Here is a 50,514-nt window from a genome sequence, read left to right on the forward strand (position 1 = left end):
AATTTAGTAAACTCGGCACTGCCGCCGGCGTAGCCCATTTTCCACTGTTTGAAAATAGGGGCGGTGATTTCCTCATAGCTGATAATAGTGATTTCGTCATGGCGGGGGTCATCAGCAATATCCAGGTAAAGCTCGTTAACGGCGCTGCGTTCGCCTTCCAGCGCCTGCAAAAAATATTGTTGTTCGTAAGAAAGCATACCGCAAATGCCCTCGGCCTGATTGTTACGGCGGGCGGTGTCGAGAATGGATTTCAGATCGCTAAGTGACATTTCCCGCGAGGCATGGCTGTAGTACACCAATCTCACTAACTTCATTTTTACTTTCCTTTTTTCTAAACTGCGTAATTGTTTGCGTAACTGCAGGCAACGACTATCTTTCAAATATAGCAGAGTTTTCAGAAACGGTAGTGTTGGGTAAATGTATGGAAAATCCAGTGTTTTTGGTTGGTCAGAGTCCAGACTTAGCGGCATTTTTGCCGGATAACACAATGCACTGCGAAAAATTAACCAGCCTGAGAAACGCTAAAAAGACACTGCGCAGTTGTAAGCCCTCACTGGTTATACTCTGTGTAGGCTCCGATGATGATATTTCCCTCTGTCAGTCGGTAGCCCAGTATATTCGTCAGGGGCTGGTTAACCAGGATACCCGTATCATTCTTATGCATAACCCCACTCAGCAACTGGACGAAGTAGTCTGGCTGGAAGAGTACCAAATCAATGCCTGTTTAACGGCGTCTGAAGCGAAAGCCAAGTTTAATGCCAGTGTGCTCAAACGGGAGCTGGCCACTTTTGAGTATATTGAAAACACCTACCGTCAGCACGATGCAGAAACAGAATTGCTGGTGTGTATCACACGCTTTTCACGAGGCGACGAAAAGCTCACGGCGCTGCTTTCAACCTTCTCAAATGCGCTGGCGAGATTATGCCATGCCCACTGCAGTTTCGAAATTTACCTGGAAAACACATCGCGTTTTCGGGTGCGCGGTTCCGATACTGCCAGCAACGATCTGGCAAAAACTATGCAGGCATTGTTATCAGAGGGCGGGCTGCCGGCCAGCCTTGCTCAGGCCATTGAGGAACAGCACCCACAAATTCACCTGCTCGATGAAAGCGGCGGGCTGGAGCCGGTTACTCAGCTTATAACAACTCGTATTGGCAGTTATCTGGCTTTCCCTATCGTGGTGTATAAACGGGTAGTATGTTTATTGCTTTACCTGATCCCCGAACAGGAGATGGATAGGGTTTCCATGAAGCAGATTACGATTATCAATAAGGCCGCCGAGCAGCTTACGGTGTTGTTAGAGCGCAAACAGGCTGAGTCGAGCCTGAAGAAACAATATACCCGTCTGCGGGATACGCTGCTGGAGCTTAAATCCACTAAACAGGCATTGGCACACAACGAAAAGCTCGCCAGTATCGGGCGTATGGCAGCGGGCATCGCTCACGAAATTAATAATCCACTGTCATTTGTGATCAGCAACTTCTCCTCAATGGATAGCTATCTGGATAACATTATTCAGTTGCAGTCCATGCAGAGTGAGCTGTTAACTGCCATAGACATTCAGCAGGATCAAAAAGCGGCTCATCTCAAACAAAGTCTCAGTGAATTTGAGGAGCAGGCGGGTATACCGTTTATTTTGGAAGATATCAGAGCAATCGTCGCTGATTCTTTTAATGGTCTGCAACGGGTTAAAAATATCATTAGCGACTTACGCTCTTTTTCTCATAATCAGACCGGAGAAAAAGAGGTTTGTGATTTCTCTGTGCTGCTGGATGACACTCTGAAGATGATGCGATATGACCTGGATAACAAGGTTAGCATCCAGCGGAATGTTGAGTTCAATGGCGTGTTGCATACGCACTCAGGTCTCATTGAGCAGGTACTGGTGAATCTGATTAAAAACGCCGTTCAGGCAATGGAGACGGCAGAAACGGCTGAGCCGGTTATTCAAATAAGCGCTGCAGAGATAGATAATACGCTGCACATTCGGATTAGGGATAATGGGCCGGGCATGACAGCCGACATCCAGCAGAAAATATTTGAACCCTTCTTTACCACCAAACCCATTGGCGAGGGAACCGGGCTGGGTTTATCGGTGGTTTATAACATCATGCAGCGACTGGAGGGTTCTATTCAATGCGCCAGCGAGCCGGGCGTATTCACCGAATTTACCTTGCAATTGCCTTTGCAGCAGGACGGTGAGTCAGAGGAGTAATCGTTGCTACGGTTAACGCTTTGTTATTAGTGCTGGTTAGGACGTAAGCCCAAGGCCCGGTAAATTCTGATTTTACTTGAGTGCCAGTGATTTTTCGGCAGCGCAGGGGCCTGCGCAATCAGTGCGTCGTAGTCGATGTCCTTATCAAGTAGCGGTTTCACATGAGCGCAGTACACCCTGGACGGATTGAGGTGACTTACGCGCCAGAGTGAACGTTTATACTGATTGGGGTGACATACCGGGTAGGGCGATGTCAGTTGCTTTTTCACCGACACAATTAAATCAGCCACATAGAGTTGCCCGGTTGGCAGGTGGAGTAAGGATAGGTCGTGGTCGGTATGACCAGGGGTGTATAGCACCTGCCAGTCTGCAAATAATGGCAACCGCTGCTCGTCGCTGAGTCGGATATCCGGCTCAAAGGACGGCTTATACCAGATGTGCCGCTTGGGTTTACCTAACTTACCCGCTACCCACCAGGTCAGCGCCACATCAATGGCATGAGCGGCTCTGCCGGCGATGCCACGATACCAGCCCGGCGCTTTGGGGTGACATGCGAGTAACGCCCCACTTCGTTGTTGTAATAACCGCGCGCCACCGGCGTGATCAGGGTGCATGTGGGTAACTACAATGAGTTTTAGCGCAGTCAGTGGCAAGCCAATTTCATCACGAATATAGTGACAAACGGTTTCCACATCGGCGCGGCTGCAGCCATCGAGCAACATTAGCCCCGCCTGGTCTTCTACCAGATAAATATTTTCGATATAGCCGGCAATGGCACGAAGTTGCATAAACACCTGCTGTTTTAATCAGTCGGGTGATGTTAGCAGAGAGTTTCTGGTCCAACCACTATTTGGCGTTATGTACCGGGTTAGCATAGTTGGCTATCAGATAGCTGTGGGCCTGTTCGGGTAGCTCCGCGAGCTTGGCGGCAAAGCGATCGCGACAGGCCTGCGAGAGCTCGTCGCAGCTTTGGTTGGCGGCCAGATAGTTAATCGGATATAGCTGATAGTTGTGATGGATTTGTCGGTCGATATGCTCGGCCAGTGCTTCCGGCGTCTCAAAATCTTCGGTGACCACTTCACCAAAGTTGACGCTCACCCGGCACTTATTGCCGATGATGCCCTGAATAATGCTATCGATATCTTCAAATTCTGTTTTGTTGTAACTGCCGAGGTGCTCGCGCTGATAGAGCTCGTTGGCTTTGGCAATATCACAGGGATCGTTTTCGTAGGAAATGGCAACCGGCACGATATTTAAAGTTTTCATGTACTCACCGAAGGCAATCTTTTGTTGCTTGCCAGCCATGTAGAACATTTTCAGAATAGCTGGATCGGTCATATCCATGCCATCTTTGGCGCGCCCTTCGCGCTGAGCTATCCATATCGACTGCTGGTGGTTTAATGAGTCTTTAATAAAATTCGACAGCTGGGTGAGTGCTTTAAGTAACTCCCGCGGGCCCTTGGCTGAGCGTTTTACCACGAACCCTTTGTTGAGCTTCATTAACTCGGTGGCACTGGGCTTTTTGAGCAGGTTATCACCAAATGCGATCAGCGCAGTTTCGTGGCCGGCCCGGTGCAGGGCAAAATTAACCAGTGCTGGATCCATCGCGATATCGCGGTGATTAGAAATAAAAATATAAGCCTGGTTGGGGTCGAGTTTATCCAACCCTTTTACGGTGATGCCCTGACTGGTGCGCTGTAGCAGCGATTGCATAAACACACCCACTTCGTTTTGAATGTGGGCAACGGTTTTAAGCTTTCGCCACTTTAGTCGCATCAACACTTTTACCAGCGGGCTCAGCAACGACGACAGCCAGCGCGGGCTGTGTTCAAACCGGTGATTAACTATAGCGTTGATAAATTCCTGATCGTTAATCAGTCGCTCAATGGACGCGGGAACCTCTGCGTCGTTAAACGGGCGAATGTCGTGATACGGATCGGCGTTATCGGTCATAATGCTGCTATGGTTATTGTTGCTGAGAAAAAGCGCACATTGTACGCACATTCAGCGAATTGGGTAGTGTTGATACAATTATTCCCGGTCAAAATGACCATTTCATTAAGAGAAAACTAACTTACCTGCAGGCCTTGAAGTGGCGGATTGCATTCCCTATACTCGGACGCAATCTGATTGCAAAAGCCAACTAGGCTGCAATTAACGATACTTGTCGGAGTGCTTCGCTATTCCTTACGGAATGCAAGCTGAGACCGCGAAAGCGGGATCCGTTGAACCTGATCAGGCTAATACCTGCGAAGGGAACAAGGCAATATTACCTACAGTACAATACAGCACCGAAAGGTTTTGTTTTGGTTGTGGTAATCGTCTTTTTAAACACTCCTGACAAGCATTTTTCTCACTTCCAAAAGGAATAAATGCTATGTCAACACGACGTCAACAGCGCGAACAAGCACAACATTTTATTGAGCAATTAAGCGGCGAGAGCTTTACCGGTTCAAGGCGGGTTTATCTGCATGGCTCAGACCAGACTGTTCGCGTTCCTATGCGCAGTATTGCGCAGTCAGACAGCCTGCTCGGTGGCGATGCTGCCAATCCGGTTTATCAAGCTAATGAGCCGGTACTGGTTTACGATACCTCAGGCCCCTATGGCGATCCGGATATCAACATCAATGTGCACAATGGCTTGCAAGGAGTCAGGGAGCAATGGATTGAGCAGCGCGGCGATTGCGAGGCAGTGGCAGTGTCAGCATCACAGTTTACCCGCGAAAGCCAGCTTGATGAGCATGCCCGCGCATTACGGATGCAGGTGGAACGCCCGATAAAAACCGCTAAATCCGGTCAATGTGTTACCCAGCTTCACTATGCCCGGCAGGGGATCATAACGCCGGAAATGGAGTTCATTGCCATTCGGGAGAATATGGGCCGGGCACAGGTTCGTGATGAAGCGCTGTTACAACAGCACAAAGGGGAAAACTTCGGCACCGCATTACCGGAGCAGATTACGCCGGAGTTTGTTCGGGCTGAAGTGGCCGCCGGGCGAGCCATTATTCCGGCAAATATTAATCACCCGGAGTCTGAACCAATGATTATTGGTCGCAATTTTCTGGTTAAGGTGAATGCCAATATTGGTAATTCTGCGGTCACCTCTTCCATTGAAGAAGAGGTCGAAAAACTGGTGTGGGCAACCCGCTGGGGCGCAGATACCATCATGGACTTATCAACCGGTCGCAATATTCACGAAACCCGGGAGTGGTTGCTTCGCAACAGCCCGGTCCCCCTCGGTACCGTGCCCATTTATCAGGCGCTAGAAAAAGTGAACGGTGTCGCGCAGGACCTCACCTGGCCACTGTTTCGTGACACGCTTATTGAACAAGCGGAACAAGGTGTGGATTACTTTACGATACACGCCGGTGTGTTGTTGCGGTATGTACCAATGACGGCAAACCGGGTCACGGGCATTGTATCCCGTGGCGGCTCCATTATGGCTAAGTGGTGCCTGAGTCATCACGCTGAAAGCTTTTTGTACGAGAACTTCAGAGAAATCTGCCAGATTTGTGCGGCTTATGATGTGTCGCTGAGTTTGGGAGATGGTTTGCGTCCAGGTTCGGTAGCCGATGCCAACGATGAGGCGCAGTTTGCCGAGTTGCATACCCTCGGTGAGCTCACCAAAATTGCCTGGGAATATGACGTACAGGTGATGATTGAGGGGCCCGGACATGTGCCCATGCACTTAATTAAAGCCAATATGGAAGAGCAGTTAGACCATTGTCATGGCGCGCCTTTTTATACCCTGGGCCCGCTTACCACTGATATTGCGCCAGGTTATGACCACTTTACGTCGGGGATTGGTGCCGCCATGATTGGTTGGTTTGGCTGTGCAATGCTCTGCTACGTCACGCCCAAAGAGCACCTGGGCCTGCCGAATAAAGAAGATGTTAAACAGGGGCTTATCACGTATAAGATTGCCGCCCACGCGGCCGATTTGGCGAAAGGGCACCCGGCAGCGCAAATTCGGGACAACGCCATGTCCAAAGCCCGCTTTGAATTTCGCTGGGAAGACCAGTTTAATCTGGCACTAGACCCGGGGACCGCGCGGGCATACCACGATGAAACCCTTCCCCAGGCTGCTGGTAAAGTGGCTCATTTTTGTTCCATGTGTGGCCCCAAATTTTGCTCGATGAAGATTTCCCATGAAGTCCGTGAAGCGGCTGCTAAGGAGTCTAGGGGAGAGGCGATCGCGGTGAATGTCACGCCTCACCAAACTACCGCCGAGCAGTTGGATGGTATGCGCGCCAAATCAGCCGAATTCAACCGGCGCGGCGCTGAGCTCTATCATCCGGCCGTCAGCACCGGGGATAGCGATCATGACAGCCACTGAACAGCGTCCAGTAGTCTGGTGTATCGGCGGGTCTGACAGTGGCGGAGGCGCGGGGATTCAGGCCGATACGCTCACACTTCACGATTTAGGTTGCCATGCCTGCACGGTTGTCACCGCAATAACGGCGCAGAACTCCGTGGCGGTTGAGCAGGTGGCGGCAGTTGCTTGCGGGTTACTAAGCAGTCAGGGGCAGGCATTACTACAGGATATGGTGCCACAGGCCATCAAAATCGGCTTGTTGTGTAACGACGAACAGGTGGGTGTAGTCATCGGGCTTATTAACCAGGTACGCGAGCGCAATGACCAGGTTCGGGTGATTTGGGACCCGGTACAAGTGGCGACTACCGGCGCCAAAATGGCCAGCGTTTCTGCCCGGGGCTGTCGCGCTCTGTTAGCCTGCGTTGACCTGTGTACACCGAATAGTGACGAAGAGCAGTATTTGCTTGCCAGCGTCGGTGGCGAGTTGGATGCAGAGCACTTGTTGAAAACGAGGCTGCTCTGCACCGGGGGGCATAGCTCAGCAGAACAGGCGGAAGACCGGCTGTACACTACACCGACGCATTGGTGTTATAGCAGTATTCGGCAGCCGGCGACTCACCAGCATGGTAGTGGCTGCACGTTTGCCAGTGCTATCGCAGCCGCCTTGGCGCTGGATTACCCATTACACGATGCCGTTTGTGTTGCTAAAGCCTATGTCAATATGGGGCTGGCAAAGGGGTATGCGGCTGGCGCTGGTGCCGGGCCGTTAGCCCGCTGTGGTTGGCCCACTGATGAGCGTTTCTTTCCCACGGTGCGCCAGCTGCCCGCGGATGCTGATTTTACTGTACCGCCTGAAGGGTTTGCGCCGCTGACATGTCGTCAGCTCGGCTTATACCCGGTGGTAGATAGTCTTGAGTGGTTAGCTTTGTTACTCCCCCTGGGGCTTAACATTATCCAGTTACGTATCAAGCAACCCGTGGCTGACCTTGCCAAGCAGATCCGCCAGGCAGTCAACATGGCTGCATCTTACCAAACCCGATTGTTTATCAATGATCATTGGCAGCTGGCCATTGAGTGCGGCGCTTATGGTGTTCATCTGGGACAGGAAGATTTGCAAGCCGCGGATTTAGGCGCGATATACAGGGCCGGGCTGCGGCTGGGCATTTCTACTCATGGCTATGCCGAATTATGCCGGGCCAGACAGTTCAGACCCTCCTATATTGCCCTCGGCCACATTTTTGCTACCCAAACTAAAAAGATGCCTTCCAAACCCCAGGGATTAGCCCGGCTGCGGCGATATCAAACACTCGCTGGTGATACCCCCACGGTGGCCATTGGTGGTATCAGTCAGGCCAGGTTTGCCGATGTGGTTGATACCGGGGTTAGTGGTGTGGCGGTGGTTAGCGCCATTACCCGCGCAGCCGAGCCGCTGGCTGCGGTGAACAGGCTAAAGGAGACGTATGACCGTGTTAAGCAGAGATGATTACGGCAGATACAGCCGGCAATTGCTGGTGGCGGAGATGGATGAGGTAAAGCAACAGGCTTTAAGTCACGCCGAAGTGGTGATTGTTGGGCTTGGTGGCCTCGGCTGTGCTGTGGCGCCGTATCTGGCCGGCGCTGGGGTTGGCAGGCTAAGACTGGTCGACGGTGATGAGGTTGAGCTGAGCAACCTGCCTCGACAGCCGCTTTACGGTGAGCCGGATATCGGTGAGGCCAAGGCCAGCGTGGCAAGCCAGCGCTTGCGTGACATAAACCGGACGCTGAGTGTGCAATGCCATGCCACAAGACTGGTTAAAAGTAATGCAGAAAGTTTGTTACGAGGGGCGTCGGTAGTGCTCGACTGTACTGACAATATGGCTTCGCGGCAGTTAATTAATCAGGTTTGTTATCAACTTGGCATACCGCTTATATCCAGCGCTGCCAGTGGCATGCAGGGGCAATTACTGCTGTTACATCCACATCAGGCTCATGGGTGTTATCGGTGCTTATATGCGCCTGCGCAAAGTGAGCCCAATACGTGCCTTGCCCAGGGGGTCCTGGGACCGGTTGTAGGCATTGTTGGCATCATGCAGGCGCTGCAGACCCTGCTGTTTATTACTGCTATGGCCCCACTGAACTGGGGGGAATTACGGCTTTTCGATGGCCTTAGTGGTCAGTGGCAAGCCCTTAAATTACCGCCTCTTGAGGGGTGCCCGGTATGTGGAGAGAACAATGCAGATTACAGTTAATGACAAAGTAACGGAAGTGGTTGAAGGCCTGAGCCTGAAGCAGCTTATTGAAGACCTTTCGGTGGACGAAAACGGGCTAGCCCTGGCGGTGAATCAGCAGGTGATAAACCGCACATTATGGCCCCAGCATGCCTTGCATGCTGATGACCAAGTAACACTTTTCACAGTTGTTGCCGGGGGGTAGCTAATGCTTAAGATTGCAGATAAAACCTTTTCATCCAGATTGTTCACCGGCACCGGCAAGTTTGCCAGCGCTGCTATTATGCAGCGGGCCATTGCGGCCAGTGGCAGTGAGCTGACCACGCTGGCGTTAAAGCGGATGGACCTCTCGCACCGCTCAGATCAATTACTGGCCCCCTTACAGCAGCTAGGCGTGCAGTTACTGCCAAATACCGCAGGGGCTCGCACAGCAACGGAGGCCGTTTACGCGGCTGAGCTGGCGCGCGAGGCGCTTCAAACCCACTGGGTGAAGCTGGAAATACACCCGGATCAGCGCTATTTACTGCCAGATCCTATGGAAACACTTAAAGCCGCAGAGCTATTGGTTAATCAGGGGTTTGTGGTGTTGCCTTATTGCCCGGCCGATCCCGTGTTGTGTAAACGACTGGAGGAGGTTGGCTGTGCGGCAGTGATGCCGCTGGGCGCGCCGATTGGTTCTAATCAGGGGCTGCAAACCCGCGAGTTCCTGCAAATAATTGTTGAGCAGGCCAGAGTGCCGGTGGTGGTGGATGCGGGCATAGGTGCACCAAGTCACGCGGCCGCCGCAATGGAAATGGGTGTGGATGCAGTGCTGGTTAATACTGCAATGGCTGCAGCGCATGATCCCATTGCTATGGCGGAAGCGTTCAATCATGCAGTCAGAGCCGGACGACAGGCGTTTGAAGCCGGCCTGGCTGGTGGACATAAAATGGCTGTGGCCACCAGTCCGCTGGAAGCGTTTCTGGAGGATTTATGAGTTTTGCAGACACACTGGCGGCCACCGACTGGGATGATATACGGCTGCGCATTTATGCCACTACCGCTAAAGAGGTGGAAGCCGCGCTTAATGCGCCACACGTAACCTTGCAACATCTACCGGCGTTGTTGTCGCCGGCCGCCGAATCTTATCTGCCGGTATTGGCCAGTCGCGCCAGGCAACTTACCCGTTGCCGGTTTGGTCATACCATGCAGTTTTTTGTGCCTTTGTACTTATCAAATCTCTGTGCCAATGAGTGTACCTATTGCGGTTTCTCGGCGAGTAATGCGATTCGCCGCAAAACCCTGTCTGAAGAAGAGGTAACTGCAGAAGTCGCGGCAATTAAAGCTATGGGCTTTGACAGCATATTACTGGTGACCGGGGAGCACGAGCGTAACGTCGGTATGGACTATTTTCGCAGGGTGTTGCCGCTGATCAAACCGCATTTCAGTTATGTGGCGATGGAAGTGCAGCCGCTGGCTGAGAGTGACTACCAGACGCTGAAAACCCTGGGCGTTGATGCAGTGATGGTGTATCAGGAGACTTATCAACGACGCCGCTATGCCGAATATCACACGCGCGGCAAAAAACAGGATTTTGACTGGCGGCTGCTAACGCCGGAACGCCTGGCCTGGGCCGGTATGGATAAAATCGGTCTGGGTGCATTAATCGGGTTAAACGACTGGCGTGTGGACAGCTACTTTACGGCGCTGCATCTGGACTATCTGCAATCCCGTTACTGGCGCAGCCGTTACAGCTTGTCGGTACCGCGACTGCGGCCTTACACGGGCGACAAAGTGAGTACGCTGGATATGACTAATCGCCAGTTATTGCAGCTTATTTGCGTACACCGGCTGCTGAATACAGATGTCGAGATTAGTTTATCAACCCGCGAGTCCGCAGCCCTGAGAGACAAGCTGATGCCCTTTGGTATCACCAGTCTGAGCGCAGCATCCAGCACGCAACCAGGCGGCTATTCAGCCACAGATGAAGCACTTGAGCAGTTCAGCACCGATGATAAACGTTCACCTGAAGCGGTCGCAGACGCCGTTGCACAGCTAGGCATGACACCGGTATGGAAGGACTGGAGCCAGGCCTTTTCTGGCTGAAAGTGTCTAGGGGCTGTTGATCTTTGCTGTACGAATTTTGGTCTATATGAAAGCATTTTAATCGCGAAACAGTCCTGCAGGCATAGTTGTTCTACGTCAAAGGGCTGTGACAAAGAGTAAAATGCTTTCATGACGACCCCTTCGGGCAGCGCCTGTGTGTCATTTATACTGTGTTGACTGTTTTTGATTTAGCCCACTAGACCTGCAAACAGTCGCCTTGTCTAAATGGCACACAGACTGCTGCAAAAGTGTACAGCAAAGATCAACAGCCCCTAGCTAATCAGTCGTACTGGAAGGTTTCTGGTAGGTACTTGGTTAAATTTGTATTACTATTTTAGGGTGTGATTTTTCTAGTAACATGATGGCGGTTTTATCTTTGCGTTAGAGCAGTCAGACGAACAGTGCAAAGAGTAATGGAAAAAATTACTGCAGTATTTAAACATTCGTTATTGGTATTAACCTGGCTGGTGCTATGGCGTCTGTCGGTTTTTACTGAGTATGCTCCCCATGCCAGTATCTGGTTTCCGCCCGCTGGTTTTACGTTTACCTGTTTTCTGTTGCTCAGATGGCAGGCACTGCCTGCCATGTTTATTGCCTCTGTGTTGTCTACTGGTTGGGAAAGCCTGGTATTTAATGATCAGCGCTCGTTGGAACAGCTGCTGATTGCCGGCAGTCATTTTGCCTTGCTGCATTGCCTGGTTTACGGCGTGAGTGCCAACTTGCTGCGCGGCTCGATTGACCGGATAAGCCATCATAATTTATACGCGCCGGTGATGCGGTTTTTACTGACGGTGGCTACTGCCAGCCTGGTTATGGCAACCGCCGGCGTACTGTTATTGTTTGGCGGGCCACAACTGGAGTCGTTTTTAGCCACCAGTCTGGCCTGGTGGATTGGCGATATGTCCGGGATCCTGGTGCTGGTACCAGTTTTTATCGGTATTGTGAATCGTATCTATCCGCGCCGGGGATTGCTGTCTGCGCTCAACTTCCAGCCTAAAACCGAGAGTCGCTTTAGTTCTTTTGCCGGCAAGCTGGTACTTAGCTGGGTGCTGATGGTAGGGGTAGTCGTACTGGCAGACTATTACCAGTCGTCGGAAATTGCCTGTCTGATTTTCTTTCTGACCCTGCCACAAATGTGGATCGTTTTTACCGAGTCGCCCATTCGGATGGCTGTCAGTCTGGCTATACTCAGCTTCCTGCTGGCGCTGCTGGTAAGTATTTTAGGGGTTTCTGAACAGGCCTATATTTATCAGGTGGCTATCAATGTGATTGCCTGCAGTGCTTACTTTGCCATGTCTGTACCCGCGTTGGTGGCAGATAACCGCGAATTACATATTGAAGCCAAAACCGACTTCCTTACCAAAGCGGTTATGCGCCAGCATTTTATTGCGCTGACTGAACAACACCTTAAACAGGCTAAACGCTATGGTCACCAAACCTCGCTGTTGTTGTTCGACGTGGATAAATTTAAACAAATCAACGACCGATTTGGCCATCTGGCTGGTGACGAAGTGCTTCGCGAGCTGGCCATCCTGGTACGCAGTAAAATTCGCAGCAGTGACATCTTCGGTCGCTTCGGCGGTGACGAATTTATGCTGCTGCTACCACAAACCTCCATAGAAAATGCGTTCTCAGTGGCTGAAGCGATTCGTCAGGGAATTGCAGAGCTTACTTTTTCAGAGCCCGAACTGACTGTGTCCTGTAGTTTTGGAGTTGCCAGGGTAGATGAATGTGAAGGCTTTCAGAAGGCGTTTGATGAAGCCGACAGACAACTGCTAAAAGCTAAGCGCGAAGGGCGAAATCAGACAGCTCTGCGTTTCGCAGAGAACTAAAAAGCCCGGCTAGCATGACGCTAACCGGGCTTATACCATATATGGTATTATTACAGTTCTATACCTGCCAGGTGGAAGAAAAAGGCATATTCCTTCGCCCGTTGCTCATAACGCTTGAAGCGACCTGAGGCACCGCCGTGACCGGCTTCCATATCGGTAATGAATAGCAGCAGATTGTCATCGGTTTTGTAATCCCGCAGTTTAGCTACCCACTTCATCGGTTCGAAGTACTGAACCTGTGAATCATGCAAGCCAGTGGTGACAAACAGGTGCGGGTAATCCTGCTTTTTCACCTGATCGTAAGGTGAATAGGAAAGCATATACTCATATTCTTCTTTATTGGCCGGGTTACCCCACTCGGTGTATTCGCCGGTAGTCAGTGGAATACTGGCATCACTCATGGTGGTTACCACATCCACAAAGGGCACATGGGCGGCGATTGCGGTGTACAGTTCAGGAGCCATATTGGCCACAGCGCCCATTAATAAGCCACCGGCACTACCGCCTTCTGCAAATACGCGACTCGGGTCGGCATAACCTTGTTCAATCAGCCCTTTAGTAACGTCAATAAAGTCGGTAAAGGTGTTCATTTTGTTGCCCATCTTACCGTCTTCATACCACTGGGTACCCAGCATCTGGCTACCGCGGATATGGGCAATGGCAACGACAAAGCCCCGGTCCAGCATCGATAACCACGATGAAACGAAGGTAGGGTCCATGGTTGAACCATATGAGCCATAACCGTACTGGAACAGCGGGTTAGTACCGTCTTTTTTGAAGGTCGATTTTCGATAAACCAGTGAAACCGGTACTTTCTTACCATCGCGAGCAGTAGTCATCAGGCGTTCTGACTGGTAGTCAGCTGCGTTAAAGTCATCGCCAACCTTGTTTTGCTTTTTCAGTTCGCTTTGCAGCGTTTCTAAATTAATATCGAAGGTACTGGGCGGCGTGGTCAACGACGCGTAATAAATTCTGACAGTATTGGTGTCACTCTGGGTATTGCCGGTAAAACCTGCGGTATAAATCGGATCTTCGGTGGGGATGGTGCGCAGTGAACCGTCTTTCAGCGACATGGCTTCAAGGCGCAGATAGCCATTTTCCTTGGCTTTATATACCAGGTAGTCCTGCAAAACTTCGAGGCTGCTGATGTATATGTCAGGATTATGAGCTACCACTTCCTGCCAGGCGCTGCGGTCCTGGGTGCTTTCGGCTGCGACTTTCATAATGCGGTAATTATCAGCCTGCCAGTTGGTTAACACATAATAGTCGTCGCCATGTTTTTCGACGGAATACTCATGGTCCGGCTCGATGGGATAAAATGGCGTTGGGGTGGCCTCTGCATCGTTGGCATCGATCAGTGTTACGCCAGACATGTCGGTATTGCTGTGGTTAATGAAGATAACTTCACCGTCCTTACTTTTCCCTAATGAAGTATAGAAAGTGGTGTCGGTTTCTTCATAAACCAATTCGTCATCGGCCTGATCAGTCCCCAGGGTGTGGCGGAAGACCTGCGAGCCCAGCAAGGTTTGTTTATCACGTTTAATGTAATACAGCGTTTGGTTATCGTTAGCCCAGTAAACCTGGCCAGTGGTGTCGGACAGGGTATCGGCAAACAACTCACCGGTAGCAATGTTTTTCACGTATACAGTGTATAAGCGGCGGCTGACTGTATCCACAGAGTAGGCCAGTAACTCATTATTCGGGCTGGCTTCAAAGGAGCCAATGCTGAAATAGCTCTCGCCTTCGGCCATTTTATTGCCATTGAGTAATACGGTTTCTTCACCGTCCGGTTGCTGTTTGCGGACATAAATAGGGTATTCGCCGTCGCCCACATAATGCGTCTGGTACCAGTAGCCATTCTTTTTATAAGGTACAGAAGAATCATCCTTTGGGATGCGGGCGATCATTTCCTCATAAAGGGCGTCGGTTTGTTTTTCGAGCGGCGCAAGTACGGCATCAGCGTAGCTGTTTTCTTTTTCCAGGTGCGAAAGCACCTCTGCATCAGTGCGGGAATCGTCGCGCATCCAGTAATAATCATCTACCCGGGTATCACCGTGAGCAGTTAATTCATAGGATTCTTTTTTCGCCACCGGTGGGGTAACAGATGTCGATAAATTCATAGGCGTTGCCGGTTTTATTTGTTTTTCTGGCATTTTGTCGTCGCTACAGGCTGTAAGCAGCACGGTAGCAACAGACAGAGAAAGAAGCATTTTATTCATGGTTTTAAAGTAATTACTGTCGTTGTTGTTATGTAAGAACAAGTAAGTTATCAGTGAATGCACGTTATAAACAGGTTTTATAAGACGAAATAGCGGTTTATTTGGTTGCAAAGTATTTCAGGCATAGTGAAAATCAAAGCCAGGATAGATAGCGACTTTATGGTTTGTGATGGAAACACTGTTAACTGCCGGCATCCTCGACCTATATACGGCGCTGGGACTCATTTTACTGGCTGGATTTACTTCATTTGTTACCGGCACCATGGGATTGGGCGGCGGCATGTTGTTGCTGGTGGTGATGGCATCCGTAATGCCCATTGCTGCGTTAATTCCTGTGCATGGCCTGGTGCAGTTGGGCTCTAATGCCAGTCGCGCGGTGATGACTTTTAAATATCTCGACCGGGCGATGTTTAAGTACTTTGCGTTAGGTACGATCCTGGGGGCGATAGCCGCCTCCTTCGTGGTAGTGCAACTGCCACTGGCGATTATCCAACTGGCCATCGCCGTCTTTTTACTGCTAATGGTGTGGGGGCTTAAACCCAGTCCGCGGGAGATGTCGCGCCCGGGCCGCATCATCGCCGGTGCGCTAACCACCTTTCTAAGCATGTTTGTAGGTGCCAGTGGCCCTATGGTAGCTTCGGTAGTATACCGTAACGGCTATAACAAAATGACCCATACCTCCACATTTGCTAACTGCATGACCTTTCAGCACAGTTTAAAAGCGGTGGTGTTTACCATGGTGGGGTTTTCGTTCTGGCAATGGTTGCCTCTGGTCGTGGCGATGATTGTCAGCGGTGCGATTGGCACCTGGCTAGGCCTGAAACTGCTAAATCGCATTCCGGCCGACAAGTTTAAACTGGCTTTTAAAATCATATTATCGGTGCTGGCGGTGCGCTTGTTGTATCAGGGGTTTATGAGCCTTTAAGTTTAATGTTGTAGCGCTGTAGCTTTCTGTATAGTGTGCGAGTACTTACATCAAGCTTATTGGCAAGCTCGTCGGGGCTGCCATCAAAGTGCTTACAGATTTTTTCCAGATACACTTGTTCGGCTTGTTCGAGCGGCATAATGTCTTCTGCTATGGCCTGTGTTTCAGTCGGGCCGACACCCAAGATCTGCGGCGGTAGGTCGCTTATCAGTATATCGTCATCGTTAGACATCAACGCGGCCTGCTCTACAATACTCTTGAGCTCGCGGATATTGCCCGGAAAGCTGTATTGCGACAGGGTTTGTAATGCCCGTTCGCTAAAGTGTTTATGACGATGTTCGCTACCAGCCAGAAAGTGCTTACACAACAGCGGAATATCTGATTTTCGTTCGCGTAATGCAGGCAGGTAAATCGGAAAGCCGGCTATACGAAAATACAAATCCTGACGAAACTCGCCTTTTTCGACCATGGCCAGCAGGTTTTTGTGGCTCGCACACACCAGACGGAAGTCAGCCTTTTTCTGTTTTAAACCGCCAACCGGTCGGTAGCACTGGGTTTCCAGTAAGCGCAACAGTTTTACCTGCATATTAAGCGGCACGTCACCAATCTCGTCGAAGAACACGGTGCCGCCGTTGGCCACTTCTATCAGGCCCTTCTTACTGTTAGTTGCGCCGGTAAACGCGCCTTTTTCATAGCCAAACAGCTCAGACTCAAACAGGCTCTCGTTTAATCCGGTACATTCAATCACCACAAAGGGTTTGTCTTTACGACGGCTCGATTGGTGAACGGCCTGGGCAACCAGTTCTTTACCTGCACCGGTTTCGCCTTGCAGTAATACGGCAATTTCCGACTGCGCAGCACGGTTGATGCGGTTAAGCATTTGTTTAAAGTTGTCTGAACCGCCAATCATTTTGTTTTTCTGCGAGTCGGCGGCGGCATAGCTAATGCGATCGAGTATTTCCAGATAGCCAATGGTCATGCCGTCTTCATCACGTACCGGTTTCATCAGGATATCGCAGTAGGTTTTACCCTCATTCGTATTATGGATGTGCACCACACTACTGGGACGATTCGTTTTCTGACACTGAGCCAGAGGGCACTCTTCACCGCGCTTATCACAGGGCGCATCATTGCGGTGGGATACCGCATAGCAAGTACTGTTACCAATGATGACTTCGGTATCGTAGGTTTCACGATAAGCATCGTTAACCGCCTGAATAACGTAATCATTGGTAATGAATATCGCCGGTTTATCAATGGCGTTAATCATTGACTGAATAAGCGATGCGTTCATAACACCCTTCTCCTGAGACAAATATGGCAGCTGAAAGCTGAGCTTGTTTGTCAAATTTGACACAGCTAAATAGGCTTCACAAGCCGTTTTAATGATAAATATATTAAAAATCTAATATAAAACATCACCATACTACGTTTACACCACAATGGCACGAATATTGGTAAATAAGTTGTTAATAGAGCGACTCGTTAACAGAAAGACTTGTTCAACGGATTTGTTAGCAACCAGTGTGGCAGGACTAGCAGAGCCAATAACGATAAAAGAGAATGATTATGGCAAAAATAGTGGTGTTAGGTGCAGGAACCGGCGGTATGCCAGCGGCGTATGAAGTAAAAGAGGCGTTAGGCGCTGGTCATGAAGTCATGGTGGTTAACGAACGGGAAGAGTTCAGGTTTGTCCCTTCCAATCCCTGGGTTGCAGTGGGGTGGCGCGAAGCCGGTGCGGTGACGATGCCTATCGAAAAATACCTGGCCAAAAAGAAAATTGCGTTTAAATGCGCCCGGGTCGACAAAATTGATGCCGAAGCCAATCAGCTGGTCACCGGCGAAGGCGAAACAATTGACTATGATTACCTGATTATTGCTACCGGCCCGCGTTTAGCCTTTGACCAAATCGAAGGGGCGGGCCCCGGTGGATTCACACAATCTGTTTGTACACTGGATCATGCCGAACATTGCTATGCGGATTTTGAGAAGCTGGTGGCGAACCCCGGTCCGGTAGTGGTGGGCTCGTTTCAGGGCGCCAGTTGTTTTGGGCCGGCTTACGAATATGCCTTTATTCTGGATAAGGCGCTGCGCGACGCCAAAATTCGTCACAAAGTGCCTATGACCTTTGTTACCAGTGAGCCCTACATCGGCCATTTAGGGCTGGGCGGCGTGGGTGACTCTAAATCAATGCTCGAATCAGAACTGCGCAACCGCAACATCAAATGGATCTGTAACGCACGGGTGGATAAGGTTGAAGACGGCATGATGCATGTGTCTGAGCTCAATCGAAAAGGCGAGGTGGAATTTACCTATGAGGAGCCTTTTAATCATTCGATGCTTATCCCGCCTTTTGGTGGCGTGCCGGCTGTGGCCAATGTGGAAGGGTTGTGTAACCCCAAAGGGTTTGTCATCACCGATGAATTCCAGCGTTCTCCTAAGTACCCTAATATTTTCTCGGGTGGCGTATGCGTGGCTATCCCACCGGTTGAGGCTACACCGGTACCCACCGGCACGCCGAAAACCGGCTACATGATTGAAACCATGATGACGGCCATTGCGCACAATATGAAATCCATCATTGTGGATGATAAACCGCCGTCAACAAAAGGCACCTGGCATGCAATTTGTTTGGCAGATATGGGCGACACCGGTGCCGCGTTTGTGGCTATGCCGCAAATTCCGCCGCGTAACGTTACCTGGTTTAAAAAGGGCAAATGGGTGCATCTGGCTAAGATTGCCTTCGAAAAATATTTCATGCGTAAGATGAAAACCGGTACCAGCGAACCTGTATACGAGAAATACGTGTTGAAGGCACTGGGTATCGAAAGACTGGAGCAGGATGACAAATGATCAGACTCACTAAGAAAGTAGTGTTAATGGGATGCTTATTGCTCCCCCTGGCCGCTCAGGCCGGGCAACTGAGCGAAGCAGAGTTTAAAGCGCAGGCAAAACAAAAAGCCATGCAGCTGGGCAAGACTCTTAAGCAGAACCTGCAAAAAGCTGTTAAAGAAGGCGGTTTACCTAACGGTGTTGAGGTGTGTAAAGACATCGCACCGGCCATTGCGGCGGAGTTAAGCACCGATGGCTGGCTGGTAGGGCGAACGGCTTTAAAAGTACGTAACCCGCAAAATCGTGCAGACAGCTGGGAGAAATCATCGCTGATGGCCATGGTGAAAGGGTTGGAAGAGGGTTTAGAGCCCGGCGCGTTAGTGCAGGTGCACGTTGATGACACAGCCGGGGAATATCGGTTTATGGCCCCTATTATGACCGACGGGCTGTGCCTGAACTGTCACGGTGCTGCGCTTGCTCCGGCAGTAAAAGAGGCGATAAAGCAGCGGTATCCGGAGGATCAGGCTACGGGATTTGCCGCCGGAGATTTGCGTGGTGCCTTTACGGTGCGGTATCAGCAAGATGACTAACCCGGGCCGCTTCATCCTAACATTCGCGTTGCTGACAGTATTGCTCAGCAACCCGGTTTACGCCGCAGAGGAGCGCATGGTGATTGAGCTACCGTCGCAAGACAAAACCTTTGTACTGGGTCACATGCGCGGTATGTTAGAAGCGCTGACTGATACCCAGCAGTTGTTGTTAGATGGTGACCGGGAAGCACTCAAAGCCCGGATCACCCAACTGCAGTCCCGGGAACAGGATGAGCGCCCACAAGGGATGGGAAAGCGGCTACCCACCGCTTTTCGTGTGATGGCGCAAAGCATGCGACCGCACTGGCAAGCCATCGGGGACCCTGAGACGCCGGAAACAGACGTCCGTCGGCATGTGGTGGATTTGATGCGAGTGTGCAATGCATGTCATCAGACTTTCGCTATCCGCTAATCACCGGTAAGTCTTTTGCCTTTTTAATTGATGGGCGTATAGTGATTAGCCATTAATCCGCTGGTTCCGCTTTAAATGTTGGGCACACATAAGCGGTTTTTGTGATGCCCTTGTTATGTGAGGCCGGAACTTTCAACCATGGCATGAAAGATGGACTTTACTGCGATGGAGGGCACGCGCCTCCAATACCTCCGTTCTTCCCGACTCCTGAGATCACCCCCTAAAGTTGTAACAAATCGCTCCCTGAGCGTTATTAATCGCGGCGCAGAATTGTTGTTTACTTTCTGTTCAGCCCTGCCCGTAATAGGAAATGCCAATTCTGACGCGCAATTGTCAAATCTGACATTTACGTAACGGATTGCATATTTAATTTCCAGTCTGGCACCGCTAACAATAGAAATATTCTTTAAAAATCATAAATTTATTTGCCTTTGCCTGATTGGCGCAAGTTATGCAGTGTGGTGATTATAAGGGCCGGTAGGTCTGTTTAATCGTGACGGATTCAGACCCTTAGCAAGGTTATCTCTGATCAGGCTAATGGTCATACACAGTTTATAAATTAGAAACATCAAAGGAGAGTCCCATGAGCGATACGTTGATAGAACTATCGCGGTTACAATTTGCTTTAACAGCAATGTTCCACTTTATCTTTGTCCCGCTGACCCTTGGTCTGACGTTCCTGTTGGCCATTATGGAGTCGGTATATGTGATGACCGGTAAAGAAATCTACAAACAAATGACCCAGTTCTGGGGCAAGTTGTTTGGGATTAACTTTGCCATTGGCGTTGCAACCGGATTAACGATGGAGTTCCAGTTTGGTATGAACTGGTCTTACTATTCTCACTACGTGGGCGACATTTTTGGCGCTCCGTTGGCCATTGAAGGGTTAATGGCATTCTTTTTAGAATCTACCTTCGTGGGGCTGTTCTTCTTCGGCTGGGACAAGATGTCCAAAGTGAAGCACTTAATGGCAACCTGGCTTGTGGCCATTGGCTCAAACTTCTCTGCGCTGTGGATTTTGATTGCCAACGGCTGGATGCAGTTTCCGGTGGGGGCAAGCTTCAACACCGATTCTATGCGCATGGAAATGACCAGCTTCAGCGAAGTGATTTTTAACCCGGTAGCCCAGGTTAAATTTGTCCATACTGTCTCTGCAGGCTATGTCACCGGTGCCATCTTTGTACTGGCTATCTCCAGTTACTATCTGCTCAAGCATAAACATATTGCCTTTGCCCGTCGCTCTTTTGCGATTGCGGCCAGCTTTGGCTTAGCGGCTACCCTGTCGGTAATTGTGTTAGGTGACGAAAGCGGTTACGAGCTCGGCGATGTGCAAAAAGTGAAACTGGCGGCTGTGGAAGCCGAGTACGAAACTCATCCGGCGCCGGCGGCTTTTACCTTGTTCGGTATTCCTAATGACGAAGAAGAAAAAATGGACTTCGCTATTCAGATCCCGTGGGCCATGGGGATTATTGCTACCCGTTCACTGGATGAAGAAGTGATGGGGATCAAAGACCTCAAAGAGATTCACCGGGTGCGAATTTTGTCTGGCGTACAGGCACAGAAACAGCTGGAAAAAGTGAAAGACGGCACAGCAACGCCTGCAGAGCTCGAGATGTTTGAGCGCAATAAAGACGACTTAGGTTATGCGCTGCTGCTGGAACCTTTCACTGACGACATTACTCAGCCTACACCAGAAGCGCTGGAAAAAGCGGTGGATTACAGTATCCCACCGGTAGCGCCATTGTTTTACTCTTTCCGCCTGATGGTTGTTGCGGGCTTTTTGATGCTGGCGCTGTTTATCGCGGCATTCTATTACAGCACTAAGCACCGTATTACCCAGCCTCGCTGGTTGCTGAAAGCGGCGGTATGGTCGCTGCCACTGCCGTGGATTGCCTGTGAAGCTGGCTGGTTTGTGGCCGAGTATGGCCGTCAGCCCTGGTCTATCGCCGAAGTGTTACCAGTTCACACTGCGGTGTCTAACCTGTCTGTGTCAGACGTAGTGACTACGCTGGTGGCTTACACCCTGTTCTACGCAACCATGTTTGTGATTGGTTTCTATCTGATGAAGAAATACGCCAAGAAAGGGCCGGTTCCGCCGGAAGATGACAAAAAACTGGATGATGCTATTGGCCTGGGTACTCAAGGAGCAAACGCATGATTGATTATGAAGTACTACGAGTAATTTGGTGGGTGCTGGTTGGCGTACTGCTGATTGGCTTTGCCATCACCGATGGATTTGATTTGGGGGTTGGCGCACTGCTCACCCTGATTGGTAAAACCGACGACGAGCGCCGGGTGATGATTAACACGGTGGGTCCGCACTGGGACGGAAATCAGGTGTGGTTTATCACTGCCGGTGGCGCTATTTTTGCAGCCTGGCCGATGATTTATGCTACTGCCTTCTCGGGCTTCTATCTGGCGCTGGCGCTGGTGTTGATTGCCTTATGGATGCGTCCGCTGGGCTTTGATTTTCGCAGTAAGTTAGAAGATAAGCGCTGGCGCACCAGCTGGGACTGGGCACTGTTCACTTCTGGCTTTGTGCCTGCGCTAATCTTTGGCGTGGCCTTTGGTAACCTGTTGCTGGGCGTTCCCTTTGAGCTGGATGGCAATTTAAAAGCTACCTATACCGGCTCGTTCTTTGGCCTGCTTACGCCATTTGCGTTGGTAGCGGGTTTGGTTTCCGTAGCAATGATCCTCAATCACGGTGCTACCTGGCTGCAAATGAAGACCGACAGCTTTATTGAGGTAAGGGCGCGCGCCGTGTCAGTTGTTCTGTCACTGGCAACTGTGGTGCTGTTTATTCTGGCTGGCCTGTGGGTTGCGTTTGGATTAGATGGCTTTGTGGTCACTTCAGCCGTGGATACACTGGCTACTTCTAACCCGCTCAAGAAAGAAGTCGCCGTTGAGGCCGGTGCCTGGATGGCTAACTACAGCAAATACCCCTGGATGGTAGTGGCGCCTCTGTTAGGTATTGGGGCGGGCCTGGCTTGCGCTTTCTTCTCCAAAGCAGGCCGCGGTGGCTGGGCGTTTGTGAGTAGCGCGCTGATGATGACAGGTATTATTCTGACAGCGGGCTTCTCAATGTTCCCATTCCTGATGCCAAGCACCACCATGCCGGTGGCAAGCTTAACCGTGTGGGATGCAACATCCAGTGAAATGACCCTGAAAATTATGTTTGGTGTTGCCTGTGTGTTTGTGCCAATTGTTTTAAGCTACACCGCTTACGGCTTCTACGTGATGCGCGGTCGCATTAAAAACAGCGACTTAGACTCATCTCACGCGATTTACTAAGGAGAACAGAACATGTGGTATTTTACCTGGATATTAGGCGTTTTACTGGCTTGTTCATTTGGCATTATTAACGCCATGTGGTTAGAATCGACTGAGAACTTGGATCGCCCTGAAGACCCAGAAGATCAGTAGTGAAAGATAGCCAGTCCCTCCCGCGGTGGTTTAACGCCACCGTCATCAAGCAGGGTGTTGCATCGCGCAGCACCTTGTTTTTATTAGTGGCCATAAAAACCACCCGGCTGTTGTGTTTAATTGCCGGCTACTGGCTTTTTGCCGCGATGATGCACGACTGGGTGGTGCTGGCTCAGCAGCCGGATATGAGTGACTGGCTGGGCCTGACGGCTGCGTTATTACTGGCTTGGCTACTGCAGGGTGATGCCTATCGGCGCACCTTGCAGGCGAAATCTGATTTACTTAGTGGCCTTGAAAAGCGCTTTGCTGAGCGTTTGGTAGCAGAGCAAACCTCGTTAGTCAGCACCCATTCGGCTTACTTCTGGCAATCGGTATGGACCCGCCACATCAGCGCGTTGGTTCACTGGCGCTACGACTATCAGGTGCAACAATATGTGGCGGTGCTTACACCCTTTTTCGCGCTGCTGTTTATTTTGGTGGTTAACCCGGTGGTGGGTGGCAGCCTGCTAATCACATTACCGCTTATTCCGCTGTTTATGATTTTGGTAGGCAAGGGTGCGGCGGCGCTTCAGCGGAAACATTTCGTTGCCCTTACCCGGCTGGGCAGTCTGTTTGTTGATCGCCTCACGGCACTTGGGTTACTGGCCAGTTTTCGCACCCATCAGATTGAACAAAAGATATTAAAACAAGCCAGTGACGATCTGAATGAACGCACCATGAAGGTGGTTGGTGTGGCGTTTTTATCCAATACCGTGCTGGATTTCTTTTCGACCATCGCCGTTGCATTAATTGCAGTGTTTATTGGCTTTAGTTTATTAGGCGAATTCTCGTTAGGCCCCGAGCTTACGCTGCATTCTGGCTTATGGCTGTTACTTACCGCACCCTTACTGTTTTCAGAACTTAAGGCGCTGGGGCAGTTTTATCACCAGAAGGCCGAAGCTGAAGCCGCGCGCGATGCGGCTGGTGAATGGCTTGCGGCGCTGGAAGCCGGGCAATTGAATGAACCGGCCAACGAACTCACCGAGCCGCAGCAGTTTAGCTTACAACTTGCAGATAACCTGCTCGCGAGCCAGTCATTAACGTTGCTGCCTGGAGACTGGGTAGCCATAACCGGTCCGTCTGGCAGCGGTAAAACCTTGTTACTGGAAGCCCTTGCCGGCCAGCGGACGGGGAATTATCGTTTGCCTTGTCGGGTGGCCATGCTCACTCAGCATCCGGTATTGTTACCCGCCACACTGCGTGAAAATCTTAATTATCAGCGCACTTTTACCACCGCCAGACTGGAACAGGCGCTAAGTGAAGTAGAGCTTAAGGCATGGCTGGATTCGCTGCCGGCCGGGCTAGATACGCCTTTGGCTGAAGTGCCTGCTATCTCTGGTGGGCAGGCGCAGCGTCTGGCACTGGCACGCTTGTTATTGTCTGACGCGCCGGTATGGCTGCTCGATGAGCCCACTGCGCATCTACCAGAGGCGCAGCATCACAGCCTCAGCAAGCTTATTCATACCCTGGGGCAGGGGCGAACTGTACTATGTGTTTCCCATAAGGCGCTGCCGGATGACTGGTTTAACCGTACCTGGCAGGTAGAAAACCGCAGGGTGCAGCAAACGGCTGGTGGGGAGGCAGTATCGTGAAAGCCTTCATTACCGTATTACTGGCAGTGCTGCACGGCGGTGCCGGGCTGGCCATTTTAATTGTGTCATCGTGGTTTATTGCCGCCTGCGCTGTAGCTCCGGTGAATTTTAACTACATGCTGCCAGCGGTAGTGATCAGAGCGCTGGCGCTAATACGCATTGGTAGTGGCTATGCCCACATGTGGGTAGGCCACAAGCATTTATTGCAACTCACCTCGCTGCTACGCGTGCAATTATTTGAACGGCTGTTTGCTGCGCAGATCCGCCAGCGCAGTGAAGAAGTTGAAGCGCTGGCCAGTCATACCGAGGCCATCGCTGCGGTGTGGGTCGGCTGGGTTTCTCAGCAGGCTTCTGCGGTCCTTATGCTGGTGGTGAGCGCAGTAACATTGCTGGTGCTGGATATCCCTTTTGCCGGTTGGACAATCGCGCTTGGCGTTATCTGGCTGGTGATCATGGCGGCGCTATGTATGCAAGGGCTCACTTTAGTTAAAATTCAGGTGCTTCAGGAGCATGAATTCAGAGAACAATCCGATGTGGTGCTCGGGAGTGTGGCCATCTGGCATTTAAAAACTGTGCAAGAGCAGTTAGCGCAGTTACCCTCTGCACAAACCCTGTGGGAAACGGAAACCAGTCAGCAACGGCTTACTTTGCAGAGTCTGTGGGTATTTCAGGGGCTTGCCTGGGCGCTGATGCTGGTGATTATTTATCTGGCTATCCATACTCAGCTTGAAGGGGAAGGCGGTAACCCGCTGTTGCTGGTGGTGCCCATGCTGTTGCTCAGCGCCGGTGACTGGCTGGGCCGCTCCTTTAATGGTCAGCCTGCGCTAAACCGGTATGTGCAGGGCAAACAGGCACTTAAAACACTACCAGTAGACCCCCTGCAACTGACAGACGCCGTACCATTGTCCAGCACGCTCACTCTTACAGGCTTTGGTTCAGTGAACCTACCCGAGCAAAAAGTGACAGCGGAATTTGATGCCAGCGGTCTTTATCTGGTTGGCGGCCCAAGCGGCGCAGGTAAATCCCAGTTACTGCAGGCGGTCAGCGGGTTGGTAGCCTGCCATGGGCAACGCCTTTGCGATGGTAATGCACCGGGGGACGGCCTGATTGAAGGCTGGCTTTATCTGGAGCAGCAACCGGTGATCCTCGCCGCCACGCTCAGGCATAACCTGACTCTGGGGCGGGACTTTTCGGCTACGCAACTTAATGACGTACTGAGCAAAGTTGGCCTGGCTCAGCTTAACGACCCGGGCGAGTGGCTCGGCCCGGGCGGCCGCGTATTATCAGGCGGCGAGCGCAAGCGCTTAGGCATAGCACGAGCAATGCTTATCCAGTCACCGGTGTGGCTGCTGGATGAACCCTTTGAGGGGCTCGATGGAGCAGCGGTCAGCCAACTGGTTGCCTTGTTACAACAGAAAGCCGCAACGCGTCTTATCATCATTGCCAGCCACGTGTATCCGGCTGAACTGCAATGCAAAGACACGCTGATACTAAATCCGCCCAGTTAATATTTTCAGGCAACGCGGATAGGGATAACATCGTCAGTGATCCCATGCTTTAGCCGGGCCTTTAAACAATCGGCCGAGCCGGCCTCAAATTCCCGGCAGGTTGACGAGCGTTGTTCATAAATACTGCAACTAACCTGTTTACCAATTTCGCCTGTCAGGGCCACACACCTTGGGTTAGGCTGATTAGTACCTGCCATCGACACCAGGTTTGGCGAAATTTTAGTAGTCAGTTCGGCCGGAACCGAACCGCCGGCAAACGGGTCGGACTCCGCCCAGTAAAAAGACACCCGAAAGGTGGCGCAACAGGCACCACAATCCACACAAGACAACATACAAAAACTGCTCCACACAATGTGCAAAACAACCAGTGATTAGCTGGGTTTGCGAGCTAACGCATAAGGATTGGAAAACGTCATTGTTAAAGCCGGCAGAGGGTACCTGCTCAACAACGTATTTGGCGAATTATGCCATTAAAAGTAAAAAATTCTAAATAATATAAACATTTAATAATCAATGGATTAGGTTTTTCTTTGGCGTTGTTATACGCAGTTGTGGATAGCGCCCGGGCCAGCTGGCAAAGCTTTTGCTGTATCACACTAAAGACCCATTCTATTTTGATACAGAGAGCCGGCAAATGAGCAAAATTCAGATCACGCCATTTTTCCATGAGCCCACGTTTACCGTGGCCTACGTGGTAACTGACCGTGCCACTAACAGCTGCGCAATTATCGACCCGGTACTCGACTACGACGCCGCAGCCGGGCAGATTTCCCATGAGTTCGCTGACAAAGTTGTCAGTTACGTTGACAAAAATGGCTTAACACTCGAGTGGATCCTGGAAACCCACGCCCATGCCGACCACCTCACTGCCGCTCCTTACATCAAGGAAAAGCTCGGCGGGCTGATTGGCGTAGGCGATCATATTCGCCGGGTACAATCCACGTTTAAAGCGATTTATAACCTGGAAAGCACGTTTCCCACCGACGGTAGTCAGTTTGACCAGCTGTTTGTCGACGGGGAAGTAATTACGCTGGGCCACTTAGATATTGAAGTGCTGCATACGCCCGGTCACACCCCGGCTTGTGTGTCTTACTACATAGAAGATGCGGTGTTTGTGGGCGATACCCTGTTTATGCCGGATTACGGCACGGCCCGGGCGGATTTTCCTAACGGCAGTGCACAAACCCTATATCAGTCCATCCGTAAAATTCTGGCCCTGCCGGAGGCTACCCGGATGTTTGTAGGGCATGACTATAAGAGCCCTACGCGGGATCACTTCGCCTGGGAAACCTCGGTGATTGAGCAGCGCCGCAACAATATTCATGTAAAAGATGGCGTCAGCCAGGCCGATTTTGTGGCCATGCGGGAAGCCCGGGATGCCACGTTGGCGGTGCCTAAACTGCTGCTTCCTGCGATTCAGGTGAATGTCAGAGCGGGCCAGCTGCCGCCGGCAGAAGACAATGGTAAATGTTACCTGAAAATCCCCCTGACGATTAAGTCGTAGCCATGTTGCTTACCCTTATCGGCGCCATTGTGATTGGCGTGAGTCTTGGCCTGCTTGGCTCTGGTGGTTCGATCCTCACAGTACCGCTACTGACCTATGTAGTTGAGCGCCCGCCTAAAGTGGCGATTGCGGAATCCCTGTTAATTGTAGGCGGTATTGCCCTGGCAGGGGTATGGCGTCAACAACGGGCTGGTCTGGTGGCGTGGCAGAAGGTGGTCAGTTTTGGCTTGCCGAGTATGGTTGGTACTTATCTGGGCGCGCAGCTTTCCCAGTACTTCAGTGGTCTGGCGCAGTTGGTGTTGTTCGCCATCATTATGCTGCTTGCCAGCCGTTTTATGCTTAAGCCCGTTAACATTGCTGCCAGTAATGACGTGTCTCTGGCAAAGCTGGTTCCGGCCGCCATGGTGGTGGGCATGATTGCTGGTTTGGTAGGGGTTGGCGGTGGCTTTTTAATTGTACCGGCACTGTTGGCTCTTGGTGGCGTATCTATGCGCCAGGCGGTGGGCACCAGTCTGGCGATTATTGTGATGCAATCGGTAGTTGGATTTGGCAAATACCTGTATTTGTTCAGCCAGCTTGGAGAACTGCCCTTCGACTTTCAGCTCATTACGCTAATGGTAATTATCGGCGCAGCCGGCTCCCTGTTCGGTGCAAAGCTTGGCGGGCGGCTACCCCAGCAACAGCTGAAAAAAGGCTTTGGCGTGATGTTAATTGTGATGGGCAGCTTTATCTTTCTTTCTTCACTACACACGCTGTACTTCGTGGAGGTACCGGTATGAATATTCGCACTATAAATCATCATTTTAGCGTTTCAGGACCGTTAACCAAGGACGACTTGTATACCTTAGCCCAGGCAGGCGTTACCACGCTGATAAATGGTCGTCCGGATTTTGATGAGCCCAATCAGGTGCCGGATGCCATATTACGAGTATGGGCCCGGGCAGCAGGACTGGAATATAAGTTTTTACCGGTAGTAAGTGGTAACTACAGCATTCAGGACGTTGCCGAGTTTGGTCGAATTCTGCTGGGCGCTACAGGCCGGGTTCATGCCATCTGTCGAACCGGTACCAGGGTATTGCATTTGTGGGCCCTTGCTCGTTGGGAGCAGGGGCTTAGTCAGCATGAAATAAAACAGGCCGGCGACCAGGCTGGAGTCGACCTTGATGGCATACTTTTGACATTTCAGAGCCGTACTCGTCAGTCGCAAAGTCCTCACTGAATAAATTAATAAAATCATTTATTTACGGCCTTATGGGCCAGATGTCCGATAGGCGAAAGGGGCATAATCTGGCATCTTGAGTCCCTCTTACAGGGATAATTGCTATGTATTTTCAACGTGTTTTCGGGTTCTTAACCACCGGTATCATTGTGATACTGAGTGGCTCTTTCTCTGCTTATCTTCAGGCTTCAGAAATCGCCGATTTAGCGGCGCTACGCGTGCAGGCTCAACAGCGCGTCGAGCAGAGTTATTCCTCTGACTGGATGGCACATCAAAGCTCGTCGCTGAGTCGCTGGCTCATCGGCGCGCCGACGCTGGAAGTCTCCGCGCTACAATCTAACCTGGCAACCGGTACCGATGAGCTTGAAGTACGGCTCGGTGTGCAATTACAGCGCCCGGATAATCTGGATTTATTTGATCAGATGGAACAAACCAATCAGGCCATCATGGTTGCCCGGCAGCGTCAGCAGGCTCTGCTGATTTCCGGGCTGGTGAGACAGCGTGCCTGGGATGCTGCCATGGCGCGTCAGCAGGTTAACGCCCTGAGTGATAAGCAGGTGTGGCTGTCCCGGCTGGGCACTCAGTTAACCGAGCGGTTTAACGCAGGCGAATTATCCCGCTTAGCCTATTTGCAGTGGCAACAGCAGCAGCTCGATGTGCAGCAAGCACTGGTTAATGCCAAAGCGGAACTGGCAGGTGCAATGCGAGCTTACACCGAGCTCACCGGCGCCTATACCTTACCTGCTAATATGACAGAAACGGTACCCGATAGTCTCGACGCTGCGCTTAACAGCCACCCCGAACTGAAACTCCTGAGCTTACAAAAGCAATACGCCGCAGCGGCCTATCAGTATGGCCGGCAAAGTCAGAGCAACTGGGATGTTGCGCTGGTGGCGCGCCGCTTACAAAGCGTGATGGGCGACGAAAATCAGGTAGGTATTGCGGTAGGCATCCCGCTGGCCCTTGAGATGCCTGCCAACCCGCAGGATCTGCAGGCCTGGCAGCAAACCGATTTGGCACTTTCACAATCGCTGATGAACCTGCGAATTACCTTGCAACAGCAGGTCAGTACCAATTTGGCCAGTCTGACATCGCTGGAAGAGCAAATTGCTATTGGCGAGCAGCAGGTTGCCATAGGTGAGCAAATTGTTGAGCAACTGGCGCAGCTAAAGCAGAGCAGCGAGCTGGAGCAAAGCAACTGGCTGCAATCGTTGCTGGAACAGCGCGACCGCACCTATCAACTGGACCAGCTCAAACTTTCTCAGCAACAACGGGTTGCTCAAATTAATCAACTGGCAGGGCAAGTGCTATGAAATCGTTTTTCTCTTTTCTTTTGTTAGTGCTGACAGTTTCTACTGCAACAGCGCAAAACCAGCGGATCTCCCTTGAATCTCTGGGGCGCCTGTCACTCAAATTTGCAGCGCCGCAGATTGTGCCTGCTGTGCCAACACCGGCAGTAAGCGGTGAAGTAAGCTATCTGCCGGGCAATGGTTATCAACTGGTATTGCCATTTCGGGTATTACAGCAGCAATACCTGGTAGCGCCACAAGCCTCTGTGGCGGCCAATACCCCGCTGGTTAAATTAACCGGCAGCGAGGTTCATCATTTCTACGAAATGCTCAAAGCCCAAAAAGAGATTTACCGTCAGGCTGAGCAGCGTTATCAGCAAAACTTACCGTTATTTAACAGCAAGTCCATTAACCAGCAAACCTGGCAGTCGATTACCGATCACTATTTTGCCAGCAAGCTTGAACTGGGCCATCTTGAACATGCCGAAGAGTTGTTACAACGGGCCAATGATGAAGATTCCGCGTTACTGACCGCGCCTGTTGCCGGCGTGTTTATACCGGCTGGTGAACAACTCGATAACGAAGCGTTTGTGTATGGTGAGGTGATTGAACAAAGCGCTTTGCGCTTAAGAGTGCAACTGCCATCCGAGCTTGCTGATAAGGTCTCGGCATTAACAATGGGCACTTGTCATCTGGACGTAGCCTATCGCGAACGCTTAAGCAGTGGTCTTGTCAGCCGGTTGTGGAGCGCCCCGGTTACCGGCAATGCCGACTGTGCGCTGAGTTTTGCTGATGCGGTTATGGTAACGCCGGTTATTGAACAGGCCGGCCTTGCTGTGCCTGCCTCAAGCGTTTATTTCTTTGAAGGTGAGTATTATGTCTTGGCGAAAGAGGGCGCTGAGTTAGTGCCGGTGGCGGTCACCGTGCTGGGACGCCATGATGGTCAACTGCTGATTGCCGATAGTGAACAGCTTAAGAACGCGCAGGTACTCACCTCGTCGGTGAGTGCGGTACAAGGCATTTTACTGGGTCTGGGAGGCGAATAGATGATTGCCCGCTGGATCCAATTTTCCCTAAGTCAGCGCATTTTCGTGCTGGCGATGTTCGCTGTAGCCCTGACAGCCGGGGTCAGTGCGTGGTTGAAACTGCCGGTAGATGCGTTTCCGGATATTTCCCCTACACAGGTTAACGTGATTATTAAAGCGCCGGGTATGACCGCCGAAGAAATTGAGGCGCAAATTACCCAGCCACTGGAAACCGAATTGCTGGGGATCCCAGATAAAGCGGTACTGCGTTCAACCACCAAATATGCCATTACCTCTATTACCCTGGATTTTGTGGAAGGTACCGACATTTACTGGGCCCGCCAGCAGGTTGCAGAACGTCTGAATAATCTGTGGAGCGAGTTACCACCCACGGTAGACGGCGGTATTGCGCCAATGAGTACGCCGCTTAGCGAAATGTTTATGCTGACCCTGGAAAACCCTAACCTGTCGCTCATGGAGCGTAAGCATTTACTGGACTGGCAAATCAGACCTGCGCTGCGCACCGTTGCCGGTGTAGCAGAGGTAAATGTATTGGGTGGCTATACCAAAACTGTGCAGTTCACTCCGGATGTGCAGCGGATGAGTGCTTTGGGACTCACCCTGCCTGACGTGGCCGACGCGCTTACCCGATCTAATATCAATGGAAGCATTGGCCGCATAGAGGTGGGCAATGACACACTAATTGTGCGTAGCGAAGGGCGTTTCACTCAGTTGGAAGACGTGGCAGAACGGGTGGTTGCGATTAAAGAGGGCAGCGCTATAAGACTCGACGACATAGGCCGGTTGTCAGTAGGCAGTTTGGCCCGCTATGGTGGGGTGACTAAAGACGGTAAGGAAACCACCGAAGCGTTAATTGTCGCGCTCAAAAACAGCAATACCGCTGAGGTGGTGGAAGCGGTACAGGCAAAGCTTGCGCAAATTAAGCCCGGCTTACCTGCAGGGACCGAGGTAAATGTGTTTTATAACCGCAAAAACCTGATCGATACCGCGGTGGGAACCATCACCAGTGCGCTTGGCCAGGCAATTGTGATTGTTGTAGTGCTGCTGGCGGTGTTTCTTGGTCAGATTGGCGCGTCGTTTGTGGTGGCCTGTGTGATCCCGGTGGCAGTACTCATCACCTTTTATCTGATGAGCGTGACTAATCTCACCGCTAACCTCATGAGCCTGGGCGGGTTGGTGATTGCCATTGGCATGCTGGTCGATGCCTCGGTAGTGGTGGTGGAAAATATTGTTTCGCAGCTCTCCCGTGGCGTGCCTTTGCCAAGGCTGCATGTGATCTATCGTTCTGCTAAAGCGGTTGCCACGCCGGTCATTGCCGGTACGCTGATAGTGCTGGTGGTCTTTACGCCACTGCTAACCCTGACCGGTCTTGAGGGCAAATTATTCAGTCCGGTGGCCATGACGATCATGTTTGCTATGGCGGTAGCGCTGGTAAGTGCTTTTACCATTATTCCGGTGCTGGCGTCTTTCTTTGTTAGCAAAGCGCCGCAGCAACTGCCGGGTTATTTACAGGCATTACAAAACGGCTTTGAAAGCGCTTTGCGAAAAGCCATTGCGGTACCCAAAACCCTGTTTATTGCAATGGCGGTAACCCTGGCCCTCACCGTACTGGCCTTTACACAGTTAGGTAAAACCTTTATGCCAACCCTGGATGAGGGTGACCTGATTGTGCAACTGGAAAAATCACCGACGCTGTCGCTAACAGCTTCTTTAGCGCTGGATAAACAAATTGAAGAGGCATTACTTGCCGAAATCCCCGAGATTAAGCAAATTGTGGCGCGCACCGGCTCGGACGAGCTGGGGCTTGATCCCATGAGCCTGAATGAAACCGATGTGTTTATGCAACTTGCCCCCACCGATGAATGGCGCTTCGACACCAAGGCCGAACTGGCCAACGCTATTCGTGAGGTATTAAAGGGCTTCCCCGGTATTAACTACGGCTTCACCCAGCCGATTCAAATGCGCGTATCCGAAATGCTTACCGGCAGTACCGGCATGGTAAGCATCAAAATCTTTGGTGATGACATTGCCCGTCTCACGGAAGTGGCCAGTGAGGTCGCGAACGTAACGGAAAGCGTGCAGGGCGCAGTAGACGTAAACAAAACGCTGATGGAAGGCGGTGACTATTTACGCATTAAGCCGAAAATGGATATCGCACTGAGGTTTGATATGTCGCTCACCGAGCTGTCTGACTATTTACAAATGCAAGTGAACGGTGTGCAGGTTACCGACATCATTAACGGCCGCATCGTTACGCCGCTGATGTTCTCTAATCAGCGTGAGGGTATTGCGGCAATCGGCAGCGATATTGAACTGGCCAACCTGTCAATCCAGCTACCCGATGGCACCTTGCTGGCGTTATCTCAGGTGGCAGAGCTTGAACGGGTTGAAGGCCCTGCGGTGATTGAGCGGGAAGATGCCTTACGGTATGTGATGGTGAGTGCCAATGTAGAAAATCGCGACCTGGCGTCTTTTGTTGAAGAAGTGGCAGAAGAGGTGAGAAACAGTGTGTCTCTACCTACTGGCTACACGGTAAGCTATGGCGGCGAGTTTGAAAATCAGATCCGTGCAACCAATAACCTGCTGACCATCATTCCGTTAGTGCTGGGCGTTATCCTGATTATCCTGTTTACCCAGCTGAAAGAGCTGAAACTGGCGCTGCTGATCCTGGCCAATATCCCGTTTGCACTGGTAGGTGGTGTGTTTGCGCTGTGGTTTACCGGTGAATACCTGTCGGTACCAGCCTCAGTTGGATTTATTGCGCTGCTTGGCGTGGCGGTACTCAATGGGGTGGTGATGTTGTCGCATTTTCAGCAGTTGGCGAAGCTGGCGGGTGATTTTAAAGAGCACATCATCCAGGGCGCAAAAGACCGCCTGCGGCCTATCCTGATGACGGCAACCACGGCTATCTTTGGCTTAATGCCACTGGCCTTTGCTACCGGTCCGGGCTCTGAAATCCAAAAGCCACTGGCCATTGTGGTGATTGGCGGCCTGCTTTCCTCTACCCTGGTCACACTTATCATTCTGCCGATTCTGTATTTCACTCTGGAGCGCAAACATCATGACTGAACAATGCATTTTTAGCTGCTTTGTGGATCCTGAGACCGTTGATAACGTGGTGGATTGTTTATTGTGCCAGCCGTTTGTTGGCGGGTTTTCCATGCATGGTATTGAAGGCTACAGCAAGGAACACGCTAATTATACGGTGAGTGAGCAGGTAGCCGGGCATCGCTCGGTGTGCAGAATTGATATTCGCCTGCAGCATAAAGATCTGGATAGTTTAACGGCTGCTCTGGCGGCATTATCGTTACAGCACCGTATTCGCTACTGGGTTACACCGGTGATTGATAGCGGCATTATTTAGTCAGCCGCTGTGGCCTGGTCACCGCCATTACTTATTTCAAAGCTTAAGCTTGTCTTAAGAAAACTCAGGTAGCTTATTGTGAAAACAATAACATGTGGTGAGTTGTGAACGTTTCTTTTGTTATCCCTGCAAAAAATGAGCAGGGCAATATCCGGCCGTTGGTGACTGAGATTACCCAGCATACGCCGCCAGAGGTAGAGTTTGAAATCATCTACGTGGATGATGGCAGTACGGATGGCACGCTCAGTGAAATACGTGAACTTGCAAACGATTTGCCTGTTTGCCTGCGTGTAGTGCAGCATGAAAAATCTATGGGGCAGTCCACCGCCATTATGACAGGGGTTCGTTATGCTCGTTATGAGTGGATTATCACGCTTGATGCGGATGGTCAGAACGATCCGGCGGATATCCCACATTTTATTGAGGTCGCTGCGCGTCAGCCGATAGAAACGGATTTTTGTGTTGCCGGCTATCGTAAAAATCGTAAGGATACCGCCTGGAAGCGACTGCAATCGCGTATTGCCAATCGGGTACGCCAGCGCCTGTTACACGATGAAACGCCCGATACCGGCTGCGGTTTAAAATTAATTCCGCGCAGCACGTTCTTATCTTTGCCTTACTTCGATCATATGCATCGTTTCCTGCCGGCGCTGGTAAAGCGTCTTGAAGGACGCGTTTTTGTGGTGGAGGTTAATCACCGCGACCGCCACTGCGGAACATCCAACTACACCATGTTGAGTCGGCTTGGCGTGGGGATTGTGGATTTATTTGGTGTTATATGGTTACTTAGGCGGGCGAAATGTCCTCATCCTCAGGAAGTGACCGATTAATGCCTAAAGCCAGTACTATAAATCGTTTGCAAGCAAGTATACGAGCGCTGTTGAAACCGCTGATTGCCTGTCTGGTGATTGCCGGCTTGGTAAAAATGGCGAGCCTCGGTGAATATGCCGATCCACAGGCCGTCGAGCAGTGGCTTACCGCTCAGGGCGTTCTTGGCTGGCCCCTGTTGGTAGTGAGCGGCGTGTTGCTGATGCTGGTAGGGTTCCCCCGTCAGATAGTGGCTTTTATTGGCGGTGGCCTGCTGGGCGTAACAGCTGGTACGCTGCTTTCCACCGCGATGGCCGCTATTGCCTGCGCAACCACTTTTATGATTTCCCGTTACTTTTTACAGGCCTGGGTGAGACGCCGCTTTCCCGGCGTAATTGCAAAACTCCATCCGTTGCTGGCCGGAAAACCCTATACCGCGACCCTGGCGATAAGGTTACTACCCATTGGCAGTAATGCGCTCACCAACATTGTGGCGGGTGCCAGTACCATTAAGGGTCGGGCTTTTGTGAGCGCATCGGCGTTGGGTTACGTGCCGCAGATGCTGACATTCGCCCTCATGGGGCAGGGTATGGAACAGATGTCTTCGTGGCAAATCAGCGTCAGCCTGAGCTTACTGGTGTGTTCGGTGTTGCTAGGAGCACACCTTTATCGCTGGTATCAGCAACAGCCAGTCAGCACCGTTTAAACGTACTCATTAACCATGAATTTACTGCCTTCTTTCAGTCGCTATCAGCGCACCGATCTGATCTGGCTTGGCTTACTGACCTTTTTACTGCTTGCCTTAGGCATTGGACTGCGGGCACCCTGGCCTGCCGATGAACCCCGTTTTGCGCTAATTGCCAAAGACATGGTGGAAACAGGACAATGGCTTTTTCCGATGCGAGGGAATGAGCTGTATCCGGATAAACCACCATTATTTATGTGGTCTATCGCTATCTTTTACGCTCTTACTGGCTCGCTGTATATCGCCTTTTTATTACCATCAGCCATCGCTGGCACAGTCACCGTGCTGGCGGTGTTTGATATATGTCGCCGCTTATGGGGAAGCCGGGAAGCCTGGTGGGCGGCCGGATTACTGCTGGCCAGCGTGCAGTTTGTTCTGCAGGCGAAAAGCGCACAAATCGACGCCAGTGTGTGCATGTGGGTGACGCTGGGCTGCTATGGCTTACTGCGGGCGACGCTTTGTCCTAATGGTCATATTACCTGGTGGCTGGCAGGATGTGTGGCCATGGGATTGGGTATTATGACCAAAGGGGTTGGTTTTTTAGCACTGTTAATGTTGCTGCCCTATGCTCTTGTGTTGTGGCGTCAGACTCCGCTGCAAACTTTACCAAAGCGATATCATTGGGGATGGTGGGCAACAGGTGTACTGACCATGCTGGTAACATTGTTGCTGTGGCTACTGCCAATGTTGCTGGCTGTGGATGGCCGGTTAGATCCGGCCTATAACGCTTATCGTGACAATATCCTGATGAAACAGACAGTCACCCGATACGCCAACTCCTGGCACCACATCAAGCCATTCTGGTACTTTCTGATAAACGTTGTGCCCTGGGCGTGGCTACCGCTGGTGGTGTTATTACCCTGGCAATGGCCACACTGGCGCAGCGCCTGGAGAAAAAATGACGCACGCATTGTGATGCCGCTGGGGTTTGTGTTGCTGGTGCTGGTGTTTTTTAGCATGAGTCCGGGCAAGCGTGGGGTCTATATCCTGCCGGCGCTACCGATGCTGGCGTTGGCCATGGCGCCTTACATGCCGCACACCGCGGACAAAAAGTGGTTGTCCCGCATCCTGTGGGGGATACCTTTACTGATTGGTGGTAGCTTGTTTGTGTTGGGGTTACTGGGTTTGGTTGATACCGGGCCCGTTGCTAAACTTAATCAACGTTATGAAGTGGATGGCAGCGGCCTGTTTCTGACCACCGGGCTGGCGGTTTTGGTAGTATTGTTTGTGATGCGCCGCAGAGCAGGCTGGCAGGCCTGGGGCGTAACCATGCTGGTGCTATGGTGCAGTTACAGTGTGGGATTTGCCAGTTTACTTAACCCAATTCGCACACCGGCCGCAGTATGGCAGGTAATCGATAGCCATGTTCCTGCTAATAACGAAATAGCACTGTTAGATACCGGAGAGCAGTTTATGCTATTTGCTCGTCGGCAAATTGTGCACTTTGGTTATCATACGCCGCCCGAAGCCGAAATGTTTGCCGCGTGGCAGTGGCTAAAGATGAATCCGGCAGGGCATTTGTTGCTTCCGGCCAGTCGTGAGTCTTTGTGTTTAGACCTGTCAAAAGGGCACTCTGTAGGGCGGGCACACAGAGAGGATTGGTTACTTTTAGGAGCCGAGGGGCTTCGCGCAGACTGCCCACATTCCGATATCAGAACGACGACGTTTCGTTATGAGCCGATAAACCCATTGATCAGATAGCAGGGTAATGGCTATGCTGATAGCTCATTAGATTTCAACCCGTTGCAGAGTTTCCAATATGAGCACACATGGCCAGGAGCACGACCACCATCATCATTCTCACGCTCATGACCATGGTCATCACCACCATCACCATCATGATATTGCCGAAGACAGAATCAGCTGGGCGTTCTGGCTCAATTTCATCTTTACCATTATCGAGTTTATCGGCGGCTGGTTAACCAACAGTGTGGCGATCATGGCCGACGCGGTTCACGATTTGGGGGATTCGCTGGCGATTGGTCTTGCCTGGTATCTCAGTAAAGTGGGTAAGCGCGATGCTACCGAACAGTATTCCTACGGGTTTAAGCGCCTTAGCTTACTGGGCGCTTTGATTAATGGTTTGATCCTGGTTGTGGGGTCGGTATGGGTGCTGACTGAAGCCATTCCTCGTTTGTGGTCACCTGAAATGCCAGTGACTGAGGGCATGATTGTGCTGGCTATCTTAGGCATTGCGGCAAATGGTTTCGCAGCTTACAAGCTACATGGTGGAGACACCTTGAACGAGAAGGTTCTCAACTGGCATTTACTGGAAGATTTACTCGGCTGGGTGGCGGTGTTGATAGTCGCTATCGTGCTGCAATTTGTTGACTGGCCGATACTGGATCCACTGCTGTCGGTAGTGTTTACCTTGTTTATTTTGTTTAACGTGGTGAAGCACGTTATTCATACGGTGAAGCTATTTCTTCAGGTTAACCCTGATAGCAATAAGCGCGCTGCTATTTTAGCTTCGTTAGAGGAAATTGAGCACGTGGGTGCTTTGCACCATGTTCATTTCTGGTCTCTGGATGGCGCCAGTCATGTGCTTACCGCACATCTTGAGCTGGATAAGCGCATTGATGTGTCTGCTCTGATTGAATTAAAAGCCCGGGTCGCCAAAGCCCTTGAACCCTTTAACCTGGACCATACAACAATAGAATTTGAAATGCCCGGAGAGCATTGCAGGGATAATGCTAAGTAGCGTAAGGCCCCGGGAGGGTGACCGGGCCAATCAAATGGTCCCGGCCACAGGGCACACACACTCAGGAGCCAGGGCAGGCGACAGGCGTTTCTACCCGGGTAAAGCGGATATCTGACAGTTTAAACTCGGTAGCATCCTCGGCGGAGAGTGCCATGGGCACATATATCTCACGCAGGTTAACGCCCTTATCAACAAAGCAGCTCAGTGGAATCGCTACGCTCTGCCAGTTGTTGTCAGCAGTGATGAAGTCGTCCAGGGCCAGTTCAGCTTCGCAGCCATCACCACAAGACATGGAAACGGTCATCCCGGTTGTTGCTGAACGCTGAATATCAAAGGCCAGTACACCTGTTGGCACAGCGTAATCGAGCAGATCTTCCGGGAAAGGCGAGAAGAAGCGGATGCTGTCTTCGCTGCTACCGAACTCAATCTGCAGCGTATCTTCCTGCACGTGACGGTCGGCAGTACGGATGCTAAGGGTATTAACACTCAGTACGTTACTGTTCATTGCGCCTTGCTCGCCGGCACTGGTGGCGATAAGTGACCACGGCTGTTGTACGCTCTGCTGAAAGATTACCGCATCGCCGGCGGCGTTGGCAGCGCTATTCACAGACTCATCGAGTTGCGGCAGGTCTGCGTTTTCACCGTAGCTCAGGCCGTAATCGTAGGCAAATAGCGGTTGCTTGCCATCACCCCTATTAACCGGGTTCTGGAATGGGTCGGCTGGCCATGAGAACGACAGCTTGCCGTGCATTGGGTAGTTAACTGAACCGTCTGGTTTACTGAATAATACGTCGGCTACACCGCCGCCTTCTGAGCCGGGCAACCAGGCAACCACAAAGGCATCGGAGGCGTTTAGTTCCGGCGTTACCCACAAAGGGCGACCGGTAATGAATACTGATACTACGGGAATACCCTGCGCCTTTAGGGATTTCAGCAGTGCCAGGTCTTGCTTATCACCGCGCTGATACTCCACATTGGCGATATCACCGTTACCTTCGGCATAGGGTGTTTCACCAAATACTACAATCGCTACATCAGGCTTTTCTGTGAAGCTGCCATTCACGCTTAATTCAGCCTCACCTCCGGCGGCTTCAACGGTTTGCTCAATGCCAGTGTAAATAGAGGTGGCTCCCGGGAAATCACTGTTTTCATTACCGGTGCCCTGCCAGGTAATGGTCCAGCCACCGGATTGCTTACCAATGTTGTGCGCGCCATCACCGGCGACCAGCACCCGACTATTTGGCGCAAGGGGTAACAGTTGTTGGTTATTTTTAAGCATCACCAATGATTTACGCACGGCTTCACGGGCGATTTCACGGTGCTCATCGGCACCGATAACCGATATGTCTCCCGACAGGCTGCGATTAGCCGGTGAAGGCAGGTCGAAAAGACCAACGCGTAATTTCACCCGCAGTACCCGGCTAACGGCGTCATCAAGCCGTGCCATGGGGATTTCGCCGCTGTTCACCTGGGTAATCAAGTTTTCCATTAAAGGCCTCCAGGTTGGGGTCGGCGCCATATAAACATCCAGACCTGCCAGTAAAGCCTGCGGGCAGTTGTCGTTAGTGCAGCCCGGGATCTGGCCGTGGCCGTTCCAGTCACCTACCACAAAGCCATCAAAGCCCATTTTGTCTTTCAGAACGTCGGTAAGTAAGTATTTGCTACCGTGGATCTTTTCGCCGTGCCAGCTATTAAATGATGCCATTACGGATTGTGAACCGGCATTTAAGCCGTGCACGTAGCCTTGGGCATGGATGTCGAACAGCTCCTTTTCACTGGCCAGGTTGTTACCCTGATCATCGCCCTTATCGGTACCGCCATCGCCAACAAAGTGTTTAACGGTGGAAATGACATGCTGGTCGTCGATGTTGCCATCGCTGATATCCCCTTGCAGGCCGGTAACGATGGCGCGCGCATACTCTCCCACAATAGCGGGATCTTCGGAGTAACTTTCGTAGGTGCGGCCCCAGCGGTCGTCACGGACAACTGCAACGGTGGGGGCAAAAATCCAGTCTATACCGGTGGCACGTACTTCTTTGGCGGTAGCGGTAGCTATTTCTTCAATTAACGCCGGGTCCCGCATGGCACCCAGGCCAATGTTGTGAGGAAACAGTGTGGCACCGATCACGTTATTGTGACCGTGCACCGCGTCGGTGCCCCACATGGTTGGAATGCTGCTGCCGTCGAGTGAGTCATCGATGGATGCCTGATACATGGCTTCGGCCAGATCGATCCATTCCTGCGGCGTTGCATGTTTGTTTGCGCCCGGGAAAGAACCGCCACCATTAAGGTAAGAGCCAAAACCATAGCGACGCATGTCTTCTACCGTTACATCGCGGATCTCTGGCTGGATAAGTTGCGCGACTTTTTGCTCTACTGTCATGTCGGCCAGCAGCGCTTCAACCTTGGCTTCAACGGCTTGTTTATTAGTGATAGGCGATTGAATTTGCGGCCAGTAATCCGGAACAGTAACGGTATTGGCAGACTGGCTGTCAGTTTCTGATGTGCTGCAAGCGGTTAACGCTGTAACCCCAATGGCTGCTGCAGCCACTGACAAAGTAAATGATTTCATTATTATTCTCCGGATTATAACCCCTGCGAATGCCTAAGCACTGCGAAACCAATGAACGAATGTTAATAATTTGTTGTGAGAGTATATGTATAAATTTTAAAAATGCAAGCGCTTACATTTTTGCGTTGGGAATTAGCTCGGTAAGTGTTTCATGTCAGTAGCGAAACCGCTTAAATAACCAGTAATTCTGAAAATTATGGCTTATTAGCAGGCGATTGGCCGTGAATAATTGTACTTTTTCGCTGTTTATGGTGATTTTATGAAAGCGTTTACATAATTGTGCTGGCGTGTAGATACGGCGGCTATTGGCAGCCAGTATGTTTATTTGTTGCATCTGGATACAATGATACTGAGTATTACCCTGACTAACTTCATTCAGCGGCGGTGTACCAATGATATGAATTAAAATGTAAATAACTTGTATAAAAAATGAAAGCGCTTACAATTGAAGCCTGATTTATGATGGTATTATTCTGCAAGAGGTGGCCGCACGCTAACGTAAATCACTGCGTTAGTTGCGTAAATGTAAGATGAGTAAAGGTTTTTCAATAAATAGTGTGCTCGGTGATCCGAACTTTACCGTTGGGGTTGCCACTTCGTCTTTTCAGATCGAAGGCGCCAGCGAATTGCGCGAGCCCTGTATTTGGGACACATTTTGCCAGGTGCCCGGCGCAGTAAAGGATAACTCCGATGGCCGTACGGCCTGTGATCATTATCATCTGTGGCAACAGGATATTGCGCTGATTGATGAACTGGGTTTTGATGCCTATCGGTTTTCCGTTTGTTGGCCAAGGATAATTTGTGCTGACGGCAGTGTTAATCAGGAAGGTCTGGCCTTTTATCTTAAAATACTCGATGAATTGCAACGACGAGGCCTGAAGGCTTATGTGACGCTTTATCACTGGGAGTTACCGCAATTTTTGGAAGATAAGGGCGGTTGGCTTAACCGCGCTACGGCCTACGCTTTTGCTGAATACAGCCGCATTGTAGCCACCGCATTTGGTAATAGAGTAAGTGCTTACACTACGCTTAATGAGCCTTATTGCAGCGCATTCCTTGGTTACGAAATAGGCGTTCATGCGCCGGGTAAAATTGGTAAGCAATACGGTAAAAAGGCCGCTCACCACCTTCTGCTTGCTCATGGGCTTGCTATGCAGGAGCTGAATGAGGTCTGCCCGCATATCCCGAGCGGCTTGGTTCTGAATTTTACCACTTATTATCCGGTTACTGACAGTGAAGCTGATAAGCAGGCTACCTTACTGGCAAAGGCCCATTTTAACGACTGGTATGTGAGTCCTGCGTTAACGGGGAAATACCCGCCGCTGCTGAACACTTTACCCGAAGCTGAAAAGCCATTAATTGAACCGGGTGACATGGAAATAATCTCCGCGCCTATGGCGTATCTCGGGGTTAACTATTATACCCGGGCTCTGGTGCAGGCTCGCCCGGGAGGCCACTTTGAGATCCTGCCGCCTGATGACAACGTACCTGTCACGGCAATGAATTGGGAAATTTATCCACAAGGCTTGTGTGATTTATTGCTCCAGCTTCATATTGAGTATGATTTGCCGCCACTTTTTATTACCGAGAACGGTATGGCCGAAGATGACGTGATACAAGACGGTCAGGTGCATGATAAAGTGCGGATGAATTATTTACAGAACCACATGCAGGCTGTTGCTGCAGCAATGGAAAAAGGCGTGGATATCAGAGGTTACTTTGTGTGGAGTCTGTTGGATAATTTTGAATGGGCGGAAGGGTATCTCAAGCGGTTTGGAATTGTGCATGTGGACTTTACAACCCAGCAACGGCTACCTAAACAAAGCGCCCTGAAACTAAGTGAATGGCTTAAACAACGCCGCTAAAATCCATAGCTGTCTGGACATTTAATGATTAGTGTAAAAGAAAAAGTTGCATACGGGCTTGGCGATACAGCAAGCAACTTTGTCTTTCAGACGGTCATTTTGTTTCTTACTTTCTACTACACCGATGTGGTTGGGCTCAATCCCGCGACCGTTGGCAGTATCTTTTTATTAGTACGGCTGATTGATGCGGTAACCGATCCGTTAATGGGTTCTTTGGCCGATAAAACCCGTACCCGGTGGGGCGCTTACCGGCCCTATTTGCTGTGGATGGCTTTGCCATTTGCACTTATCAGCGTACTCGCTTTTACCACCCCCGATACGGATTACAACGGTAAGTTGATTTACGCCATTGCCAGCTATGTGCTGTTAATGCTTATGTATACCGCAATTAATATTCCTTATTCCGCGCTTGGCGGTGTGATAACTGCAAGTCCACTGGAGCGGGTGTCGGTGCAGTCTTATCGCTTTGTGTTTGCCATGTTGGGCGGACTGATTGTGTCGCTTTGCACACTGCCAATGGTGAATTGGTATGGCGCGGGCAACGATGCGCGCGGGTATCAGCTTACTATGCTGACCATGGGACTGGTAGGGATGGTGCTATTTCTGTTGTGTTTCGCCGGCACCAGGGAAAGAGTGTTACCGGCTGATGGGCCGCCCTCTCCGGTACGGGAGCAGTTAAAGGCAGTATGGCATAACGACCAGTGCCGTGTTTTATGTATTGTCAGCATGGTACTGCTTACCGGAATCGTATTGCGCAATGCGCTGGCGATTTATTATGTGAAATATGTGCTGCAACGTCCCGACGATGTCACGCTGTTTGTGTCGCTGGCAATGGTGGGCGGCATTCTGGGCGCTGCATCGGCTCATCCATTTACGCGCCGCTGCGATAAGGTACTGTTATACAAAGTGTTACAGCTTTCCTGTGCGGGATTGTGTATTGTCAATTATTTCCTGCCTGCAACCATGTGGGTAGGGGCTTTAGTGATTCACTTTTTATGGGGATTCGTGCTGCAAATGACGTCGCCATTATTGTGGTCAAAAATGGGCGATGTAACTGATTACGGTGAGCTGCAAACAGGTACACGACTAACCGCAATGACCTTCTCCACCATCGTGTTTTTTATTAAATTAGGCATCGCCTTAGGCAGTGCACTGGCGGGTTGGGCACTGGCCTATTACGGCTATCAGGCAAACAATATTGATGAGCGCGTAAGTCACGGTATAACTCTGTCTTTTTGTTTAATACCCGCGGCTATGTCTTTAGTGGTAGTGTTGTTGATGCGCTGGTATAAACTGGACAGTCAGCGAGTGGACAAGATTCACAACGCCCTTAAAACAGCACGGCAACCCCAGCAGGAAAACGTATAGCGAAGTTAATATGGTCACAATAAAACAAGTCAGCGAAAAAGCCGGTGTATCGTCTGCCACCGTTTCCAGGGTTATCAACAATACCGGCACGGTAAAAGAGAAAACCCGCGAACGGGTTATGACGGCCATGGCGGAACTTGGTTACCGGCATAATGTTGTGGCAGCTTCACTGGCATCCAATAAAACCCATACCATTGGGTACGTTGTTCCTGAACTGCATGGTTCTTTCTTTGGTGCGATGATGGGCGGTACAGAGCAGGCCTTGCGGCAGGCCAAAAAACACATGCTGATCGCTACCGGTCACTCCGACGCACAGATTGAAAAGGAACAAATTGATGCCCTGCTGAGCCGCCGTTGCGATGCTTTAATATTGCATGTGGAAGCCGTTAGCGACGAGTACTTGGTGAGCCTGGTTCATCAGGGCGTTGAACTGGTGGTGGTAAACCGCTTTATTGAAGAAATTGGCGATAATTGCATTAGTCTCGACAACGTCAAGGGTGGGTACCTTGCCTCTCGTCACCTCCTCGACATTGGCCACACGAAAATTGCCTATATTGCCGGCTCGCTATTTAAAGCCGATGGTAAAAACCGTTTAACCGGGCACCAACAGGCCCTTGCAGACATGGGGGTTGAATACACGGACAACCTTACCTACGAAGGTAACTTCCAGGCCAAATCCGGTACTGAGGGGATTCGAGCTTTGGTTGCCCGCGGCGCAAAATTCACTGCGGTGGCCTGTGCAAACGATGAAATGGCCTCAGGCGCAATGATTGCATTGCGCGAGCTGGGCCGCAGAGTGCCGGAAGACGTATCGGTGATCGGGTTTGATAATGTGGATTTTGCCAGCTACCTTTCTCCGGGGCTAACCACCATTGATTATCCGGTACAAAAAATTGGTAGTATGGCGGCTCACTGGGTGCTTGAGCGGGTATACGGTCATACCCGTCATGAATACCAGCATATTCTTAGCCCGCGACTGATTCTCAGAGGTACGACGAGCAGTCCTGAGTAGTAAATCACTGGACTATTGTTAGCCAACACTTAGAATCGCGCAATACCACCAGTAATGGTGGGGTTTTAACGTTTACCTCAGGAGCCGATGATTTGTTTGTATTTCGCACTACCCTTGAACAAGAGCAGGAAAAAGTCTCTGTTCTCAAAAGAGAAAACGCACAGCTTGCGACACAGTTAGCAGCCCTGGAAGAAGAGAATCGAGAACTCAGGGCACAACTTGTTGAAGCCGAAAACAAAGAAACTGATATGCCTGGCCTGACCGACAGCATGCTTGATTCGTTAAGTCAGGTAGAGGGAATTCGCCAGACGGTGCTCTCTTCGTTTGAGGATATTAGTGCGCAAACCGATAAAATTAGCGAGAACCACCGCCTGTTTGCCGAATCCAGCGAATCTTTAAAGCAAATTGTAGCTGATATGAGTGGCCTGAATACCATGATGTCGGCCATGAGTGACAGCATTGAAGGGCTTTCTGAAACGGCGGATAACATCAATAAATTTGTGACCACTATTACCAGTATCTCGGATCAAACCAATCTGCTGGCCCTGAACGCCGCCATCGAAGCTGCCCGGGCCGGAGATGCCGGTCGCGGATTCAGTGTGGTGGCAGATGAAGTACGCTCGCTGGCAAATGAAACCAATCAATCGGCAAGTGAAGTGTCTGAGCTGGTAAAAAGTATCATTCAATCCACTCAGGTGGCTGTGTCGTCTGTTGGGGAATTGCAAACCAATAATGGCAAGTTAGCGGACGGTATTAGTTCACTTAACAGTAATTACACCGGCATGATTGAACATTGCGATGTAATGGAGAGCACCATACGCTCTGCCAGCCTGCAAACCTTTATTCAAACCGTTAAGCTCGATCACGTAGTGTGGAAATCTGAGGTTTATTCAGTACTTACCGGGCGCTCTTGCAAATCTGAACATGATTTTGCCGATCACACGAACTGCCGGCTGGGTAAATGGTATAGCAGTAATGCTGGTTCAGACATGGCAAAACTGGATGCTTTCAGACGTTTAGACAGGCCCCATGCGGCAGTACATAAAGCCGGTGTTAATGCTATCCGTGCTCACGCTGGCGGTAACCATGGTGAATGTGAACAGTTGCTCAAAGAGATGGAAGCTGCCAGCCAGGAAGTAACCACCTTACTGGATAATCTTTCCCACACCGCAAAACTCTAGCCGTTTGCCGGAAGCGGCTCGCAGAGGGCCGCTCCGTTTACTATCTTGTTGTTTTAATTCCAGTCCACCATAACTATTTTCGCCGCTTGTTTAGTGGTGGTTGTGTATTTAATGGTCTATTTTAAATGATAGAGGTGGTTGGGAGCCCTGCATTCGTCTTTATTTTTCACCTAGGGTAAACCCAGCTATTGGTTGTCAGGAGCAAGAAGGGAGCTTCGTTATCGATGCGCAATAACCAGCCAGTCACACAAAAAGACTACAAATTTCCTGATCACTACCGGCTGATATCATCTACCGACAAGCGCGGCATTATCACCTACTGCAATGATGCCTTTGTGGAAGTGAGCGGTTTTGACAGGGAAGAACTGATCAACAAAAACCATAATCTTGTTCGTCATCCGGATATGCCGGAAGGCGTGTTCAAAGAAATGTGGCAAACCCTGCATGCCGGCCGAATCTGGATGGGGTTGGTAAAGAATCGGCGTAAAAATGGTGATCATTACTGGGTGTCGGCATTCGTTACGCCGGTTTACGAGAACAATGACATTGTTGGCTATGAGTCGGTCAGGGTGCCAGCCCTAGATCACGAAGTTGCCCGCGCCACCTCGCGCTATGAGCGGAACCGTAATGGTCAGTCAGCGGCCAGGGCCAGCGAAATTTACCTTTATATGCTTAAAAAACTGAGTGTGTTCTGGGGTGCGGGTATCCCACTGCTTATTTTTATGGGCTTATTTGCCGGTTGGGTGCCTTCGGTGGTGACAGCTGCAGTGCTTATCATAATGGCGGTGTGGCAGCATTCCTTAAGTGAAAAGCGTTGGGAAGAGCTAATAAGCCTGAGTCCGGATTCCTACGACAGCGCCGTGGTATCGCAAACGTATTTTGATGACTTCGGCGCATCGGCCAGAGCTAAGCTGGTGCTTGGCTGCGAACTGGCCCGCAGTCGTACAGCGTTAACCCGCATAAAAGACGCGGCTTCGTCGCTGGAGCATATTGCTAACACTACCCACGAGCAGGCGGCTATAACGTCTACCGCAGTGGTGCAACAAAATCAGGCGACCCAACAAATTGCTTCGGCAGTGACACAGATGTCCCAGTCTATTCAGGAAGTGGCAGAACGGGTGGAGCAAAACGCCGATACTGCCCGTTCTGCGGCGCGAAATGTGGAAACCGGAAACCAGACTGCGCAATCTGCCGCCGCAGCAATTGATGAGCTAAAAGGGGTGGTGGAAACTATTTCCGCTACGGTCACCGAGCTCGACCAGAGTACCAGTGATATTGGTGAAGCGGCAAGCATTATCTCGTCGATTGCTGAGCAAACGAATTTGCTGGCGTTGAATGCTGCCATCGAAGCTGCCCGGGCCGGCGAGCAGGGGCGAGGATTTGCTGTGGTTGCCGACGAGGTGCGGGCCCTGGCCTCGAAAACCCGGGAATCCACAGACCGTATCCACAACATTATTCAGGTACTGGCCACGCGTAGTGAGAGGGCGGTAAAAGTGTCGAAAAACGGCCTGGAGTCAGCTGAACGCGGCGCACGTATTGTACAGGACACTCGTCAGGCGCTGTCTGATATCAATGTTGCGGTGCAGGGTATTTCTGAAATGACCATTGAAATGTCGGCTGCAGTAGAAGAACAAAGCGCTGTAGCTGAGCATATCAATCAGCAAATTGTTGAAATTGCCGACGGCGCTGCCGATACCCAGCGCAGTTCAGAGCGTTCACTGGAAGCCAGCGATCATCTGCATACCACCATTGCCGAAGTTAATAGCGTTATAAAGCGCTTCAACATCGAAAAAGAAATTGGCAACAAATAGCGCCACCAGGCTTAGTAATTATCGCTGAGCCTGGCAGCCCTGCTATATCATTCCAACGGCGTTTATTGCCTTAGCCGTTGGCTTTTAGCTTTACCACTTCAGCGCTCTCGCTGGATAACAGCGTATCGGCATCAGTACCTTTGAGCAGCTTAGTCAGGTTGTCTTTGTTTTTGGCCAGCATAATTGATAATTCTTCGGCAACCGCTTCATCGAGCTTTATGCCTTTTGCCTCAATGTAAACGGCCAGGTTGTCGGCCACATCGAGCATTTTATCGTATTGATCTGCTGCTTTTTTATCGGTAGTAACCAACTTTTCTACCCCTTTATGAGAGACCACATATTGTGTTGTGATAGCCATTGTGTAACTCCGTTGTTGTGAAATTCCTTGTCACTCTATCGCAATTTACTGTATAAATAAACAGTATTTTTTAACAGGTGGTAAAGTTAACAATGCTTCAGGTTATACCCGTTGCAGCGCAAGCTGGCATCAGTGGTTTCGAGTCGCCGGCAGCTGAATATAAACAGCTGGCGCTGGATCTCGACGAGCTACTTATAGAACACCCTACAGCTACGTTTATTGGTCAGGCTCAGGGCGACTCGATGACAGGCGTAGGCATATTCGACGGCGATCTGCTGATTGTCGATCGTGCGGCGCATCCCACTTCACTGGATGTGATAGTGGCCAATTTAAACGGTAACTTTGTTTGTAAACTCTACGATCGCAAAGCACAGGTGCTGTTATCTCCAGGCCTTGATCACAAGCCCTATGCACTGGGTGACGGTGATTTGTTTGAGGTGGAAGGGATAGTGGTGCGTTCTGTGCGTATGCATCGTTATGTCAGATGGTTAAGCCAATGTATGCGTTAGTCGATGCCAATAGCTTTTATGCTTCGGCCGAGAAAGTCTTCGATCCGGCCATTCGCCAACGACCGGTTGTTGTGCTGACCAACAACGACGGCTGTATTTGCGCTCTGCGTATTAGGCATTTCCCGATCACTAATTCCGGCCTCTCGATCACCCCAATTCTGATACACCCGATCACTGGTATTATGGCTTGCCCGATCAGTAGTTGTGGCAGACCGCAGTCTGCCACAGGTATTTACCTCATGGTTTGTTGCTTTCTCATTGACTCCCCAGTGAGGGTTATCCGGTGAGCATTGTGGATGAGGCGATCTAGTAGCGCATCGGCAACCGTGCCGTTACTTATCATTGAATGCCATTGCTCTACAGGTAGCTGACTACAGATGATGGTGCTACTTACGCCGTGCCTGTCTTCTACCACCTCCAGTAAGTCTGTTGCCTGTTTGACGGTGAGTTTTTCCAGTCCCCAGTCATCCAGGATCAGTAGCTGTTGTTTCGCTATCGTTGCTAGCTGCTTGGTGTAACTGCCATCAGCGTGGCCGATGTGTAAGTGCTCGTTTAATCGTGGTAATCGCCAGTAACCAACACGTATTCCCTGGCGACACGCTTGTTCACCAAGCGCACAAGCTACATAGGTTTTACCGCCACCTGTGGCTCCGGTAACAATGATATTCTGATGATGACTAAGATATCCGCCATTTAATAAATCGGCCATTCTTGGCTTTTGTAATCCGCGGCCATTGTCGTATGACAGTTCTTCCGGTGTTGCATTTAACCTGAGTCGTGCCTGTTTACGAAGTCGGTTGATGCGGTTTGTCCGTCTTTGGTTCATTTCATGGTCAACCAGCAGGGACAACCGTTCCTCGAAGGCTAATTCACAGTAGGTGTTGGGTTGAGCGCGTTGCTGTTTTAACATATCCGCAATCCCTGTCATGCGCAGTTGCTGTAATTGTTGGATGAGTAGATCGTTCATTT

General features: G+C 50.8%; 43 protein-coding genes, 1 pseudogene and 1 riboswitch. Of the genes and pseudogenes, 35 read left to right on the forward strand and 9 right to left on the reverse strand.

The window, feature by feature from the left end:
* A partial coding sequence (locus C6Y40_RS23855) for a BLUF domain-containing protein (protein WP_105934096.1) occupies positions 1-314 on the reverse strand: 314 nt, incomplete at its 3' end.
* Positions 315-421: 107 nt separating this feature from the next.
* On the opposite strand from C6Y40_RS23855, the gene C6Y40_RS23860 reads away from it, so the two are divergent.
* Positions 422-2,215: a sensor histidine kinase gene (locus C6Y40_RS23860; RefSeq protein ID WP_105936886.1), complete on the forward strand. Its 1,794-nt coding sequence runs from the start codon at positions 422-424 to the stop codon at positions 2,213-2,215.
* Between the two features lie 26 nt (positions 2,216-2,241).
* On the opposite strand, the gene C6Y40_RS23865 is transcribed toward C6Y40_RS23860, so the two are convergent.
* Positions 2,242-3,003: an MBL fold metallo-hydrolase gene (locus C6Y40_RS23865; protein ID WP_105936887.1), complete on the reverse strand. Its 762-nt coding sequence runs from the start codon at positions 3,001-3,003 to the stop codon at positions 2,242-2,244.
* A 58-nt stretch (positions 3,004-3,061) separates the two neighbouring features.
* Positions 3,062-4,168, reverse strand: a complete 1,107-nt coding sequence (locus tag C6Y40_RS23870) for a 1-acyl-sn-glycerol-3-phosphate acyltransferase (RefSeq protein WP_105936888.1) — start codon at positions 4,166-4,168, stop codon at positions 3,062-3,064.
* Positions 4,169-4,373: 205 nt separating this feature from the next.
* Positions 4,374-4,490: riboswitch (TPP riboswitch) on the forward strand.
* A gap of 102 nt (positions 4,491-4,592) precedes the next feature.
* Between C6Y40_RS23870 and thiC the strand changes: the two genes are divergently transcribed.
* The 7 genes from thiC (at position 4,593) to C6Y40_RS23905 (ending at position 12,654) form a co-directional block, all read left to right on the forward strand.
* Positions 4,593-6,551: a phosphomethylpyrimidine synthase ThiC gene (gene thiC, locus C6Y40_RS23875; protein ID WP_105936889.1), complete on the forward strand. Its 1,959-nt coding sequence runs from the start codon at positions 4,593-4,595 to the stop codon at positions 6,549-6,551.
* Positions 6,538-8,013 (forward strand): thiamine phosphate synthase, encoded by a 1,476-nt coding sequence (gene thiE / locus C6Y40_RS23880; RefSeq protein ID WP_170308579.1) that lies wholly within the window; start codon positions 6,538-6,540, stop codon positions 8,011-8,013. Before thiC ends, thiE begins: the two co-directional genes overlap by 14 nt.
* Positions 7,991-8,758, forward strand: a complete 768-nt coding sequence (locus tag C6Y40_RS23885) for a HesA/MoeB/ThiF family protein (protein WP_105936891.1) — start codon at positions 7,991-7,993, stop codon at positions 8,756-8,758. The genes thiE and C6Y40_RS23885 overlap by 23 nt, the downstream gene beginning before the upstream one ends.
* Positions 8,742-8,942 (forward strand): sulfur carrier protein ThiS, encoded by a 201-nt coding sequence (thiS, locus tag C6Y40_RS23890; RefSeq protein WP_170308580.1) that lies wholly within the window; start codon positions 8,742-8,744, stop codon positions 8,940-8,942. The genes C6Y40_RS23885 and thiS overlap by 17 nt, the downstream gene beginning before the upstream one ends.
* A 3-nt stretch (positions 8,943-8,945) precedes the next feature.
* Complete coding sequence (locus tag C6Y40_RS23895) at positions 8,946-9,713, forward strand: thiazole synthase (protein WP_105936892.1); 768 nt, start codon at positions 8,946-8,948, stop codon at positions 9,711-9,713.
* On the forward strand, positions 9,710-10,822 hold the full coding sequence (gene thiH / locus C6Y40_RS23900) for a 2-iminoacetate synthase ThiH (RefSeq protein ID WP_105936893.1): 1,113 nt from the start codon (positions 9,710-9,712) through the stop codon (positions 10,820-10,822). Before C6Y40_RS23895 ends, thiH begins: the two co-directional genes overlap by 4 nt.
* A 413-nt stretch (positions 10,823-11,235) precedes the next feature.
* Positions 11,236-12,654 (forward strand): sensor domain-containing diguanylate cyclase, encoded by a 1,419-nt coding sequence (locus C6Y40_RS23905; protein ID WP_105936894.1) that lies wholly within the window; start codon positions 11,236-11,238, stop codon positions 12,652-12,654.
* 50 nt (positions 12,655-12,704) lie between these two features.
* Here the strand turns inward: C6Y40_RS23905 and C6Y40_RS23910 are convergent, their stop codons facing one another.
* Entirely contained in the window at positions 12,705-14,873 is a 2,169-nt protein-coding gene (locus C6Y40_RS23910) for a S9 family peptidase (RefSeq protein ID WP_105936922.1), read from the reverse strand.
* Positions 14,874-15,042: 169 nt separating this feature from the next.
* Here C6Y40_RS23910 and C6Y40_RS23915 point away from each other — a divergent pair, with 169 nt between their 5' ends.
* Positions 15,043-15,798 carry a sulfite exporter TauE/SafE family protein gene (locus C6Y40_RS23915; RefSeq protein ID WP_105936895.1) on the forward strand — a complete coding sequence of 252 codons (756 nt, stop codon included), beginning with the start codon at positions 15,043-15,045 and terminating at the stop codon, positions 15,796-15,798.
* Here C6Y40_RS23915 and C6Y40_RS23920 read toward each other — a convergent pair.
* The gene (locus C6Y40_RS23920; RefSeq protein ID WP_240622069.1) at positions 15,785-17,092 is read right to left on the reverse strand and encodes a sigma-54 interaction domain-containing protein; all 1,308 of its coding nucleotides are present in this window, start codon (positions 17,090-17,092) and stop codon (positions 15,785-15,787) included. The genes C6Y40_RS23915 and C6Y40_RS23920 overlap by 14 nt on opposite strands.
* Before the next feature lie 275 nt (positions 17,093-17,367).
* Here C6Y40_RS23920 and C6Y40_RS23925 point away from each other — a divergent pair, with 275 nt between their 5' ends.
* The 8 genes from C6Y40_RS23925 (at position 17,368) to C6Y40_RS23960 (ending at position 26,194) form a co-directional block, all read left to right on the forward strand.
* The gene (locus C6Y40_RS23925) at positions 17,368-18,651 is read left to right on the forward strand and encodes an NAD(P)/FAD-dependent oxidoreductase (protein WP_105936924.1); all 1,284 of its coding nucleotides are present in this window, start codon (positions 17,368-17,370) and stop codon (positions 18,649-18,651) included.
* Positions 18,648-19,220, forward strand: coding sequence for a Tll0287-like domain-containing protein (locus C6Y40_RS23930; protein WP_240622070.1), 573 nt, complete (start codon positions 18,648-18,650; stop codon positions 19,218-19,220). Before C6Y40_RS23925 ends, C6Y40_RS23930 begins: the two co-directional genes overlap by 4 nt.
* Positions 19,213-19,632 carry a hypothetical protein gene (locus C6Y40_RS23935; protein ID WP_105936896.1) on the forward strand — a complete coding sequence of 140 codons (420 nt, stop codon included), beginning with the start codon at positions 19,213-19,215 and terminating at the stop codon, positions 19,630-19,632. Before C6Y40_RS23930 ends, C6Y40_RS23935 begins: the two co-directional genes overlap by 8 nt.
* A gap of 583 nt (positions 19,633-20,215) precedes the next feature.
* Positions 20,216-21,790 carry a cytochrome ubiquinol oxidase subunit I gene (locus tag C6Y40_RS23940; RefSeq protein ID WP_105936897.1) on the forward strand — a complete coding sequence of 525 codons (1,575 nt, stop codon included), beginning with the start codon at positions 20,216-20,218 and terminating at the stop codon, positions 21,788-21,790.
* Entirely contained in the window at positions 21,787-22,923 is a 1,137-nt protein-coding gene (cydB, locus tag C6Y40_RS23945; RefSeq protein ID WP_105936898.1) for a cytochrome d ubiquinol oxidase subunit II, read from the forward strand. Before C6Y40_RS23940 ends, cydB begins: the two co-directional genes overlap by 4 nt.
* 12 nt (positions 22,924-22,935) lie before the next feature.
* The gene (gene cydX / locus C6Y40_RS23950; RefSeq protein WP_070177514.1) at positions 22,936-23,055 is read left to right on the forward strand and encodes a cytochrome bd-I oxidase subunit CydX; all 120 of its coding nucleotides are present in this window, start codon (positions 22,936-22,938) and stop codon (positions 23,053-23,055) included.
* Positions 23,055-24,686 (forward strand): ATP-binding cassette domain-containing protein, encoded by a 1,632-nt coding sequence (locus C6Y40_RS23955; RefSeq protein ID WP_240622071.1) that lies wholly within the window; start codon positions 23,055-23,057, stop codon positions 24,684-24,686. The genes cydX and C6Y40_RS23955 overlap by 1 nt, the downstream gene beginning before the upstream one ends.
* Positions 24,683-26,194, forward strand: coding sequence for an ATP-binding cassette domain-containing protein (locus C6Y40_RS23960; RefSeq protein ID WP_105936899.1), 1,512 nt, complete (start codon positions 24,683-24,685; stop codon positions 26,192-26,194). The genes C6Y40_RS23955 and C6Y40_RS23960 overlap by 4 nt, the downstream gene beginning before the upstream one ends.
* 5 nt (positions 26,195-26,199) lie before the next feature.
* Here the strand turns inward: C6Y40_RS23960 and C6Y40_RS23965 are convergent, their stop codons facing one another.
* On the reverse strand, positions 26,200-26,526 hold the full coding sequence (locus C6Y40_RS23965) for a YkgJ family cysteine cluster protein (RefSeq protein ID WP_105936900.1): 327 nt from the start codon (positions 26,524-26,526) through the stop codon (positions 26,200-26,202).
* A 302-nt stretch (positions 26,527-26,828) separates the two neighbouring features.
* Here C6Y40_RS23965 and C6Y40_RS23970 point away from each other — a divergent pair, with 302 nt between their 5' ends.
* The 11 genes from C6Y40_RS23970 to C6Y40_RS24020 all read left to right on the forward strand — a co-directional run bounded on the left by C6Y40_RS23970 (position 26,829) and on the right by C6Y40_RS24020 (position 38,869).
* Positions 26,829-27,698 carry an MBL fold metallo-hydrolase gene (locus C6Y40_RS23970; protein WP_105936927.1) on the forward strand — a complete coding sequence of 290 codons (870 nt, stop codon included), beginning with the start codon at positions 26,829-26,831 and terminating at the stop codon, positions 27,696-27,698.
* A gap of 2 nt (positions 27,699-27,700) precedes the next feature.
* Positions 27,701-28,477: a sulfite exporter TauE/SafE family protein gene (locus tag C6Y40_RS23975; protein ID WP_105936901.1), complete on the forward strand. Its 777-nt coding sequence runs from the start codon at positions 27,701-27,703 to the stop codon at positions 28,475-28,477.
* The gene (locus C6Y40_RS23980) at positions 28,474-28,917 is read left to right on the forward strand and encodes a protein tyrosine phosphatase family protein (RefSeq protein WP_105936902.1); all 444 of its coding nucleotides are present in this window, start codon (positions 28,474-28,476) and stop codon (positions 28,915-28,917) included. Before C6Y40_RS23975 ends, C6Y40_RS23980 begins: the two co-directional genes overlap by 4 nt.
* 104 nt (positions 28,918-29,021) lie before the next feature.
* Positions 29,022-30,230 carry a TolC family protein gene (locus tag C6Y40_RS23985; protein WP_105936903.1) on the forward strand — a complete coding sequence of 403 codons (1,209 nt, stop codon included), beginning with the start codon at positions 29,022-29,024 and terminating at the stop codon, positions 30,228-30,230.
* Positions 30,227-31,252 carry an efflux RND transporter periplasmic adaptor subunit gene (locus C6Y40_RS23990; protein WP_105936904.1) on the forward strand — a complete coding sequence of 342 codons (1,026 nt, stop codon included), beginning with the start codon at positions 30,227-30,229 and terminating at the stop codon, positions 31,250-31,252. Before C6Y40_RS23985 ends, C6Y40_RS23990 begins: the two co-directional genes overlap by 4 nt.
* Entirely contained in the window at positions 31,253-34,321 is a 3,069-nt protein-coding gene (locus C6Y40_RS23995) for an efflux RND transporter permease subunit (protein WP_105936905.1), read from the forward strand.
* Positions 34,314-34,616 (forward strand): DUF3240 family protein, encoded by a 303-nt coding sequence (locus C6Y40_RS24000; protein WP_105936906.1) that lies wholly within the window; start codon positions 34,314-34,316, stop codon positions 34,614-34,616. Before C6Y40_RS23995 ends, C6Y40_RS24000 begins: the two co-directional genes overlap by 8 nt.
* A 104-nt stretch (positions 34,617-34,720) precedes the next feature.
* Positions 34,721-35,446 (forward strand): glycosyltransferase family 2 protein, encoded by a 726-nt coding sequence (locus C6Y40_RS24005; RefSeq protein WP_105936907.1) that lies wholly within the window; start codon positions 34,721-34,723, stop codon positions 35,444-35,446.
* The gene (locus tag C6Y40_RS24010; RefSeq protein WP_170308581.1) at positions 35,446-36,129 is read left to right on the forward strand and encodes a TVP38/TMEM64 family protein; all 684 of its coding nucleotides are present in this window, start codon (positions 35,446-35,448) and stop codon (positions 36,127-36,129) included. The genes C6Y40_RS24005 and C6Y40_RS24010 overlap by 1 nt, the downstream gene beginning before the upstream one ends.
* Positions 36,130-36,144: 15 nt before the next feature.
* Positions 36,145-37,869 (forward strand): ArnT family glycosyltransferase, encoded by a 1,725-nt coding sequence (locus C6Y40_RS24015; protein ID WP_105936909.1) that lies wholly within the window; start codon positions 36,145-36,147, stop codon positions 37,867-37,869.
* 58 nt (positions 37,870-37,927) lie between these two features.
* Entirely contained in the window at positions 37,928-38,869 is a 942-nt protein-coding gene (locus C6Y40_RS24020) for a cation diffusion facilitator family transporter (RefSeq protein WP_105936910.1), read from the forward strand.
* 61 nt (positions 38,870-38,930) lie between these two features.
* Here C6Y40_RS24020 and C6Y40_RS24025 read toward each other — a convergent pair whose 3' ends face one another.
* Positions 38,931-41,441, reverse strand: coding sequence for a glycoside hydrolase family 3 protein (locus C6Y40_RS24025; protein WP_105936911.1), 2,511 nt, complete (start codon positions 41,439-41,441; stop codon positions 38,931-38,933).
* 530 nt (positions 41,442-41,971) lie between these two features.
* Here C6Y40_RS24025 and C6Y40_RS24035 point away from each other — a divergent pair.
* From C6Y40_RS24035 to C6Y40_RS24055, 5 genes are all read left to right on the forward strand, one after another.
* Complete coding sequence (locus C6Y40_RS24035) at positions 41,972-43,306, forward strand: GH1 family beta-glucosidase (RefSeq protein WP_105936913.1); 1,335 nt, start codon at positions 41,972-41,974, stop codon at positions 43,304-43,306.
* A gap of 24 nt (positions 43,307-43,330) precedes the next feature.
* Positions 43,331-44,674: a glycoside-pentoside-hexuronide (GPH):cation symporter gene (locus C6Y40_RS24040; protein ID WP_105936914.1), complete on the forward strand. Its 1,344-nt coding sequence runs from the start codon at positions 43,331-43,333 to the stop codon at positions 44,672-44,674.
* A gap of 10 nt (positions 44,675-44,684) precedes the next feature.
* Positions 44,685-45,686 (forward strand): LacI family DNA-binding transcriptional regulator, encoded by a 1,002-nt coding sequence (locus tag C6Y40_RS24045; RefSeq protein ID WP_105936915.1) that lies wholly within the window; start codon positions 44,685-44,687, stop codon positions 45,684-45,686.
* 92 nt (positions 45,687-45,778) lie between these two features.
* Positions 45,779-46,867: a methyl-accepting chemotaxis protein gene (locus C6Y40_RS24050; RefSeq protein WP_105936916.1), complete on the forward strand. Its 1,089-nt coding sequence runs from the start codon at positions 45,779-45,781 to the stop codon at positions 46,865-46,867.
* Positions 46,868-47,091: 224 nt separating this feature from the next.
* Entirely contained in the window at positions 47,092-48,678 is a 1,587-nt protein-coding gene (locus C6Y40_RS24055; RefSeq protein WP_105936917.1) for a methyl-accepting chemotaxis protein, read from the forward strand.
* A gap of 70 nt (positions 48,679-48,748) precedes the next feature.
* Here C6Y40_RS24055 and C6Y40_RS24060 read toward each other — a convergent pair whose 3' ends face one another.
* Positions 48,749-49,036 carry a YebG family protein gene (locus tag C6Y40_RS24060; protein ID WP_105936918.1) on the reverse strand — a complete coding sequence of 96 codons (288 nt, stop codon included), beginning with the start codon at positions 49,034-49,036 and terminating at the stop codon, positions 48,749-48,751.
* A 92-nt stretch (positions 49,037-49,128) separates the two neighbouring features.
* Here C6Y40_RS24060 and C6Y40_RS24065 point away from each other — a divergent pair, with 92 nt between their 5' ends.
* Entirely contained in the window at positions 49,129-49,545 is a 417-nt protein-coding gene (locus C6Y40_RS24065; RefSeq protein WP_105936919.1) for a S24 family peptidase, read from the forward strand.
* Positions 49,533-49,652 (forward strand): annotated as a pseudogene (locus C6Y40_RS25490) (Y-family DNA polymerase); the annotation flags it as partial. The gene C6Y40_RS24065 and the pseudogene C6Y40_RS25490, both read left to right, overlap by 13 nt.
* A 125-nt stretch (positions 49,653-49,777) precedes the next feature.
* Here C6Y40_RS25490 and istB read toward each other — a convergent pair.
* Positions 49,778-50,512 carry an IS21-like element helper ATPase IstB gene (gene istB / locus C6Y40_RS24075; RefSeq protein ID WP_071979584.1) on the reverse strand — a complete coding sequence of 245 codons (735 nt, stop codon included), beginning with the start codon at positions 50,510-50,512 and terminating at the stop codon, positions 49,778-49,780.
* Between the last annotated feature and the right edge of the window lie 2 nt (positions 50,513-50,514).

Origin of the sequence: Marisediminitalea alba (assembly GCF_002993365.1) — a bacterium.
GTDB lineage: Bacteria > Pseudomonadota > Gammaproteobacteria > Enterobacterales > Alteromonadaceae > Alteromonas > Alteromonas alba.

What these genes read in the sequence shown, in the direction of transcription:
- cydX (WP_070177514.1), top strand. Translation starts at nt 22,936, where the DNA reads ATGTGGTATTTTACCTGGATATTAGGCGTTTTACTGGCTTGTTCATTT.
- C6Y40_RS23870 (WP_105936888.1), bottom strand. Translation starts at nt 4,168, where the DNA reads ATGACCGATAACGCCGATCCGTATCACGACATTCGCCCGTTTAACGAC.
- C6Y40_RS23920 (WP_240622069.1), bottom strand. Translation starts at nt 17,092, where the DNA reads ATGAACGCATCGCTTATTCAGTCAATGATTAACGCCATTGATAAACCG.
- C6Y40_RS23895 (WP_105936892.1), top strand. Translation starts at nt 8,946, where the DNA reads ATGCTTAAGATTGCAGATAAAACCTTTTCATCCAGATTGTTCACCGGC.
- C6Y40_RS23980 (WP_105936902.1), top strand. Translation starts at nt 28,474, where the DNA reads ATGAATATTCGCACTATAAATCATCATTTTAGCGTTTCAGGACCGTTA.
- C6Y40_RS24040 (WP_105936914.1), top strand. Translation starts at nt 43,331, where the DNA reads ATGATTAGTGTAAAAGAAAAAGTTGCATACGGGCTTGGCGATACAGCA.
- C6Y40_RS23930 (WP_240622070.1), top strand. Translation starts at nt 18,648, where the DNA reads ATGATCAGACTCACTAAGAAAGTAGTGTTAATGGGATGCTTATTGCTC.
- C6Y40_RS24020 (WP_105936910.1), top strand. Translation starts at nt 37,928, where the DNA reads ATGAGCACACATGGCCAGGAGCACGACCACCATCATCATTCTCACGCT.
- C6Y40_RS24010 (WP_170308581.1), top strand. Translation starts at nt 35,446, where the DNA reads ATGCCTAAAGCCAGTACTATAAATCGTTTGCAAGCAAGTATACGAGCG.
- thiS (WP_170308580.1), top strand. Translation starts at nt 8,742, where the DNA reads ATGCAGATTACAGTTAATGACAAAGTAACGGAAGTGGTTGAAGGCCTG.
- C6Y40_RS24055 (WP_105936917.1), top strand. Translation starts at nt 47,092, where the DNA reads ATGCGCAATAACCAGCCAGTCACACAAAAAGACTACAAATTTCCTGAT.
- C6Y40_RS23990 (WP_105936904.1), top strand. Translation starts at nt 30,227, where the DNA reads ATGAAATCGTTTTTCTCTTTTCTTTTGTTAGTGCTGACAGTTTCTACT.
- C6Y40_RS23885 (WP_105936891.1), top strand. Translation starts at nt 7,991, where the DNA reads ATGACCGTGTTAAGCAGAGATGATTACGGCAGATACAGCCGGCAATTG.
- C6Y40_RS24045 (WP_105936915.1), top strand. Translation starts at nt 44,685, where the DNA reads ATGGTCACAATAAAACAAGTCAGCGAAAAAGCCGGTGTATCGTCTGCC.
- C6Y40_RS23975 (WP_105936901.1), top strand. Translation starts at nt 27,701, where the DNA reads ATGTTGCTTACCCTTATCGGCGCCATTGTGATTGGCGTGAGTCTTGGC.
- C6Y40_RS24000 (WP_105936906.1), top strand. Translation starts at nt 34,314, where the DNA reads ATGACTGAACAATGCATTTTTAGCTGCTTTGTGGATCCTGAGACCGTT.
- C6Y40_RS23915 (WP_105936895.1), top strand. Translation starts at nt 15,043, where the DNA reads ATGGAAACACTGTTAACTGCCGGCATCCTCGACCTATATACGGCGCTG.
- C6Y40_RS23860 (WP_105936886.1), top strand. Translation starts at nt 422, where the DNA reads ATGGAAAATCCAGTGTTTTTGGTTGGTCAGAGTCCAGACTTAGCGGCA.
- C6Y40_RS24035 (WP_105936913.1), top strand. Translation starts at nt 41,972, where the DNA reads ATGAGTAAAGGTTTTTCAATAAATAGTGTGCTCGGTGATCCGAACTTT.
- cydB (WP_105936898.1), top strand. Translation starts at nt 21,787, where the DNA reads ATGATTGATTATGAAGTACTACGAGTAATTTGGTGGGTGCTGGTTGGC.
- istB (WP_071979584.1), bottom strand. Translation starts at nt 50,512, where the DNA reads ATGAACGATCTACTCATCCAACAATTACAGCAACTGCGCATGACAGGG.
- C6Y40_RS23965 (WP_105936900.1), bottom strand. Translation starts at nt 26,526, where the DNA reads ATGTTGTCTTGTGTGGATTGTGGTGCCTGTTGCGCCACCTTTCGGGTG.
- C6Y40_RS23985 (WP_105936903.1), top strand. Translation starts at nt 29,022, where the DNA reads ATGTATTTTCAACGTGTTTTCGGGTTCTTAACCACCGGTATCATTGTG.
- C6Y40_RS23925 (WP_105936924.1), top strand. Translation starts at nt 17,368, where the DNA reads ATGGCAAAAATAGTGGTGTTAGGTGCAGGAACCGGCGGTATGCCAGCG.
- C6Y40_RS24025 (WP_105936911.1), bottom strand. Translation starts at nt 41,441, where the DNA reads ATGAAATCATTTACTTTGTCAGTGGCTGCAGCAGCCATTGGGGTTACA.
- C6Y40_RS23865 (WP_105936887.1), bottom strand. Translation starts at nt 3,003, where the DNA reads ATGCAACTTCGTGCCATTGCCGGCTATATCGAAAATATTTATCTGGTA.
- C6Y40_RS23905 (WP_105936894.1), top strand. Translation starts at nt 11,236, where the DNA reads ATGGAAAAAATTACTGCAGTATTTAAACATTCGTTATTGGTATTAACC.
- C6Y40_RS23910 (WP_105936922.1), bottom strand. Translation starts at nt 14,873, where the DNA reads ATGAATAAAATGCTTCTTTCTCTGTCTGTTGCTACCGTGCTGCTTACA.
- C6Y40_RS24065 (WP_105936919.1), top strand. Translation starts at nt 49,129, where the DNA reads ATGCTTCAGGTTATACCCGTTGCAGCGCAAGCTGGCATCAGTGGTTTC.
- C6Y40_RS24015 (WP_105936909.1), top strand. Translation starts at nt 36,145, where the DNA reads ATGAATTTACTGCCTTCTTTCAGTCGCTATCAGCGCACCGATCTGATC.
- thiH (WP_105936893.1), top strand. Translation starts at nt 9,710, where the DNA reads ATGAGTTTTGCAGACACACTGGCGGCCACCGACTGGGATGATATACGG.
- C6Y40_RS24060 (WP_105936918.1), bottom strand. Translation starts at nt 49,036, where the DNA reads ATGGCTATCACAACACAATATGTGGTCTCTCATAAAGGGGTAGAAAAG.
- C6Y40_RS23940 (WP_105936897.1), top strand. Translation starts at nt 20,216, where the DNA reads ATGAGCGATACGTTGATAGAACTATCGCGGTTACAATTTGCTTTAACA.
- C6Y40_RS23995 (WP_105936905.1), top strand. Translation starts at nt 31,253, where the DNA reads ATGATTGCCCGCTGGATCCAATTTTCCCTAAGTCAGCGCATTTTCGTG.
- C6Y40_RS23970 (WP_105936927.1), top strand. Translation starts at nt 26,829, where the DNA reads ATGAGCAAAATTCAGATCACGCCATTTTTCCATGAGCCCACGTTTACC.
- C6Y40_RS23935 (WP_105936896.1), top strand. Translation starts at nt 19,213, where the DNA reads ATGACTAACCCGGGCCGCTTCATCCTAACATTCGCGTTGCTGACAGTA.
- thiC (WP_105936889.1), top strand. Translation starts at nt 4,593, where the DNA reads ATGTCAACACGACGTCAACAGCGCGAACAAGCACAACATTTTATTGAG.
- thiE (WP_170308579.1), top strand. Translation starts at nt 6,538, where the DNA reads ATGACAGCCACTGAACAGCGTCCAGTAGTCTGGTGTATCGGCGGGTCT.